The 57,671-nt window shown below is 28.3% G+C and carries 44 protein-coding genes, 4 tRNA genes and 1 pseudogene (2 of these 49 cut by a window edge); 27 read left to right on the forward strand and 22 right to left on the reverse strand.

What is annotated here, in order from left to right:
• Window positions 1–356, forward strand: partial view of a TonB family protein gene (locus M9396_RS00230; protein WP_250256694.1) — the final stretch only. The gene continues 376 nt to the left of window position 1, outside the view; 356 of the gene's 732 nt are visible here — the last part of the coding sequence; the start codon falls outside the window, past its left edge; it ends in the stop codon at window positions 354–356.
• A 170-nt stretch (window positions 357–526) separates the two neighbouring features.
• Here M9396_RS00230 and M9396_RS00235 read toward each other — a convergent pair whose 3' ends face one another.
• The 8 genes from M9396_RS00235 to ribA form a co-directional block, all read right to left on the reverse strand.
• A complete protein-coding gene (locus tag M9396_RS00235; protein WP_250256695.1) occupies window positions 527–1,264 on the reverse strand; it encodes a YciC family protein in 738 nt (245 codons plus the stop codon).
• Window positions 1,265–1,716: 452 nt separating this feature from the next.
• The gene (gene trpA / locus M9396_RS00240) at window positions 1,717–2,547 is read right to left on the reverse strand and encodes a tryptophan synthase subunit alpha (RefSeq protein WP_250256696.1); all 831 of its coding nucleotides are present in this window, start codon (window positions 2,545–2,547) and stop codon (window positions 1,717–1,719) included.
• 2 nt (window positions 2,548–2,549) lie between these two features.
• Window positions 2,550–3,740 (reverse strand): tryptophan synthase subunit beta, encoded by a 1,191-nt coding sequence (gene trpB / locus M9396_RS00245; RefSeq protein ID WP_250241226.1) that lies wholly within the window; start codon window positions 3,738–3,740, stop codon window positions 2,550–2,552.
• A gap of 42 nt (window positions 3,741–3,782) precedes the next feature.
• Window positions 3,783–5,153, reverse strand: a complete 1,371-nt coding sequence (trpCF, locus tag M9396_RS00250; protein ID WP_250256697.1) for a bifunctional indole-3-glycerol-phosphate synthase TrpC/phosphoribosylanthranilate isomerase TrpF — start codon at window positions 5,151–5,153, stop codon at window positions 3,783–3,785.
• Entirely contained in the window at window positions 5,131–6,156 is a 1,026-nt protein-coding gene (gene trpD / locus M9396_RS00255; protein ID WP_250256895.1) for an anthranilate phosphoribosyltransferase, read from the reverse strand. The genes trpCF and trpD overlap by 23 nt, the downstream gene beginning before the upstream one ends.
• Complete coding sequence (locus tag M9396_RS00260; RefSeq protein WP_250256698.1) at window positions 6,141–6,755, reverse strand: glutamine amidotransferase-related protein; 615 nt, start codon at window positions 6,753–6,755, stop codon at window positions 6,141–6,143. Before M9396_RS00260 ends, trpD begins: the two co-directional genes overlap by 16 nt.
• Before the next feature lie 2 nt (window positions 6,756–6,757).
• Window positions 6,758–8,320 carry an anthranilate synthase component 1 gene (locus M9396_RS00265; RefSeq protein ID WP_250241217.1) on the reverse strand — a complete coding sequence of 521 codons (1,563 nt, stop codon included), beginning with the start codon at window positions 8,318–8,320 and terminating at the stop codon, window positions 6,758–6,760.
• 3,098 nt (window positions 8,321–11,418) lie between these two features.
• Complete coding sequence (gene ribA / locus M9396_RS00270; RefSeq protein ID WP_250241214.1) at window positions 11,419–12,018, reverse strand: GTP cyclohydrolase II; 600 nt, start codon at window positions 12,016–12,018, stop codon at window positions 11,419–11,421.
• A gap of 1,820 nt (window positions 12,019–13,838) precedes the next feature.
• Here ribA and M9396_RS00275 point away from each other — a divergent pair.
• Together M9396_RS00275 and M9396_RS00280 are read left to right on the forward strand one after the other, a co-directional pair.
• Window positions 13,839–14,627 (forward strand): enoyl-ACP reductase FabI, encoded by a 789-nt coding sequence (locus tag M9396_RS00275; protein ID WP_250241211.1) that lies wholly within the window; start codon window positions 13,839–13,841, stop codon window positions 14,625–14,627.
• Between the two features lie 293 nt (window positions 14,628–14,920).
• Window positions 14,921–15,562 (forward strand): MBL fold metallo-hydrolase, encoded by a 642-nt coding sequence (locus tag M9396_RS00280; RefSeq protein ID WP_250256897.1) that lies wholly within the window; start codon window positions 14,921–14,923, stop codon window positions 15,560–15,562.
• 170 nt (window positions 15,563–15,732) lie between these two features.
• Here M9396_RS00280 and M9396_RS00285 read toward each other — a convergent pair whose 3' ends face one another.
• The 5 genes from M9396_RS00285 to M9396_RS00305 form a co-directional block, all read right to left on the reverse strand.
• Window positions 15,733–16,947 (reverse strand): amino acid aminotransferase, encoded by a 1,215-nt coding sequence (locus M9396_RS00285; protein WP_250256699.1) that lies wholly within the window; start codon window positions 16,945–16,947, stop codon window positions 15,733–15,735.
• A gap of 214 nt (window positions 16,948–17,161) precedes the next feature.
• Entirely contained in the window at window positions 17,162–18,571 is a 1,410-nt protein-coding gene (gene asnS, locus M9396_RS00290) for an asparagine--tRNA ligase (protein WP_250256700.1), read from the reverse strand.
• A 345-nt stretch (window positions 18,572–18,916) separates the two neighbouring features.
• Window positions 18,917–19,435 (reverse strand): bifunctional 3-hydroxydecanoyl-ACP dehydratase/trans-2-decenoyl-ACP isomerase, encoded by a 519-nt coding sequence (gene fabA, locus M9396_RS00295; RefSeq protein WP_250241199.1) that lies wholly within the window; start codon window positions 19,433–19,435, stop codon window positions 18,917–18,919.
• An 828-nt stretch (window positions 19,436–20,263) separates the two neighbouring features.
• On the reverse strand, window positions 20,264–20,581 hold the full coding sequence (hspQ, locus tag M9396_RS00300) for a heat shock protein HspQ (protein ID WP_011282960.1): 318 nt from the start codon (window positions 20,579–20,581) through the stop codon (window positions 20,264–20,266).
• A gap of 208 nt (window positions 20,582–20,789) precedes the next feature.
• Window positions 20,790–21,119 carry a TusE/DsrC/DsvC family sulfur relay protein gene (locus M9396_RS00305; RefSeq protein ID WP_250256701.1) on the reverse strand — a complete coding sequence of 110 codons (330 nt, stop codon included), beginning with the start codon at window positions 21,117–21,119 and terminating at the stop codon, window positions 20,790–20,792.
• A 333-nt stretch (window positions 21,120–21,452) separates the two neighbouring features.
• Here M9396_RS00305 and M9396_RS00310 point away from each other — a divergent pair.
• Window positions 21,453–21,539 (forward strand) — tRNA-Ser (locus M9396_RS00310).
• A gap of 295 nt (window positions 21,540–21,834) precedes the next feature.
• On the opposite strand, the gene M9396_RS00315 is transcribed toward M9396_RS00310, so the two are convergent.
• Window positions 21,835–21,908: transfer RNA gene (locus tag M9396_RS00315), tRNA-Lys, on the reverse strand.
• Window positions 21,909–22,406: 498 nt separating this feature from the next.
• On the opposite strand from M9396_RS00315, the gene pgsA reads away from it, so the two are divergent.
• The 3 genes from pgsA to M9396_RS00330 all read left to right on the forward strand — a co-directional run bounded on the left by pgsA (window position 22,407) and on the right by M9396_RS00330 (window position 23,554).
• Window positions 22,407–22,958 carry a CDP-diacylglycerol--glycerol-3-phosphate 3-phosphatidyltransferase gene (pgsA, locus tag M9396_RS00320; protein WP_250256899.1) on the forward strand — a complete coding sequence of 184 codons (552 nt, stop codon included), beginning with the start codon at window positions 22,407–22,409 and terminating at the stop codon, window positions 22,956–22,958.
• A gap of 429 nt (window positions 22,959–23,387) precedes the next feature.
• A tRNA-Cys gene (locus M9396_RS00325) sits at window positions 23,388–23,458 on the forward strand.
• A gap of 14 nt (window positions 23,459–23,472) precedes the next feature.
• Window positions 23,473–23,554, forward strand: a tRNA-Leu gene (locus M9396_RS00330).
• A gap of 142 nt (window positions 23,555–23,696) precedes the next feature.
• On the opposite strand, the pseudogene M9396_RS03345 reads toward M9396_RS00330, so the two are convergent.
• The 3 genes and pseudogenes from M9396_RS03345 to rne all read right to left on the reverse strand — a co-directional run bounded on the left by M9396_RS03345 (window position 23,697) and on the right by rne (window position 28,939).
• Window positions 23,697–24,645: pseudogene (locus tag M9396_RS03345) on the reverse strand (L,D-transpeptidase family protein).
• Between the two features lie 373 nt (window positions 24,646–25,018).
• Window positions 25,019–25,942: an LpxL/LpxP family Kdo(2)-lipid IV(A) lauroyl/palmitoleoyl acyltransferase gene (gene lpxL, locus M9396_RS00345; protein ID WP_250241191.1), complete on the reverse strand. Its 924-nt coding sequence runs from the start codon at window positions 25,940–25,942 to the stop codon at window positions 25,019–25,021.
• Between the two features lie 405 nt (window positions 25,943–26,347).
• On the reverse strand, window positions 26,348–28,939 hold the full coding sequence (rne, locus tag M9396_RS00350) for a ribonuclease E (protein WP_250256702.1): 2,592 nt from the start codon (window positions 28,937–28,939) through the stop codon (window positions 26,348–26,350).
• Between the two features lie 517 nt (window positions 28,940–29,456).
• On the opposite strand from rne, the gene rluC reads away from it, so the two are divergent.
• From rluC to lolE, 16 genes are all read left to right on the forward strand, one after another.
• Entirely contained in the window at window positions 29,457–30,428 is a 972-nt protein-coding gene (gene rluC, locus M9396_RS00355) for a 23S rRNA pseudouridine(955/2504/2580) synthase RluC (RefSeq protein WP_250256703.1), read from the forward strand.
• 946 nt (window positions 30,429–31,374) lie between these two features.
• Window positions 31,375–31,545 carry a 50S ribosomal protein L32 gene (gene rpmF / locus M9396_RS00360; RefSeq protein WP_250241185.1) on the forward strand — a complete coding sequence of 57 codons (171 nt, stop codon included), beginning with the start codon at window positions 31,375–31,377 and terminating at the stop codon, window positions 31,543–31,545.
• A 30-nt stretch (window positions 31,546–31,575) separates the two neighbouring features.
• Window positions 31,576–32,604, forward strand: a complete 1,029-nt coding sequence (plsX, locus tag M9396_RS00365; protein WP_284308827.1) for a phosphate acyltransferase PlsX — start codon at window positions 31,576–31,578, stop codon at window positions 32,602–32,604.
• 5 nt (window positions 32,605–32,609) lie between these two features.
• Window positions 32,610–33,563 (forward strand): beta-ketoacyl-ACP synthase III, encoded by a 954-nt coding sequence (locus M9396_RS00370; protein WP_250241182.1) that lies wholly within the window; start codon window positions 32,610–32,612, stop codon window positions 33,561–33,563.
• Between the two features lie 23 nt (window positions 33,564–33,586).
• Window positions 33,587–34,525 (forward strand): ACP S-malonyltransferase, encoded by a 939-nt coding sequence (gene fabD / locus M9396_RS00375; protein WP_250256901.1) that lies wholly within the window; start codon window positions 33,587–33,589, stop codon window positions 34,523–34,525.
• Between the two features lie 29 nt (window positions 34,526–34,554).
• Complete coding sequence (gene fabG / locus M9396_RS00380; protein ID WP_250241179.1) at window positions 34,555–35,289, forward strand: 3-oxoacyl-ACP reductase FabG; 735 nt, start codon at window positions 34,555–34,557, stop codon at window positions 35,287–35,289.
• 133 nt (window positions 35,290–35,422) lie between these two features.
• Window positions 35,423–35,674: an acyl carrier protein gene (gene acpP / locus M9396_RS00385; protein WP_250241176.1), complete on the forward strand. Its 252-nt coding sequence runs from the start codon at window positions 35,423–35,425 to the stop codon at window positions 35,672–35,674.
• Window positions 35,675–36,305: 631 nt separating this feature from the next.
• Entirely contained in the window at window positions 36,306–37,130 is an 825-nt protein-coding gene (gene pabC / locus M9396_RS00390) for an aminodeoxychorismate lyase (RefSeq protein ID WP_250241173.1), read from the forward strand.
• A 388-nt stretch (window positions 37,131–37,518) separates the two neighbouring features.
• The gene (tmk, locus tag M9396_RS00395) at window positions 37,519–38,154 is read left to right on the forward strand and encodes a dTMP kinase (RefSeq protein WP_250256704.1); all 636 of its coding nucleotides are present in this window, start codon (window positions 37,519–37,521) and stop codon (window positions 38,152–38,154) included.
• A gap of 12 nt (window positions 38,155–38,166) precedes the next feature.
• A complete protein-coding gene (locus M9396_RS00400; RefSeq protein ID WP_250256422.1) occupies window positions 38,167–39,168 on the forward strand; it encodes a DNA polymerase III subunit delta' C-terminal domain-containing protein in 1,002 nt (333 codons plus the stop codon).
• Between the two features lie 16 nt (window positions 39,169–39,184).
• A complete protein-coding gene (locus M9396_RS00405) occupies window positions 39,185–39,970 on the forward strand; it encodes a YchF/TatD family DNA exonuclease (RefSeq protein WP_250256705.1) in 786 nt (261 codons plus the stop codon).
• A gap of 277 nt (window positions 39,971–40,247) precedes the next feature.
• Entirely contained in the window at window positions 40,248–40,598 is a 351-nt protein-coding gene (locus M9396_RS00410; protein ID WP_250241161.1) for an HIT domain-containing protein, read from the forward strand.
• 228 nt (window positions 40,599–40,826) lie between these two features.
• A complete protein-coding gene (locus M9396_RS00415) occupies window positions 40,827–41,324 on the forward strand; it encodes a penicillin-binding protein activator LpoB (RefSeq protein ID WP_250256706.1) in 498 nt (165 codons plus the stop codon).
• A 246-nt stretch (window positions 41,325–41,570) separates the two neighbouring features.
• On the forward strand, window positions 41,571–42,776 hold the full coding sequence (gene lolC / locus M9396_RS00420; protein ID WP_250241156.1) for a lipoprotein-releasing ABC transporter permease subunit LolC: 1,206 nt from the start codon (window positions 41,571–41,573) through the stop codon (window positions 42,774–42,776).
• Complete coding sequence (lolD, locus tag M9396_RS00425) at window positions 42,769–43,470, forward strand: lipoprotein-releasing ABC transporter ATP-binding protein LolD (protein ID WP_250241153.1); 702 nt, start codon at window positions 42,769–42,771, stop codon at window positions 43,468–43,470. Before lolC ends, lolD begins: the two co-directional genes overlap by 8 nt.
• A gap of 13 nt (window positions 43,471–43,483) precedes the next feature.
• The gene (gene lolE, locus M9396_RS00430; RefSeq protein WP_250242443.1) at window positions 43,484–44,716 is read left to right on the forward strand and encodes a lipoprotein-releasing ABC transporter permease subunit LolE; all 1,233 of its coding nucleotides are present in this window, start codon (window positions 43,484–43,486) and stop codon (window positions 44,714–44,716) included.
• A 282-nt stretch (window positions 44,717–44,998) separates the two neighbouring features.
• Here lolE and purB read toward each other — a convergent pair whose 3' ends face one another.
• A complete protein-coding gene (gene purB, locus M9396_RS00435) occupies window positions 44,999–46,378 on the reverse strand; it encodes an adenylosuccinate lyase (RefSeq protein WP_250256903.1) in 1,380 nt (459 codons plus the stop codon).
• A 410-nt stretch (window positions 46,379–46,788) separates the two neighbouring features.
• Window positions 46,789–47,901, reverse strand: coding sequence for a tRNA 2-thiouridine(34) synthase MnmA (mnmA, locus tag M9396_RS00440; RefSeq protein ID WP_250256707.1), 1,113 nt, complete (start codon window positions 47,899–47,901; stop codon window positions 46,789–46,791).
• A gap of 723 nt (window positions 47,902–48,624) precedes the next feature.
• Between mnmA and mntR the strand changes: the two genes are divergently transcribed.
• Window positions 48,625–49,089, forward strand: a complete 465-nt coding sequence (gene mntR / locus M9396_RS00445) for a manganese-binding transcriptional regulator MntR (RefSeq protein ID WP_250256708.1) — start codon at window positions 48,625–48,627, stop codon at window positions 49,087–49,089.
• A gap of 462 nt (window positions 49,090–49,551) precedes the next feature.
• Window positions 49,552–50,196, forward strand: coding sequence for a transglycosylase SLT domain-containing protein (locus M9396_RS00450; protein WP_250256709.1), 645 nt, complete (start codon window positions 49,552–49,554; stop codon window positions 50,194–50,196).
• A gap of 931 nt (window positions 50,197–51,127) precedes the next feature.
• Here the strand turns inward: M9396_RS00450 and M9396_RS00455 are convergent.
• Complete coding sequence (locus M9396_RS00455; RefSeq protein ID WP_250256432.1) at window positions 51,128–51,766, reverse strand: winged helix-turn-helix domain-containing protein; 639 nt, start codon at window positions 51,764–51,766, stop codon at window positions 51,128–51,130.
• 666 nt (window positions 51,767–52,432) lie between these two features.
• Between M9396_RS00455 and M9396_RS00460 the strand changes: the two genes are divergently transcribed.
• A complete protein-coding gene (locus M9396_RS00460; RefSeq protein WP_250256710.1) occupies window positions 52,433–54,514 on the forward strand; it encodes a TonB-dependent copper receptor in 2,082 nt (693 codons plus the stop codon).
• Window positions 54,515–54,692: 178 nt separating this feature from the next.
• On the opposite strand, the gene infA is transcribed toward M9396_RS00460, so the two are convergent.
• Complete coding sequence (infA, locus tag M9396_RS00465) at window positions 54,693–54,911, reverse strand: translation initiation factor IF-1 (protein ID WP_250256711.1); 219 nt, start codon at window positions 54,909–54,911, stop codon at window positions 54,693–54,695.
• A 502-nt stretch (window positions 54,912–55,413) separates the two neighbouring features.
• Entirely contained in the window at window positions 55,414–56,370 is a 957-nt protein-coding gene (gene trxB, locus M9396_RS00470) for a thioredoxin-disulfide reductase (protein WP_250256712.1), read from the reverse strand.
• Between the two features lie 640 nt (window positions 56,371–57,010).
• Between trxB and M9396_RS03340 the strand changes: the two genes are divergently transcribed.
• On the forward strand, window positions 57,011–57,671 hold the 5' portion of the coding sequence (locus M9396_RS03340) for a DNA translocase FtsK (protein WP_250256713.1). The gene runs 1,721 nt beyond the window's last position; 661 of the gene's 2,382 nt are visible here — the first part of the coding sequence; its start codon is at window positions 57,011–57,013; its stop codon lies beyond the right edge, outside the window.

Consider the following 57,671-nt stretch of genomic DNA (forward strand, 5'->3'; position numbering starts at 1 on the left):
CGGTTGAGAAAAACAATGTTAATATTGGAAAATCTACAACACATTCTGTACATGTTCCTGAAAAACATCAGGATCGACCGTATATATCTTCTTGCATAATTAATTGCGTATATCCAGAATATCCTAATAGAGCGAAAATATTAAATATAGCAGGCAAAATTATTGTACAATATGATGTAAATACTAGAGGTAAAGTTGATAACATATGTATATTATCAGCGGTCCCTTCTGGTGTATTCGAAGAAAGTATTAGATCAGCTATGCGTCGTTGGGTATATGAGAGCAATAAACCAGAAAAAAAATTGATTATTACTTTCAAATTTTGTTTAAATTCTGTAAAAATGTTTTGTAATTAATATTACATATGATGATGTTGATAAATTGATTGTGCAGGTTTATGTGAAAATAATGTTTGTAACTAATTGAATAATTTATTATTTCGGGTTGCAATATATACAGGTTTTTGTTTTATATTAGTTATTTTTTAATATAAATATAAATAAAATTTTTTAAAAAATTAATAATTTCATACTGTTCTGATAATCATATATAAGCGATATAAATAAATTAAAATAATTACAGATAGTATATTATTCGTGGTGTTCATTAAAATCTTAACAATGAAGATCCAAGAATGGAAATAATGGATTAATATTAGTATAAGTATAGTTTTCATTAGAAACCATAATAGTATTGGTGGCGTAGTTAGATGAATGTTGCGATAGCTTACTTTTATACTCAGGCGTATAGCTTCTATAATAGATATATTATTAGTGATAATCATAACCGGAGTTAGGCTGATTATAATGGCTAATAGAATACCCGGAACAATTGCTATCATTAAACCCAGTTGTATGCACAACGTAGTGTAAAAAATTAATAGCAATAATTTTGGAAATAATGGTATTGTTGACTTAATAATATTTATTATATTGAAAGATTGATTGCTTTTATTGGTAGTAGATAAAACATGTAACATAGTTAGTATATTTCCGAATAAAAAAGTACTACTTAGAAGCTTAGAAATACTATTAGCAGCAGATAATTTTAATAAAATATACTGTTGATCTGATGATAACTCTTTGATCATGTCCTGTAAGCTCCCATTAATAAAATTATTCATAAATATGAAATCTTCTTTTTTTGGTAATAAAATATAATCTAAGCTAGATTGAATTAATGTTGTAGCTAATATTAATGTTGTAATATTAATGTAATAATTACGAATAAAACATAATACGTCTTGAGATACTTTGATTATCATAATTTTTATAATTTTTCCAAAAAAGATTTTTGAAAATAGAGAGGTCATATTTCTTCAAAATTGAATTCGTGAAATATGATCAAATTGTTTAATTTCAATTAAAACATAATGTTATTCTATAAATAATTATATTCCACATATTGTTTGGGAAATACTCGTATTTGGCAATTTTCTGATAATATTTATTATTTATAATAAACCGAATATTTTTTCGTCAACATATTGTCGATGTATTGTGGTGCGTGTAGATATGTTTATAAGTTTAACGCGTTTGCATACGGAGATTAATAAGTATTGTAATAATATTTTGTATATTAAAGTAATATTAAATCTATTATAATGTGTTTTGGAGTTTTTATAAGGATTTGAGTACTAATTTTGATAATTATAATATATAACCGTTCGGTTTTTTGTTAAAAATAAGAATAGAAAAATGCCTATTATTACTAATTTTAGTTAGTATTAGAATGCATGGATATTTTCATAAGACGTACTAATTTTTCTATTTTCTTAAACGCTAGTTCTATGTTAGATATATTTTCTTCTATAATGCTTGCAATTTTAGAACCGGTAATGATCCCAGAAGTTCCTAACAATAACGATTCTTGAGCTTGAAGCGGCGTGTGTATTCCAAAACCTTGCAGTATAGGTAATTTTTTTTGTTTTTGGATACATTTAATTGTACTATGTAATATAGCATTATTATAAATTTTTTTTGTATTAATATCAATTCCAGTTACTCCGGGGCGAGATAATAAATAGATGTATCCATGTCCGAGAGTAGTAATGTTGTGGATTAATTCTTCGGTAGCATTAGGCGGACAAATAAAGATATGGGCTATTTTATGTTGTATAGCAGCATTATAAAATGGTAGACTTTCTTCTACAGGAAGGTCAGGAATTAATACGGAATCTATATCTAATTTTGAGCAACATGAATAGAAATTATCTATTCCATTTTTGAAGACTAAATTTGCATAAATTAGTAATCCGATGGGCAAATTTGGATATTTGTTGCGAATATTGTGTAGTATCGTCACACAACGTGAAAAATTCATACCTGATTTGAAAGCACGTTCCATACTTTTTTGTATTATAGGTCCATCTGATATAGGATCAGAAAATGGTATTCCTAATTCTAGTGCATCGGAACCTGAAGACACTAATATCTCGATGATATGCATAAAAGAAATAGGATCGGGATATCCTACAGCAATAAAAGGGACAAATGCTCCTATTTTTTTTTGCTTTAAATGTGTAAATAATTTTTTGTAACGATTCATTGTTATGTATCTCTTTCTTTTTGTAATGCATTATGAACTGTAGAAATGTCTTTATCTCCACGTCCAGACAAATTAACTACTAAAATTTGTGCTTTATTTGGTTGTTTTTGAATTATTTTTAGTGCATGAGCTAAAGCATGAGCAGATTCTAGAGCTGGAATAATTCCTTCATGAATAGATAATTTCTTAAAAGCTGTTATGGCTTCCATATCATTAACAGATACATACTGTACCCGGCCAGTATTTTTTAGATAAACATGCTCTGGCCCGACAGATGGGAAATCGAGACCAGCTGAAATAGAATAAGAATTTTTTATTTGTCCTTCCGAAGATTGTAAGATTGAAGTTTTCATACCAAAATAAATTCCTATACTTCCATGTTGTAGAGCAGCACCATGATATTTAGTATCTATACCTAATCCTCCAGCTTCTACACCTAATAACTGCACTGATGGTATGTCAACAAAATCGGAAAATATGCCAATAGCATTAGATCCCCCTCCTACGCAAGCAATAATTGCATCTGGTAAGCATTTCTCATATTTTTGTATTTGTTTGTATGTTTCTTTTCCAATAATACGTTGAAATTCTCTAACGATTGTGGGAAAAGGATGAGGTCCAGCAGCTGTACCAAGCATGTAATGGGTGTATTCATAAGTTTTCGACCATTCACGCATGGCTTCGTTACAAGCATCTTTTAACGTTTCAGATCCATGATGTACTGGAATAACTTGTGTGCCCATTAATTGCATTCTTAAAACGTTGAGTTTTTGACGTTTTATATCTTTAGATCCCATATAAATACGACATTTCAATCCTAAAAGAGATGCTGCAATGGAGACAGCAACTCCATGTTGTCCGGCACCAGTTTCAGCGATTATTTCTGTTTTAGACATACGTTTTGCTAATAAAGCTTGTCCTAATACTTGGTTGGTTTTATGAGATCCTCCATGTAATAAGTCTTCACGTTTTAAATACAGTTTAGTGCGAGTTCCTTTTGTTAAATTTCTACATAATGTTAAAGGAGTGGGGCGACCGGCGTAGTGATTTAAAAGATATTTGAGTTCTTTTTGGAAAACAGCATCATCTTGCGCCGATATGAATGCTTCTTCTAATTGAGTTAGCGCTGGTATTAGAATTTGCGGTACATACATACCTCCAAATTCTCCAAAATAGGATTTTAATTTTATCATATTGATTACTTTATTTTTTAATTATTTGAAATATATATTCCTTTAATAAGATCTGATTATTTGGAAGACTTTGATGAGTTTCTGGTGATTTTTAATACCTGGTTTAATTTCAACTCCAGAATTAAAATCTAAACCTAAACAACCTATGCGCGCCGCTTTATTACAATTGTTTATTGTCAATCCTCCGGCTAAAATTACTTTATCTAATTGCATACTAGAAAGCAGCGACCAATCAAAGTTTTTTCCGCTACCCCCTCCATTATCTGCTAAATAGCGGTCCACGTTTAGTATATTACATTTCGACAATGGTCTGTGATTCATATTAATACTTTTCCATATATGACATGTCATGGGTAATCGTGTCCGCAAAATATTAATATAATCTTGATTTTCTGTGCCATGGAGCTGAACTGCTGCTAGTCCTAATATGTTAACTATGGTAACAATATAAGAAATTGTAGCATTACAAAACACACCAACATAACTTAAATATTTTACACAAGAAACAATACGTTGTGCAATTGTGATATTTATGTAGCGAGGTGAAGTGGGAACAAAAATTAGTCCTCCATATATTGCACCCGATTTGTATGCAATATCAGCGTCTCTCACTCGAGTTAATCCACATATTTTATTTTCTCCTAAAATTAATTTTTTAATGGCTGCATTAAGATTTGGTTGAGACATTAATATTGTACCTATTAAAAATCCATTGACATATCGTCTAAGTTTTCTTATATGGCAATAATTGCTAATACCAGACTCGCTGATTACAGTGATTGTGTTAGGTATATCTTTACTTAGAGTAATAGTTCGATTTAAATCAACGGATAAATCATTCAGATTACGATTATTTATACCGATGACTTTAGCTCCTAAATATTTAGCGCGTTTTAATTCATCTTCGTTTGCGATTTCTGTTAGTACCCCCATACATAATGTATGAGCTATTTTGACCAATTTTTGATAGGTTACATCATCTAAAATTGATAGCATTAGTAAAATAGCATCAGCTTTATGTAAGCGCGCAAAATAAATTTGCCATTCTGAAATAAAGAAATCTTTACATAATATTGGTTGTTCTACGATGTTGCTCACTTGGTGTAAAATATCAAAATCTCCATGAAAGTATTTATTATCAGTTAATACTGAAATTACTGAAGAGTAATTTTTATAAGTTTGTGCTATTTTGATAGGATTAAAATCATTACGAATAATACCTTTAGAAGGAGACGCCTTCTTACATTCTAATATAAATATTGTTTGAGGTTGATTGTGAGACACAGCTCTGTAAAAATCACGATTGCTTGCTTGTGTTTTTCTTTTTAAAACATGTAATGAATGTTGTTTTTTTTGATCAGCTATCCATATTTTTTTATATGATAAAATTTTATCGAGTATTGTGTGTTGCATGATTTTGTATCTTAGTTTCTGATAAAGAACTCAAACGAGTGTAAGGTGTGCCATGATGCATTTTTTCTAAAGCTAGTTGTACATTAGCGCGTAGATTGTTATGCCCAAATAATTTCAATAATAATGCTACATTGGCTGCTATTACAGCTGAATGCGCAGGTTTTCCTCTTCCTTTTAATATATCGATCATGTATTCATGGGCTTGTTTTTTCGAATAACAACGTAATATTTCTATTGGATAAGAGTCTAATCCAAAATCTGATGCCGTCAAAATATAATTATTTATGATGCTATTGTGTAGCTCCGCTACATGAGTAGGGGAGTGTAATCCCACTTCATCAATTCCCCCGCAATGTACTACTATAGCGTGATTATATTTAAGTAATTGTAATATTCGGATTATAGGCGATAATAATTCTTTTTTGTATACACCAATAAGCGTTAATGGAGGTTTGGATGGATTAATCAATGGACCTACTATATTAAATAATGTAGGAGTTTTTAATTGCTTACGTATGGGCATTATGCGATGTAGCACTGTATAGTATTGTGGGGCATATAAAAAGCATATACCTAATTCATCAAAGTTTTTACGTGCTTGTTGCGGATTGCTGATCATCAAACAATGTTGTTCTAGTAAGTCCATTGATCCCGTTAGATTAGATATACTACGGTTGCCATGTTTAATAATTTTTGCGCCGCAAGTTGAGGCTACAATAGCGCTGGTTGTGGAAATATTGATAGTATTACTATTGTCTCCTCCGGTGCCTGTAATGTCTGCAAACAAGCTATTTGGACGAGGAAAAGGTTTAGCATGAGTTAATAATATATTCACAGCACCTACAATTTCTTCAAAGGTTTCTCCACGTATTTTCATACTAATAAGTGCCGATGCAATTTGAATTGCAGACAATCTTTCTTTTATTATGGAACGTAATAATGCTTCACTTTGTTTTCGGTTAATATTTTCCCCGCGATATAAAGTGTCTAAGATGTCTTGCATGTTATTTTTTCCTTGTATAAGCATTCTGCCCATGCGATAGTTTGCTGAATAAGTTGTGTTCCATGAGTAGTTAAGATAGATTCGGGATGGAATTGAAACCCGCAAATCCGATCAGAGTCATTACGTACTGCCATTGCCGTGTGTTTATTGTAATAAGCATTAATTTTTAAATTATTTGGTATATAACTACCTATTAATGAATGGTATCGTCCTACTAAAAAAGGGTTTGGTATATTAGAAAACATAGCCGAATTGTCGTGATGTATCAAAGAAGATTTTCCATGAAAAATTTCTTTTGATCGCGATATGTGCCCTCCATAAAATTCTACAATGGCTTGATATCCCAGACAAATCCCAATGATTGGGATTTGTCTGCGTAGTTGTGCTATCAATTTTGTCATGCATCCAGCTTTACTGGGGGACCCAGGCCCAGGCGATAACATTAAAATTGGGTTTATCATATTCGATAGTGTATCAATAATGATTGATGCAGGCAATTGATTAGTGTATATTAGTACTTGATGGCCGTGATTGCGTAACTGATCTACTAAATTATACGTAAATGAATCAATGTTATCTAGTAATATTACGTTAACCATTGTTAAAATAACTCCTTAGAACCATGTGCTGCAGAGATGGCATGTAAAACAGCACGTGCTTTGCTACGGCTTTCATCGGCTTCTGATTGAGGTATGGAGTCTATTACTACACCTGCTCCTGCTTGTACTGTAGCTATTTGATTTGTGACGTAGGCTGATCGAATGATGATACATGTGTCTAAATTCCCAGCACCAGTTAAGTATCCGATAGCGCCTCCGTAAGTGTTACGACGTGTACCTTCTACTTCATAAATAAGTTCCATAGCTCTAATTTTTGGAGCTCCAGTTAATGTGCCCATATTCATACATGCACGATAGGCATGTAGTACATCAAGATCATGACGCAATTCTCCTACTACTCTAGACACTAAATGCATAACAAAAGAGTATCTATCTACTTTTAATAAATCAGCGACATAACGGCTACCCGCTTTACAGACACGTGCTAAATCATTTCTTGCTAAATCTACTAACATGAGATGTTCTGATAATTCTTTATGATTTAAGCGCATTTCTAATTCTATACGGTTATCTGAATCTGTATCCAATGATCCGTCAGTATGATAAGTTCTAGTTCGCGTACCAGCGATGGGGTAAATTTCAATTTTTCGATTAGCTGCATTGTATTTTAAAGAACTTTCAGGAGAAGCTCCGAAAAGTGTAAATGCTATGTCTTGCATAAAAAACATGTAGGGACTAGGATTGTTAGTTTTTAATACATGGTATGCCGCTAATGGTGAAGGACATGGAAGGAAAAATCGTCGTGAAGGGACAGCTTGTAATATTTCTCCTTGACGTATAGATCTTTGTATTTTACGTATAACTCGTTTGTATTTTTCGTCATTTGGATCACAGCGTAGTGTCATATTGCGTATTTTTTTATAAGGAATAGATTGTGGTGTTTGATTAATTTGGGTTTTTAATTGATTCATCCTAGTTTGTAGTCGATCTTTTTCTAAGATATTTGGACTAAACAAGGTAATTTGTAACGAAGCAGTATATTTTTGATGATCAAACACTAATAATGTTTCGGCTAAATAGAAACAGTAGTCTGGGCATTTATAAGTATTGATTAATTGAGGAAAATATTCAAAACAAGATATTAAATCGTAAGAAAATAAACCTCCCAAAAATGTAGCTTTGGGGGTATCTTGAAGAGGTTGTATTATTTTTAACAATGAGCGTAGACAGTCAAATATTGAAATCGATCGTAGGCGTGTATCTTCGTCAGTCATTGTCTGTGTTGTAGGAAACATAAATTTGATGCTGTCAGAATTTTTATGAATTTGTACTTTTGTGGGTAATGTTTGCACTAGTAATGGGAGTAAACTCGCGCCATTTTTAGTTAAAGCTTGTACAGTAACGGTTGATCCATAAGCGGTAATACGCAATGCACTATCAATAATCATCATACTTTCTATGTTGTGTTTTTTATTAATTTCTGCTGATTCTAATAATAATGTCGAATTACGTTTATTACATAATTGATTAAAAACGGCTGCTGGATTAGAATGATAGCGCACTTGAATATTTAGACATTTCATCCGATTTTTTTGACATCTCATTATTTTTTAAATTTCCTAGTGATTTATTTATCAAAAACCTCATTTATATTTAAGGATCTAATTACAATATTTTCAAGCATAGTAACATTCTCAATAATTGCTTAATTACTAGAAACGGTTTCAATGAGAGAATACTCATTTTTATTGCGATGTGATTATATTTATTTTATAGATGTACGAATGTTAATGGTATTAGTAATACTATTTTTTTTTTAAAATGTCAAATAGCAGTGATTGAAGGATAGTAAAAAACATTTTTTAATTGAATACACTAATTTATATAATTTTAATAGATAGCGTATTAGTGAATAATCTGTCTATTATTGCTATAAATACTAAATGTATGGTTTTTTTATTTAAAGTATAATTATTGTGATAAATATAGAATTATACTAAATTATAATTAATATATATATATTTTATTAGTTTTTATAGGTCTTGGTGATTTTATTTGGAAAGGTGTTATTGTATAACCAACTATAATAGAATTTAATAAGTGCACTTAAATAATACTATTGAAAATATATGTTTATGCGCACGTGAAATATATTATGAATATATTTTTGTAGATATATGATTTTTTGTATCATGTTGCAACATGAAAACGATTTGGTCGTTACATTTGGTTTGCTTTTTTAATTTAATGGTAATTTTCAGATAACATTAAGATAATATATTTATATAATTTTATGTTATTTAATGGTGTAAAATAATTAATAAAAAATATTTATATAAATGTTTTGATTAATAGCTATGAAGGCTTATTTCATGGAGTGTATATGAATTTTTTATTATTTGAATTACGATGTAAAGATTAATATTGTGTTTAATAACATAAATAGTCATCTATTTATGTTATTAATATATGTACATTAGATATACATATGAAAACAGCTTATTGAGAAACCTTGTTTAGAATAAAGAAGATGAAACAGTTATTTTCATTATGTTTTTATTTATGTTAATGTAATTAATTAATTTAATAATTAGTAAGCTACTTTTTATTAAAAATAAAAATTGTTATAGTAATTGGAAAATGATTATTTTAAATATATCAAGATATATGCAAGATATAGTTTATTTATATTGATGGTATGAATTCATCTTTAATTAAGTTTATAAAACAGTGATTAATGAAACTGACGAGGATTTTTATTTAAATTATTAAAAAATATTCTTATAAAGACTATTATCGTTTTTTGATTACATCTTATTTAATTCATTATAGCTTCTTAAGTATAAGAATGCATGTAAGTATGTTGGTTTAAATATATTTAGTCATGATGGCATGATACATATATTTAATATTGCATAGAAATAAATTATTCTAATTTTTAGTATTTACAGAAATTTTAATTGACAAGATTCTAATGAATTAGAATATCAAATGATGATTTGTGCGCATTAAAATGATATGAATAAAAACTAGATATAACAGTAAAAAATAATTAAGTTTAATGATTTTTATTTATAGATAAAATGTCATTAAAGTAGTATAAATGTTAGTATGTAAATGATAGTATTATTTGTTGATGGTATGATACTTTTATATGAATTTTGTTTGCAATAGGAATTGCAACATTGAATAAGATATGCATATCTTTCTACAGATATATGAATTTATGTGTACTACTACTGTAGTGATTGGATCTATTTTTATTAACTGAATTCAATATGTAATATTCATTACAATAATTATTATTGCATGGTCAATGTGATATATAAAGCTGAATATATTATTTTTATTAGGAGTTTTAAAATAAGTTGGTGATAGATGATACTCAAAATAATATTACATAATACATTTTAAATTAGGTGTAGAATTGTTATGATTATATATTATGAAATATTTTAACTCATATTTTTATGTGTTTTATTATTAATTATGAAATAAAAAATGATAGTAAATATGTTATATTATCAATAATTGTTTGCTAATGAATTTATGTTGATAGAGTTATTTTTTAAATTGTGGTTTTATATATTTTAAAACAGAAAATATTAATAGTAAACAAATTATTTGGAATTTCAGAGTTATATATAGCATCAATTTTATTGTATATATGCTATATACAACGGAGATGTGCAGTGGTTTTAATTGAGGTTAGTTAATAACTAAATATTAGTTGTGTTCTGTAGAGAAAAATTGGAAAAAATTTAAGTAATAGTAATATCATTAAAGATATTTATGTGTGGAGTACACTAGAATTGATTGCTTATTATAATAATAATGTAAAGTTGCTTTTGTTTGTAGATGATCAATTATTTGGATCAAGAATTATTTTTTTGAATATATTTTTGTTGGGTTTTGAAATTAAAATAAATGTTTGAATATGGATGGATATGCGAGTATGTAATTTATTTTAGATAATAGGGGAGTTGTAATTAAAATATATATATAGATTGCGCATATGATACAAATAGGTTCTTAATAAAAAGATGACATGTTTTATATATATAGGAGTATATGATTTTTGAGTTTAGTATAGTTGAATTTGAATGAATTAATATGTTATTTGAGGGGTTGTATTAATATAATAAATAGAATTTTAATTGTGTTGTATGTATTATTTAACGAATTTGAAAGATAATAGTTTTTGTTTGAATAAAAGAAAGATATTACGTTTGTAGATATTTTTCGTACTTTTAAAGTGTGTGTAATTTATGATAAATTAGTGTATATTAAAATTAATTGAATTTAAATATTGTTTACTAATAGATTATTATTTCTTTTAGTTATTTTTATTCAGAATAGACTTATAATTAAAGTCGTTGTTATTTTTCTATAAAAGAATAAATAAAAATGATTTTTTAAAAAATACAATTTATGAAAAAAATTTTTGATAGATTTTATGTAAATTAAATAGATTTGATCTTGTATATATAATTTAAATTAAATACTGATATTTAAAATTATAATTTTCTTGATTGAAGAAAAGAGGATTAATTGTGATTATTATGTATTTTTAAGAAAATAAGATTTACTCAAGTAGATAGAGTGCGCGTATTATTCATTTTTGCATATAGAAGTAACTAATAAATTGTGTTATATAACAAAACATTTTTGATGTTTTCGTTATTATTTTCATAATTTTTATTTATTTATGATAGCTATAAAATAAATGTCCCAATTTAGATGCTTTGGTGTCTAAATATCTAGAGTTTTCTGGGTTTCTTCCTACTATTAACGGAACTCTTTCTGTAATATTAATACATGATTTATTTAAGATTTCTACTTTTTTTGGGTTGTTGGTTAAAATACGTATTTTTTTTACGCGCAGTAATTTTAAAATATCTGCGCAAATAGTAAAGTCTCTTTCGTCGGGAGCAAAACCTAAACATTGGTTTGCCTCTACTGTATCAGCTCCACTATCTTGTAATGCATAAGCACGAATTTTATTCAATAATCCGATATTGCGTCCTTCTTGCCGATGATAAATTAAAATACCGCGTTTTTCTTCTGTAATACAATGTAATGCGGTTTTTAGTTGAAATCCACAATCACAACGTGAACTAAATAAAGCATCGCCTGTTAAACATTCAGAATGTATTCGTGTTAATACTGGATCTGATCCAGTGATATTTCCATATATTAATGCAACGTGATTATGCCCAGTGAAATTTTCTTCAAATCCTACTATTAAAAAATTTCCCCAAAGTGTTGGTAATCTTGCTTCTGTCACCCGCCTAAGTCGCATGTTATCGCCTCTCTAAAGATGTCATCAAGAATATTTATTTTTATTAAAGCATTGATAGTTTCTCAATAATAGTATTGAAGTATAAAAATATGTTATATATACAAATATCTGTATTACGTTTGTTATCGTGTAATAATTTTATTAATTAATAATTTGATATTTAATATCATTGTTATACGTATAATTGTTTAAGTTTTGTTATAATAAATATTATTATGTATTACTATACATTACATATAACATTTATTAATGTTGTTCTTTTTAGTGAGTTTTATTAAAAACTATATGACAAGATGATATTAAATCAGACAATTACAACTTGTATCTACAATTTTAAATATCGATATCTTTTTGAATTTTGCAGTTATAATAGTATAATGTATTTGATAATATTTATGAATATCTATTGCAGATTATTGATTTAAGTAAAATTGTTTATGACATATAGGAATTATACACATAATTGGTATTTATTTTTATATATGTTTATAATTACAGAGAAAAATAAATACTTTAATATTTAATTGTGCTTATTATAAAAAAGAATAAATGATATGTGGACAGAGAAATATCATACATTTGTAATGTTTTCGATATAAAATTAGTATAATAGTTAATGAAATCAGTTAATATCCGTATGCAGATATCTTATTAGATATTTATTGTTAAAAGATGATGGTATTGTAAGTTTGAGCTATATATTGCTATATATAAATAGAATGATTTTAGTAAAATTTTTATTTTGTGTGTTATGAACGTAACAGGCTTAGGGAACTAGTATAATTCTAATTTTATAAGATTTTATTTTCTATTTTTTTATTTTTTTTTACATTAACATTTAAACTATAAAAATATAGAAGTATAAATGAATAGAATAATAAATTCTGTTTTTAGGTAAAAATAGAAAATAATTGATATGTGATATTAACTCATGTTAAATAATAGAAACGAATAATAGCAATATCAAAATATGATTGATTTTTTTTAGATAATTTATTTTAAATTCTATATAAAAATGAAAAAGGATCCGTGCATGATCCATTTGATATATATACAGATTCAAATTGAGTGTTAAGATAACAAGGATTAGAAATATTATTCACAATTAATAAAAATTACATAATTGTAAATGTAACGATTATTTTATAGATATATCTATATTTTATAATTTAGAGTGTGCAAAGGGATTATACAGATCTGGATTTATCTCAAAATTAATATTTTTTGAGATATACCAATAATTAAGTCAAATTTAATTTGAGACTTTACAATAATATAATTAATAAAAATTTTGGTTAAATATGTTGACAGATAAAAACAGAATATTTTAAAAATTTTTAAAATGAATGATAAGTAATAATGATTTGATAAATTGTTTATAAATATAAGTTTTTAATAAACTTGTTGATAATTGTGGTGGTTGAATAGGGGTAATGGAGTATATTTTTAACTAAAATATACTAGAAAATTTTTAATGTTTTAATAATCATTAATTAATTATCGAAAAATAGAGTTGGGTCATGATACGAGAATAGTGTATTATGGTTTAAATTTATATTGATGCTTGCGATATGGCGATCGTAGATTTCAATGGTAATGAAATATATAGTTTGTAGATATGATTATTATGACAGTACTAATATTTTATGAATTTTTTAATAGTAACTTATATAATTAAGATTGAAAATGATGTTGCTATAATAATAGACAAGTGTATAAAAATGCAATAATATTTGTTATAATTAATTTTGAATGATTGATGTATTAATTATATTTTTAAATATTAGTTATAATAAACGTTATATTTTGGAGATACAAACATGGCATTGCTTAGTAATAAGCGAATTTTAGTTACCGGTGTAGCTAACAATAAATCTATAGCTTACGGTATAGCGCAGGCTTTACATAGAGAAGGTGCTGAATTGGCTTTTACTTACCATACCGATAAATTGAAATTGAGAGTACAAAATCTATCTAAAAATTTTGATTCTGATATTGTATTACCGTGTGATGTATCCGAAGATGCTTGTATAGATAAATTATTTGTTGAGTTGAGAAAAAAGTGGTCGACTTTCGATGGTTTTATACATGCAATAGCGTTTGCTCCCACTGATCAATTGACAGGTGATTATGTAGATACTGTTACTCGTGAAGGGTTTACGTTATCTCATGTTATTAGTTCTTATAGTTTTGTAGGAATAGCCAAAGCATGCGAGAACATGCTTAACAATAGTGCATCTTTACTTACATTGACTTATTTAGGTGCTATGCGTGCTACTCCTTATTACAATGTAATGGGATTAGCTAAGGCTTCATTAGAAGCAAATACTCGTTATATGGCCAATTCCATGGGACCAAAAAAAGGTATTCGTGTCAATGCGATTTCTTGTGGGCCTGTTCGCACTTTGGCGTCTTCTGGTATTAAGAATTTTAAAAAGATGTTGTTGTGTTATCAAAGACAATCACCGATTCGTCGTAATATTTCTATTGAAGAAATTGGAAACGTTGCTGTATTTTTATGTTCTGATTTATCATCTGGTATTACTGGTGAAATAATTTATGTTGATGGTGGATTTAATATCGCATCTAATATAGATGACATAGAATGATTAATATAATTAGTAATGTAGGATATAGTTATTATATTTAAATGTTTGAAGTGTTATTAAATAATAATATGCTTATATTTTATGCTTGAGGTCATTCTTTTTTTAAAATTTTTGGGTTATAGTGAATATGTGATTTTTTTATAATTTATTTTTATTGTAGAATTTAATATTTAATTTTTATAATGTGATTGCGTTATGAAATATGATTTGTGATGGTTGGGTTCGTGTTGTAAGAATAATATTAAAATAATTATTAATTTTTAGAACTAGATGTACACGATAATGGAATGGATATGCGATATAATATTATACCAGTTACTCCTTTTCATCAAAATTGTTCAATAATTTGGTGCGAAGTAACAAATGAAGCAGTTTTAGTAGATCCTGGAGGAGAAGGTGATAAATTACGATCAGAAATAGATAAATTAGGAGTAAAAGTAAATAAAATTTTATTAACTCACGGTCACTTTGATCATGTTGGTAGCGCTATGGAGTTACGACAATATTATAAAATACCAATAATAGGTCCAAATAAAGCTGATCAATCGTTGTTAGATGATTTATCTGTTCAGTGCAGAACATTAGATATAGATTTTCCTAACAGTAGTACTACTGCAGTTATTCCAGATGTTTGGTTAGAAGATGGCGATACAGTACAAGTGGGCCGCGAAGTTTTTAACATATTACATTGTCCAGGGCATTCTCCGGGACACATAGTGTATTGGAATAAAATACGAAAATTTATAGTGATGGGAGATGTATTATTTAAAAAAAGTATTGGTCGCACGGATTTGCCTGGAGGGAATACTGCAGTTTTGATTAATTCTATTAAGACTAAATTGTTTCCATTGGGAGATGATATTCTTTTTTTACCGGGACACGGCAGCAGCTCTACTTTGGGTTACGAGCGTTTAAATAATATTTACGTAACATAACATACTATATCATAGTAAAATTTTATGATGCTCTTCTTCAATGAGAGAAAATCTGTAAATTTAAGGGCTGAGGTCTGTGTGTCGCTTTATTGTTTATGTTTTATAAACGTTTAATTGCATTTATTTTAATTAAAATAAATGCAATTAAACGTTCGTCAACCATCTTACCATCAAGATGGTTGCGTTGTTGTTTGTAAAGTTTTAATTATAGAGTTACTGACATAAGTGATGTTGTCATCTGATAACCCAGATAAATTAATTCTACCCGCTCCTACTAGGTAAATGCCAAACTGATTTCTTAATCTCATCACTTGATTTTCATTTAAACCTATAAAAGAAAACATACCACATTGTCGTTCAATAAAACTGAAATCTCTATTTTTGTCATTAGTTTGTAAAGTGTTTGCAAATAATTTTCTCATATGATTGATGCTTTCTCGCATGTTTTTGAGTTCTTTTTCCCATGTAGATCGTAAAGTTTTGTTATTTAAAATCAAAGATACAACAGATGCTCCATGAGCTGGTGGATTGGAATAATTACCGCGAATAATAACACGTAATTGACTTAATGCGTGTTCAGCATCTTCATTATTATTAGTGATTACAGTGCATGCTCCTATTCGTTCATTATATAACCCGAAGTTTTTTGAATAAGAATTACATACTATCAATTCTGAATTTTTTTTACAGAAAATATATAAACCTTCAAGATCTTCTTGTAAACCACGAGAAAATCCTTGATAAGCTAGATCAAACAAAGGTAGCCATTGTTTTTTTGCTGACAATTCCGATAGCATACCCCATTGTTCAGCATTAGGATCAATGCCTGTAGGATTATGGCAGCAACAATGGAATAATACGACATCATTAGGCTTAACGTCTTTCAAACTTGAATATAATTCATTAAAACTTAGTGAACGAGTTACATTATTATAATAAGGATAAGTATACACTTTTAATCCTGCAGCAAGGAAAATATTTCTATGATTGATCCAAGTAGGAGAACTAATCCATATGCGTTTAGAATTAGTATTTTTTACTATAAATTCAGCTGCAATACGTAACGCACCAGTCCCTCCAGGAGTTTGAACAGTTCTCATGCGTTTTTTTGAAATAATAGAATTATCATCTGTTCCAAATAATAAATATTGAGTCGCAGTATTAAAGGAATGTAAACCTTCTATGCTAAGATAATTTTTACTGATTTCGTGTTTTAGTAACCATTCTTCAGCTTTCTTGACGCTAGTTAAAACGGGAGTATTTTTCAGTTTATCGATATATACGCCTATTCCTAGATTAATTTTATTTTTTCGTTCATCAGCATCATAAATTTCTGATAAACCAAGAATTGGATCATCAGGTGCCATTTTAATAGATTTAAACATAACATGCATCCGTATTTATTATAATATGCAGGATATTTTATTTATATCAAAAACTATCATGTTTTTCCAATTATTTATGTTGAAATTTTCAATTTTAATAATATAAGAATATAAATATATAATCATGCATATATATATAATGTATACATATGGATTATTTTTAAGCATTATAATTAGATTTATTTTATTTATGTATTCATGCTTATGGATTTTTTCAAAAATTAATGTTTTTTGAGGTTCTGGGAAACGGAATGACATCTCTAATATTTTTTATTCCTGTTACATATATCATTAATCTTTCAAAACCTAACCCGAACCCTGAATGAGGCACTGTTCCGTAGCGTCGTAGATCACGATACCACCAATAATTTTCTTGTGTTAAACAGTTTTCTTGTAATCTTTGATCTAATTTTGATAATCTTTCTTCTCGCTGTGAACCTCCAATTATTTCACCAATTCCTGGAACTAAAATATCCATAGATGCTACAGTTTTATTATCATCGTTTAAACGCATGTAGAAGGCTTTGATGTTTTTTGGAGAGTTTTTTATTATTACTGGGGATTTAAAATATTCTTCCGACAGATATTTTTCATGTTCAGAGAATAAATCTGTTCCCCAGTGAATCGGATTATTAAATTTTCTGTTGCATATTTCTAATAATTTTATTGCTTCAGTATATTCTATATGATTGAATTTAATATCAGAGAAATTTTCCAGGATAGTAATAATATTTTTGTTTATTTTATCAACTAAGTATTTTATATCGTCAGAACGTTTTTCAAGGAGTATTCTGATGATGTTTTTAAGTAAAGATTCTGCTAAAATAATAATGTCATCTAAGGTCATAAATGCCGCTTCTGGTTCTATCATCCAAAATTCAGCTAAATGTCGATTAGTATTGGAATATTCTGCTCTAAAAGTTGGACCAAAAGTATATACTTTTGATAGCGCACAAGCATAAGCTTCTGCATTTAATTGACCTGATACTGTTAAAAAAGCTTTTTTACTAAAAAAGTCATAGGTGTCGTGAGTATGATGTAATTTTTCGTTTGGATTGCTTAAAATTTGTTGAGTTTCTGAAGTAGATACGCAGAACATTTTACTGCTTCCTTCAGTGTCACATGCGGTAATTATAGGAGTAGGAATCCAGATAAATCCTTGTTTATGCAAAAAGTTATGAATAGCTTGTGATAACGTGTCTCTGATACGAGCAACAGCACCAATTGTATTAGTACGTGGTCTCAGATGAGAAACTTCACGTAAATATTCCATAGTATGTTTTTTAGCAGTTATTGGGTAAGTACTAGGATCTTCTATCCATCCTAATATTTTAATGTTTTTTGCAATTACTTCAACATGTTGTTTTATACCAATAGATTTAACTATTATTCCTACAATTATAACTGAGCAACCGCTAGTTAAACGCAATATCTCATTTTTATAGTTATCTAACTGATCATACGCAATTATTTGCAACGAGTTGATACATGAACCATCATATAAATCTAGGAAGGAAATTTTAGCTTTAGAATCTCGTCGGGTTCGAATCCATCCTTGTATAGTAATTTCAGTATTTTTTGATACATTTCCGCTCAGTATATCTACTACTGATACTATATTCATAGTATAGTCTCCTGATTTTTAGATTAATAATATTTTAATTTTTAGTTATATTATAAATGTTAAACATCATATACTGATAATTGTATTTGAAATAGTATGCAGTATATATAGATCATAATTTTTTATTTCTTTGAGTACATTCTTGATCAGATATAGATAACTGTTATAACTTAATAAATTATTAATCAGAGATATGTTTATTATTATAATAACAATGTATATTGTTAGTTGTTGTACTATATGATAGTTACGTCTTTTATATGAAATAAGTTAAATTTTGATAGAGTTAGTTAATATAGTTACATTAATACTCAAAAATATTTTTATATTCTATATCTAAATGTTTTAGAATACTGTAGAATTTTTAAACAATCCAACTTTTAAATCAGTTGCGGTATAAATAATTTTCCCATCACATAATACTTCACCATCAGCCATGCCCATAATTAGCTTTCTGTTAATGATTCTTCGAAAATGAATAAAATAAGTAACTTTTTTAGATGTAGGTAAAATTTGGCCAGTAAATTTAACCTCTTTTACTCCTAAAGCGCGTCCTTTACCTTCTCCCCCGAGCCAACCGAGGTAAAACCCTACTAATTGCCACATAGCATCCAATCCTAAACATCCCGGCATAACTGGGTCTTTTATAAAATGACAATTAAAAAACCACATATCTGATTGAATATCTAATTCTGCTTCTATAAATCCTTTATTATAATTTCCTCCATTTTTAGTCATTTTTATTACTCGATCCATCATCAGCATGTTAGGAGCGGGCAGTGTCGGTCCGTTTTTTCCAAATAATTCACCCCTACTGGAAGCTAATAGATCTTCTTTTGTATAGTATTCACGTTTATTAAGCATAGCACATCTCATCTTATGAATATATTTGCTCATTTCGTACAATATAAAATATTAAATTATTAAATGTGATTATATTCCGTATGTGTATACGTATATGATAAAAATATTTATTACATTATATATTTAGTGATTTTATCAAATAATTAAATTTTTTTGATAAAAAGTTTAAGTTATTGTGTTTTAATGAGATTTGAAATTATATGTTCATTTTATAAATTATTCCATTATATTTGTTTTATTCTGAAAACATTATTGTTTATTAAATATATATGAATTTATTTAAGTGTGTGTAATTATATTTAATATGTATTACTTTAATATAATAAATGATTATTTTTGGTATTAAACATAATTTAATGGTGTGTGATTTTATAAAATACATATTTTTTGAAAAATATATTTTTTATTAAAGATAAATAATATAGAATATTATGCTCTATTAAAAAATAGTTTTATATTAGATAAATGTGAATCTAAATTATGACAAAATATATCAATTAGTATTTATTGTAATTAATATGTGGTAATTAAATACTTGCAGCATCAATTGATATGTTCGAGTATGTGTTTCCTTATGGGTTCTGGAGATAAAAGTTATGTTGTATATAGGTATGATTGGAAATTAATTACTACGATTAAATTATTATTTGAATTTGATATTAAATAATAGATATATTTAAAATTTAAGATATTATTGCATTCGAAATGGTTATATTTATAAATATAACCATTTGAAAAAGTGTTTAATATAATCTTATTTTGTATAGGAAATATAATATTTTTGATAATTTTTTTGTATATACATAAAAAGTTTCTTGGATATGAAGATTAATTTCTTAATCTTGGTGTTTGCAGTTGTAAACGAATAGATTCAGAAAGCTCATCTAAAGTTGTTTGTTCTGGATGTGTTAGTATGTTCTCATACCCGAGTTGTACTTCTGCTAAGTAAGTATGCATGGGTTTTCCTTCTTCATCTTCCATAACAACATGATACCAGGGAGATTTTCGTAGGGTGTCATTTTTTGTAATTTCATCTAATGTAGGTTTTTCAAGAGAATACTCTGGATCTATATCTATTATTACTCCTAAATATCCTAATAACTTATGTCGTACTTGTTGTCCTATTCCAAATTTGCTAGCGATCATAATCCCCCCCTATTAAATATTATCTACTGGAAATAATAGAATAGATATGGGATAAGATAATAAAATCAAGGGTAAATTATTATTAAGTAGATTTAATATAAATAAATAATCTATTTTTAATGTTAAATAAATTTAATAGCCTTCTATTTTAATGTTAAAAATATTTAATAAAACAATTTATTTAAAATTTAAAATTGCGCTTATTGCATTATAAACATTTAATGGGTTTAGGAAGGCCAGAAATTTTTGCAATTTTTTGAGCTGCAGATCCTTTTGGAAATAAACGAGCAAGGTATTGACTATTTCCTTTTTCTTTACCATGTTTAAGCGCTATAGCGTTGATTAATATTCTAATTTTTGGTAGCGCATTAAATTCCATATAAAATTTTCGTACAAAATATATAATTTCCCAATGTATTGTATCCAATGTAATGCCCTCTAATTTAGCAATATTAATTGCAATTTCTTCATTCCAATCTTCAAGGTGAATTAAATATCCTTGTGTGTCAACATTAGCATTAATTTGATTATACTTCATAGGGTTATTCCTTAATTACTTAATAAATTTATTATTATTTAATAATAATATGTGGAGACTAAAATAGTGTTTAAAGTTAGATATAATCAAAATTGTATTAATTATGAGTATGTATATTCATAATAGTATAATATCTACTTGATATAGAATTAATAATAATGTCGTTAAATATGGTCTTTTTTGTTTATAGGAATTATTTTTTATGATTTAGTATTGATTTCAGTATTAAATTAATAATTTAAACCATTTAAGTTTTTGCTATACGTAGAAGTATAATGTATTTATTGTACTTATCAAAAAATGATAATATAATTATATTGTTTCAAATCTTATGGAGGAGTGGCCGAGTGGTTTAAGGCGCCGGTCTTGAAAATCGGTAATGCAAAGAAGCATTCTAGAGTTCGAATCTCTACTCCTCCGGAGATTTGAAGTATAATGATTATTCTTTGTACTAATGAAATGTGATAAAATCGATATTTTTTATTATTTTTTAAAAATTGTATAAGCAAATATACTTCTTAAAAACTAGTTATTTTGATAATTAATGTGTGGTTTTTCATTTATACTATTTTAAGAGCATGTATTCAGAAGTGATTATTAAAGTTTTTGCTCTAATATTTCAGTTATTTCGTAGATATATATTTATATTAAAAATTTTAAAAGGTTTTTTCTAACTTACTAAAAATGTTAGCAGATATTGCAGTGTCTCATTGATTGGGTCGTGTAGGATTTGAACCTACAACCAATTGATTAAGAGTCAACTGCTCTGCCACATTGAGCTAACGACCCAATTATATTTTCATATATATGAAACTATGTTAGTAACTAAATTGAATTTTGATTATTTATTCTTTATATATTACTATGTGATATTATTATGTGTAATTGGTTACTTAATGGGCCAAAGACAACTTAATTAATTATAGCAACTTATAGACATTGTATCCACAGCAATAGAATACTTTGGTCTTAGTATTCTATTATATCACATAATAATAGAGAAAATTGATGATTATATGTTTTATAAATATTTTATGACGTAAGGTTGCAACGATGTAGTTTATTAAATAAATGGATACTATATTTCGATTTTATGTTATAAGAATATTGGTTATAGGTTAAATGAGTAGTGGTTTATCTAATTGAGAATTTTGATTATATTGATAGAGAATAATGTTATTATGTAAGATTCCTTATAAATATAAAGGATGAAGTATGTATTTGTAAAGTTGTAGTATTTTCAAGAACTAATATTCTAATTTTGTTGGATTAATTGTTTTTGTGATTATGGATTTTATTAATATACCGACATATCTTACTTTATTGCGTGTTATCATGGTACCGTTTTTTACGGTAATGTTTTATTTGCCTGTAAGGTGGGCGCCGATGATATGTACCATTACGTTTTTTGTTGCGGCTGTTACAGATTGGTTTGATGGATTTTTGGCTCGTCGTTGGAAACAAACTACTAGATTTGGTAAATTTTTAGATCCAGTAGCAGATAAAGTTATGATAGTTGCAGCACTTGTTTTAATAGCTGAACATTTTCATGCGTGGTGGGTCACATTACCAGCGTCTATTATAATTATTCGTGAAATGATTATATTAGCATTACGTGAATGGGTAGCTGCAATTGGTAGTCGTAAAGGAATTGGAGTTTTATGGATTAGCAAAATTAAAACATTTGTACAAATGTTGGCTTTAACTGCATTACTATGGAGCTCTGCTGAATGGATAGTAATTATAGGTATTGTTGCGTTATATGTCTCAGTGTTATTGACATTTTGGTCTATGTGCCAATATTTATATATTGTGCGTTATGATTTGTTTCATTATTGATTTCTATTTATATAGATTATAATTTTAAGGTGAAAATGTAATTGTATTTATTTGCAAAATTGATTAGCATTGACATGCTATCTATATTGTTTGGATATAGGGTTATTTATATAAACTTACATTATATTCAAACATTAAATATGTATATTACTTATACAGAAAACGTACACTTATTTAAAGATAAAAATATAATTTGAATTTAATCGCTGATGCCAATACGATAAAATCATGTTAGTGTTTGATTTATATCACGTAAGAACTGTATCCTTTTTAAATAGCAGGGTAGTCTAAGATTGCTGTAGATCTACTATTGTTCAGTTAATCAGTAACAATTCAAATTGTTACTGAAGAATCTATGATTAAGATGTGGTTATGTTGATAGGGTTATGTACTTACTTCATTGTATATTTAGATTAACATTGTTTGTAAGGCGCGTTGGCAGAGTGGTCATGCATCGGATTGCAAATCCGTATATCTCGGTTCAATTCCGAGACGCGTCTTTTTATTTTGAACAGCCCGGGTGGTGGAATTGGTAGACACAAGGGACTTAAAATCCCTCGGCTTTGACTGTACGAGTTCAAATCTCGTCCCGGGTAGTTTGTTATAATGCTATGTGTGATAAAAATTTTTTAAATATTAAAAATGGTTTTTGTTTAAAAATAAATTGATTCGATAATTACTAGTATGTGTTTAAAGTGCAATGTCATTATGTTTAATATAGATGGTTATATATAATAGTTATTTGTTTTTATTGTTGGTAAATTTACGTGTAATGTTTATTGGTATACCGGAACGATCTTTTAATGCTTTGTTAATTATTTCATAATCTACGTTGGAATCGTTTATTAATATAGATCGTATTTGTTGTTCTAAATGTGCTATTATCGATGCTTCTGATCGTTTTTTGTCTTTGTTACAAGACAACGGATTGTGAATTTCTAAATACCGCATACCATTTTTTTCAACAGTACTTTTCACAGGTTCATTTATAAATTGCACTTTAGTACCGACGGGGACAATGTTAAATAAGTATTCAATATCTTCAGGACGTAATCTTATGCAACCCCGAGTTATTCTAAGGCCAATTCCAAAATTGCTATTGGTGCCGTGGATTGCGTAATTTTTTTCTAAGTATAAAGCATATAGCCCCATAGGGTTATTAGATCCAGCCGGAAATATGGCAGGTAGGATTTCTCCATGTTTAATATATTCATCACGCATATTTTTGGTAGGGATCCAAATTGGATTTTTTTTTATGTGTTATTGAGGTTATCCAATATGATGGTGTTGCATTTTTAATGGTCCCGATAGCTATCGGTAACACAATTACGGTATTTTTTTTTTCAGGATAATAGTATAATCGCATTTCAGCGTTGTTAATAACAATTCCCGAACGAGGCGTATTTGGTAAAATTAATTGATGTGGAATTATTAATCTTTTTTCTGAATCTGGAAGATATACATCGACGTCGGGATTAGCTTCTAACATATTGCTCATTCCTACTTGAAATTGTGCAGAAAAATACTCAAGAGAATATGTATTGTTTTTAGGTGTGACAATTTCAATATTTTCGCCTATTAGTCTGTTATTGTTATCAGGTAATGTATAAACAGTAGCAGAAGCTAAATACTGATGTAAACTAGCAACAAAAAATATTATATTATAAAAATATATTTTTGTATTCATCTTTGTTTATTTTGTTTAAAAATATATGTTTTGTTATTTTTATATATGATTAATAGTATTGTAAAAATTATTTTAAAATTTTTAGGAACGTTTAATTATAATTTATAATCCATCAATGTAATCTCTCATTATATCAAAAAATTGTATAAAATTGCAGTGGTATATAATAATTTAATTTTTATTAATTTCAAAAAGTGATTTCTTAATTAAATAGAAACATTTTGAGTATAATGTGATTTAAATAATATTTAATTATGAAATGAAATGGATAAATTATGCATATTTTTCGTATCTGCATACGTATCAATAATAATTTATATAATGTGAGTAATTTTATCGGACTGCAATAAGTTGTTTGATTTTGTTTGTTTAATTAATATAAAGAAGATTCTCCAGGAGGACGGGTTTTAAATCGACGATGTAACCACATATATTGGTCAGGGGCTAGTAAGATTACTTGCTCGATTAATTTATTAATGTGTTTGATCATATTGATATTCGTATCTAAAGGTATTTCATCTTGTTGATTTGGTAAAATTAGTAGTTCATATCCGAGAATATTAGGTAATCTGCGTGCCACAAAAGGAACAATTGCAGGTTTGGCTATTTTTGCGAGTATATAAGTACCGATAGTACTCGCTGCATTTGACACTGCGAATAAGGGAGCAAATACACTGTTTTTATATCCATAATCATGATCTGGTGCATACCAAATAATTTCACCGTGTTGTAAAGCTTTGATCATGCCTTTAATATTAGTACGGTCCAACATGGTTTTATTCGATCTTAATCGTCCTTTAGTTTGTAACCAGTTTAATAATGGATTATTATTAGGACGGTAGACACCAATGCCTGGATTTAGCATACCTAAAATTCGTGCACCTAATTCTAAAGTGAAAAAATGCATTCCAATCAGTAATATGCCTTGATTTTTTTTTCGTGCTTGGGTTATATTATCTAGTCCATTAATTTTAAACCAGCGTTTAATTCTATGTTCTGACCAAAACCAAGCCATTCCAGTTTCAAATATCCCCATACCTATCGATTCACAATTTTTGTTGAACAATTTTTTTTGTTCTTGACTTGGTAAATTAGGAAAACAGAGTTCTAAGTTTCTACGAATAATATGCATGCGATTTATCATAAAATATTTTGTAATACGACCAATTCTAGTACCAAGATAGTGTATGATAGGATAAGGGAGTAGTACTAAAATATATAATGTTCCTATACCTATCCAGATTAACCAAAATCGTGGTTGCAAGAAAGAGTAATTAAAAACCGGAAGTTTTCTCATATGCAGCAGTCAACATCATATAAACGGCATAATAAAAATGTATTAGCGTATATTTACAGTATTAATTGTTACAATCATATATATTTTAGGCATTTATTTTTATAAAATTGTACGTATCTATACTAAATATAGAATATCTTAAATTGTTTATGTAATTTTGCAGCGAATAAAATTTTTTAAAATTAGACATATAGGTTCATGCGTGTAGACAATATATTTATGTTAATTAGTTATTTCTTTAGAGGTTGTAAAGCTTAAAAATCAGGATATAATTGTAAATTTATTTTATTAAAAAATAAAGAATTAGTTTTTATTTTGGATTATATTTTGGACATATGAAAGGTATGTGTATGTAACGAGCTTTCGAGAGTTATTTTAGCGCTATGTCACATTTATTTAGTAGTATTATTGCATTTTTTTTAAGGTAATTTTTTCTCGACGTTGTTGTAATCGGTATTTAAAATTTATACGAAAATGACGAGAAGATCGGCGTATACGCCGAATCAGTTGTGTACGGTTATTGTTGTTTTGTTGAGATATGTTGTTATTCTGTTTAGCAGTGCTATGCTTAAAATGTGGATAATGTATGATAGTATTGGTATTTTTTGGAATATGTAGAGTATTTGACATCAAATCAGAGGTATGAATATTTTTAGAATTATCAATAGTATTAGAATTTACTTCAGCAACGGTAGTTTTTTTGTCAAAAATGCGGGAATCTGGTGTATTATATGTTCTGTAGGAATTGATATTTATAGATGCTACTGGTTCTTTATTTACTTGCATATGTAAGTTGTGTTCAGATTGGTGATGTTTTCGCCATATCCAATATTCTGAATGATGTGCCTTATTTAAGTACTGATGTTTAACGTCGTGCGTATATCTTTTTTTATATCTCTGTATAGATGGTTTTTTCGTTATTTTTTCAAGAGACTGTATTGGATCAGTGTAGCAGGGAGTAGGTGCAGATTTGTAAATATTGTCATTAAATTTTGATAGAGACTTAGTATTATTATTATTTTTATTAAAAAAATCTGTTATTTTTTTACGATTATTTAAATCAGTTTTATTTTTTGTATTATGGGTATAATTTTTTTTATTATTATTGTTGTATTTAGAATAAAAATTCGGATATGATTTTAAATAATGATTTACGGTCTGAGACGGTTTGTGTTGATATATAATTTTAGTGTATATCCAATTGATGTTTTTGGTGATTATTTTTGATAATATTTGTTTTAAATTATTATAACTTGTGATACATAAACTGAGTATTTTATGGCAACGATTTTTGATTTTATCAAACCATGGTATTTCTCTTTTTGATTTAAATTGCAATTTGAAATTTGCATAATAAAAAATTTTATTATAAGTAGGTACTAAATTTGATGGGGTGTTTGTTGTTGACTGTAGTTTTTCTGTAGTATCAGTGTAATTTGAAGAAATTATTTCTCCTGATGATTGGGTTATTTCATAGTCTTGATTTGTTGCTAACAAATAGCTTGGTTTATTGTATGTTTCTCCTTTACGTATACGTCGTATTTCGTAATTTGGAGTTTTCATTTGTTCGTAAGGCACTATAATGGCACGTACTCCTTTTTGTCGTTGTTCTATATCGCTAATGGCTTTTCTTTTTTCATTGAGTAAATATGAGGCGATAGCTACAGGAACGATAGCATGTACTTCATAGGTATTATCCTTTAGTGCTTCTTCTTCAATTAAACGTAAAATTGATAGAGAAAGAGATTCATTGTCACGAATGCTGCCTGTTCCGCTGCAACGCGGGCAAATATGATGACTTGATTCTCCAAGCGACGTACTTAATCTTTGTCTAGATAGTTCTAATAAACCAAATTTAGAAATATGTCCTATTTGAATGCGGGCGCGATCTTGATGCACCGCTATTTTTAGGCTATTTTCAATTTCTCGTTGATGTCGAATTGGAGTCATGTCTATGAAATCTATAACAATTAATCCACCTACATCACGAAGACGTAACTGACGCGCTATTTCATCAGTTGCTTCTAAATTGGTATGAAAAGCTGTATCTTCAATGTCTGCTCCTTTAGTAGAGCGTGCAGAATTAATATCGATTGCTGTTAGAGCTTCGGTAGTATCTATAACAATGGAGCCTCCAGATGGCAATCTTACTTCTCGTTGAAACGCTGATTCTATTTGAGATTCTATCTGGTAGTGACTAAATAAAGGAATATCGCCATTATAAAATTTTATTTTTTTAATGAAATCTGGGCGACCTAAAGAAGTTATATGTTCTTTAGCTAAATTCATAATTTTGGGATTATCAATCAGAATTTCTCCTATATCTGGGCGTAAATAATCTCTAAATGCACGCACAATAACATTACTATCCTGATGAATTAAAAAAGGAGCAAAGTGCTTTTCTGCAGTATTTTTGATGGCTTTCCAATGTTGTAAACGAGAAGTTAAATCCCATTCTAATGCCTCGATAGATTTTCCCAGCCCAGCGGTACGAATAATTAAACTCATTCCTTCAGGTAATTCTAAAGTAGATAGAATTTCTTTTAATCCGACACGATCGTTTCCCTCAATTCGTCTTGAGATTCCACCGGATTTGGGATTATTTGGCATGAGTACTAAATAGCTACCTGCTAAACTGATAAAAGTAGTTAATGCAGCACCTTTATTGCCTCTTTCTTCTTTATCTATTTGTACAATTAGTTCTTGTCCTTCACATAAAATTTCCTTAATATTGAATTTATTATAGGAAGATGACGAAGAAAGAAAATATTCGTGCGAAATTTCTTTTATAGGAAGAAATCCGTGTCGTTCGACGCCATAATCTACAAATACTGCTTCTAAACTAGGTTCAATTCGGATAATTTTTCCTTTATAAATATTTGATTTCTTTTGTTCATGACCCACTGTTTCAATATCTAGATCATATAATCGTTGCCCATCTACTAATGCTACTCGTAATTCTTCTTGCTGAGTAGCGTTAATTAACATTCTTTTCATTATAATTTTTGCTCAATGTTGATATATTGAAATATAGATATTTTGATTTAAATATCTAATTATTTTCAGTATTTTTATAGTTTGATGTTTAATAGATTTGCATTTACAACTTAAATGTATAATTATTTTTTGTCTAGAAGGTTCCTGGAATTGTTAATAAATATATCTATGCAAATCATAATATTAGTTATCGATAGACTATTGTATTGTACATAACATCATTACGAATGATATTTATTATTGTTGTTATTTTTAGAATATATCAGTTATAAGTAATCTTATTGTAATCAAATAAACTAATAATTGTACTTGGTATTAGATGAAAAATAACACTGTAAAAATTATATACGTGTGAAATTAAATGTTTTAATTTAAAATTATTAATTGCGAATATTAAATATATTAATTTTACAGTATTTATTATGCAAACTTATATTAGCTTGCTAAAAATTATAATTTTTTTCATTATCTTTATCATTATTATATTAAAACAATTATGTAATTGCCATGGTTTCTTATGAAAGAACATGATATTCATATACATTTTATTAGAATTTCTTCAAATTCTTCTGGTCAAAGAATTGATAATTTTTTGTATACTTATTTAAAAGTAGCACCTAAATCTATGATTTATAGAATTATACGAACTGGCGTAATACGTGTTAACAAAAAAAGAATTAAATTTCAGTATAAGTTGCAAATAGGAGATTTATTAAGAATTCCTCCAATAAGAGGAATAAAAATTAATAGATTTAATACGAAATATATGGAAGAAGTTGCATTTTTACAGAATATCATAATTTATGAAGATGATGATTTATTAGCACTGAACAAGCCTACTGGTATTGCTGCGCATGGAGGAAGTGGTCTTAAATTTGGTGTTATTGAAGGATTACGAGCATTGCGTCCTAAAGCACAGTTTTTAGAGTTAGTTCATCGTTTAGATCGAGAAACTTCTGGTGTGTTATTAGTGGCTAAAAGACGTACTGCTTTAGTATATTTACATGAACAGTTACGTTTACAAAATATGAAAAAGGAATATTTAGCTTTAGTACATGGAAGATGGGATGTAAATCTACAAATAGTATCCGCGCCATTGTTTAAAAAAAACACTTTATTTAACAGTAACAGAGTTGTTTACATAGACTCTGAAAAGGGAAAATTTTCTACAACTCATTTTCAAATTAAAGAACATTTTGATAGTGTAGCGACTTTTCTGGCAATTAAACCTATTACTGGACGCACACATCAGATTAGAGTACATACTCAATACGTGAGTCATCCTATTGTAGGGGATAACCGGTATGGTAATTATCAGTCTAATATTCGATTTAAACGATTTGGATTTAATCGATTATTTTTACATGCTTCTATATTGCGTTTTATACATCCAAACACAAAAAAAAATTTCCATATACATGCGCCATTAGGTCAATCATTTCAGAATTGCTTATTTTTTTTAAGAAATTTATCTATAAAAAAGTTATGATTGTTTATTGGAAAATATTAGTAAAAATATAGATAATTTAAAATAATTAAAAATTGATTATTGTTAATTTCTATTAGAAGGATGATATGTGTAATTTTATTTTAAAATAATTGTGCCGATTTATTTTTTTTAATAAAAAATATAAGTAAATTAAACATTGATTTAATTACTTATTTTTAATAAAAACATTTTATGAAACATGAATTTTTTGGAGTAACCGTATAATTGAATTATTAACTATGTAGTTAATGTTAATTACAAATATTTAGAAACTTTATCTTAAAGAATAAAAAAATTAATCAATTGTTTTGATGACTTATGAAGTACATGTATATTTTAGCAATGTTGATTATGAGTAAGAATGTAATCTGTAGGATGATCTATATAATATCATGAGTTAAGGATTGTATATATTTAAATGAATTGAATTTTGTTGAAATATATCATGAAATTTTATTGGTTGAATTGATGTGTTAGTAATTGATGTTAAAAGATCTATTTTTAATGTGTCTTAAATGATATTTTTTATTTTAAAAAGCAGTAAGTTCATAAAATGAAACTGTAAAAATATAGCATTATGATATATTGGTATATTTTATATCAATTTATTTTTTATACAATTTAAAATATATAGTTATGTGTGTAAATGCAGTGATTACATGGGGTCACTATTTTTTAAACAGTTAGAAACATGTTTTGTGATAATGTAAAAAAGGTAGGTTGAATAAATAAAAAATTATATTTGCGGAACGATAGATAATTAATCATAATATATTTTTTGGTAAATAATTATTTTTATATTGAAAATGAACAATATTTTTATCTTAAAAAACTACATGGTGTGTAATAAATAAGTGAATATTTTAATTATTAGTCGATTTCATTAGGATTAGATCGGTCTTTGGATGAAAAATAATATTGAAATATATCAAAAGGAGAGTATAGCATGGCTGTACAACAAAATAAATCTACTCGTTCTACAAGAGGAATGCGTCGTTCTCATCATGCGCTGCGCTTGGTTACTATATCAGTAGATCGGACATCTGGAGAAACACATCGACGTCATTATGTTACTTTTGATGGATTTTATCGTGGGCGAAAAATGATTGAGAAGTAATTTTTGAAAAACGATATACAGTTACAAAATTTGGTTATTGCATTAGATGCAATGGGTGGCGATTTTGGTCCTGTGGTAACGGTGCCTGCTTCTTTAAAAGCATTATCTTTATATCCACAACTTAGATTGTTACTTGTTGGAGATCCTGATGCAATTTTACCCATATTAGCAGAATCAAAATCTATAAGTATTGATAGATTAACTGTTATTCCATCAAAATCGGTAATCAGAGGAGATGTGAGGCCTGCTCAGGCTATCAGAGTGAGCAAAGATACCTCGATGCGTGTAGCTTTAGAGCTTATCAAGTCAGGTCGCGCTCACGCTTGTGTTAGCGCAGGAAATACAGGGGCTCTCATGGGTTTATCTAAATTAGTACTTAAATCTGTACACGGTATTGAACGCCCTGCTTTAACGACGTTGCTGCCGCATCAAAAACAAGGAAAAACTGTTATTTTGGATTTAGGAGCGAATATTTCATGTGACGGCGCAATGCTGGTACAGTTTGCGATCATGGGTTCAGTATTATCAAAGCAAATTTTAGGAGTAAGTAATCCAAGAGTAGCATTATTAAATATCGGATCAGAAGAAACTAAAGGATTAGATAATATTCGTCACGCTTCCAGGATATTGCATACTATTTCATCAATTCATTATGTTGGTTATATTGAGGCGAATGATTTATTATTGGGGAAAACAGATGTTTTGGTTTGTGATGGATTTATTGGCAATATTACTTTAAAGACTATGGAAGGGGTGATAAGAGTTATTTTATCAACATTACAATCGTCAGGAAAAAAAAATAAGCCGAACTGGTTTATGCAAATTGTTAATTTTTGGATCAGAAAGTATCTGTTTAAGCAATTTAATCAATTTGACCCTGATTGGTATAATGGCGCTCACTTGGTAGGTTTGCGTAGTACGGTAATAAAAAGTCATGGAGCAGCTAATCAACACGCATTTATCGCCGCTATCACACAGGCAATGCATTCCGTGGAACGGGAGGTTCCAGAAAAAATTTCTCATCAATTAAGCGCAGTGCTATCTAAAAATAATCATTAATATACATGTTTACTAGAATTCTTGGAACAGGGAGTTATTTACCTAAAAACATTAGATCTAATATTGTTTTAGAAAAAATGGTAGATACATCGCATGAATGGATTGTCGCTCGTACTGGTATTCAAGAACGGCGCATTTCTACCTCTGATGAAACTGTTGCCAAAATGGGTTATTTTGCTGCTAAAAGAGCTTTAGATATGTCTTGTGTGCACGCTGACAAAGTAGGGATTATTATTGTTGCAACTACATCTTCCAGCCATGCATTTCCTAGTTCAGCATGTCAAATTCAACGTGATCTACATATACGAGATACTATTGCCTTCGACTTATCAGCAGCTTGTTCTGGATTTGTTTATGCACTAGGTGTAGCGGATCAATATGTTAAAAATGGAAGCGTAGATTATGCTTTGGTTGTAGGGTCAGATACTTTAAGTCATACTTTAAATCCTAGAGATCGTGGAACGTTGGTTTTATTTGGGGATGGAGCAGGAGCAGTAGTACTTGGTCGCTCGAAAACACCAGGTATTATTTCTATTCACTTACATGCAGATGGAGATCATGGGGATTTATTGACTCTTCCTAATTGTAATAGGAAGAGTCCTTCTATATCTAATTATTTAACCATGTCTGGCAACAAAGTATTTAAAATAGCTGTTTCTGTTTTAGCACGTGTTATAGATGAAACTTTGAATGTTAATAATTTACATCAAGCTGAATTAGATTGGTTAGTCCCGCATCAGGCTAATTTAAGAATTATTTCTGCTACTGCTAAACGATTAGATATGGATATGAGAAAAGTAGTAATTACGATTGACAGACATGGGAATACATCTGCAGCTTCTGTTCCTTTAGCGTTAGATGAAGCTGTACGTGATGGTCGTATCAAGTCAGGTCAATTAGTATTACTAGAAGCGTTTGGGGCTGGATTTACCTGGGGTTCAGCGTTGTTACGGTTTTAATTATGAGAGGAATATTAATTATTATGAATATATTAGCGGTAGTATTTCCAGGACAGGCAGCTCAACAAGTAGGGATGCTAAACACTCTTTCGGAACATTATCCGTTAGTAAAAGAGACTTTTTCTGAAGTATCGGAGGTTCTAGGTTATGATATATGGAAATTGGTACAACGTGGGCCTGCTACAGAATTAAATAAAACTTATCGAGCACAGCCGGCTATTTTAACAGCTTCAGTAGCTATTTGGAGAATATGGAAACAACAGGGAGGTTGTACACCAAAGATAATGGCTGGTCATAGTTTAGGAGAATATTCTGCTTTAGTATGCGCGGAAGGTATGGATTTGCATTCTGCAGTTAAATTAGTAATGATACGTGGTATGTTGATGCAAGAAGTAGTACCGTATGGACGTGGAGCTATGTCTGTAATTATCGGGCTCAGTGATGATGTTGTTTTTGAATTATGCAAAGCAGTACAACAAGATCAAATTGTTTCTCCTGCTAGTTTTAATGGGCCTGGACATGTAGTTATTGCCGGACATAAAGAAGCAGTAAATCGTGTCAATTTGTGTTGTAAAAATGCAGGTGCAAAACATATACTTATGCTGCCGATTAGTGTTCCATCGCATTGCTCATTAATGAAACCAGTAGTTGTAAAGTTCAGAAAAGAATTAGAAAAAATCGTTATCACTACTCCTAGAATACCAGTAGTAAATAATGTTGATGCGTGTGTTGAGTGGGAACCTAAAGATATTCGTAATGCATTAATACGGCAATTATATACTCCGGTGCGTTGGAATGAAATCATGCAATATTGCATTCATCAAAAAATTAAGAGATTTTTAGAAATGGGACCTGGTAAAATATTAACTGGATTGATACGTAATACTGTTAGTGATGTGTTTAGTTTGTCAGTAAATGATCCTGTTTCTTTATCAGAAGCAATTAGAATTAATAAGAATTAATATATTTGTATAAGAGGAGTATATGTAGGATGAATTTTAATGGAAAAATTGTCTTAGTAACTGGTGCTCGTCGCGGTATTGGTCGTGCTATTATCGAAATGTTTGCAATATATGGAGCTACTGTAATAGGAACTGCAACTAGTGAATTAGGCGTGAAAGACATTAATAGGTATTTAAGAAATCAAGGGAAAGGGATGCAATTGAATGTTGCGGATAAATGTTCTGTCGATCTTTTTTTTGAAAAAATGCGTCAAGAATTTGATAGTGTTGATATATTAGTGAATAATGCTGGTATCGTTCAAGATAATATTTTGTTATATATGAAAGATGATGCATGGCAATCTGTTATTGATGTAAATTTAACTGCTGTATACCGTATGTCTAAAGCGGTAATAAAATCGATGATAAAAAAACATTATGGTAGAATTATTAATATTGGTTCTGTAGTTGGTGTTATGGGCAACGCTGGGCAATCAAATTATTCGGCTGCTAAATCAGGGTTGATTGGGTTCACAAAATCTTTAGCTCGTGAAGTTGCTTCGAGAGGCATTACGGTTAATCTGGTAACACCAGGATTTATTTGTACAGATATGGTTAAAAAATTAACTGATAAACAAAAAAATGATATTTTATTACAAATACCAGTTAATCGTTTTGGAGATCCAAAAGATGTGGCTTATGCGGTAATATTTTTTGCCTCTGATCATTCAAACTATATTACTGGACAAACGATGCATATTAACGGGGGAATGTATATGGGTTAATTTATTCTATGTGATTTATTTTAAATAAAAATATAAGAAAATAAAAATGTATTTTATTCATCGTTTGCAGTGTGGTGTGTTTTATATTTTTGGATACTATTATATAAGCGCATGTTGATAGGAAAATAAAAATATGAGTACTATAGAAGAAAAAGTAAAAACAATTATCTCTGAACAATTAGGGGTTAAACAAGAGGAAGTAGTAAATCATGCTTCATTTGTTGATGATCTTGGAGCTGATTCTCTTGATACTGTTGAGTTGGTTATGGCGTTAGAGGAAGAGTTTGATACTGAAATTCCAGATGAAGAAGCTGAGAAAATTACAACTGTTCAGGCGGCAATAGATTTTATTAGTAATAGTCATCAACAAAATAAGAGTAATTAATTATAAACTGATATCTTTATCTTGTTGTATTAAATAATATATGAATGATTTTTAGCGCATTATATTCATAATCATAATATAAATTGAATTCTATTGGAGATAGTTCTTGTTATGTATACATTTGATTAAATGTGCAAGTATTATATTTATCTAGGTTAATAACTTAATATACTGATTAAGTGTAAGCGCGTATTATTGATTAATAAATTCACGAATTATTTCTTATGAATAAATCGAATTATAGTATGAAAAATAGTAATAATAGTATATGAACATTAAAAGATAGTAGTTTCAAAAAATCTGTTTCTATAGAGAACATTATGAATATTAGTATAAATCGTTTTGTTTTATTATAATATCAAAGATATTATAAGAGCTATATGATAATCAGGTTAGAATAAAAATTTGTGTACATAGAGATATAGGGTAAGATAGATATTAATTGTATGTGTGCTGATATTATATGCGTTAATGTGTGATTATGTTTATTTTAATGTGAGTAACGCATAGTGCATATAAATAAAAAATAATTGTTTATCTTTTTGTTGTGTATGATCATTAAGAATTGTTTTAGTATTAATTATATTAAATAATTATTAACATTATTAAACATTTACTGATTGAGATTAACATGTATTGGGTGAATGGAATTTCAAAAAAAACAATATCATTAAATAATCGTGCTTTACATTTTGGGGATGGATTTTTTACGACTGCTAAAGTACAGAATGGAAAAATAGATTTTTTAGATTGGCATATGGATAGATTGGTTATCTCAGCAAAAAGGTTAATATTTAACAATTTTAATTTTAATCTTCTATATAAAGAAATGCAGCAAGCGGCTGCATATAATGATATATATAGTGTTATTAAAGTAATAATAAGTAGGAGTAATAGTCACAGATTATATGGATATCGATGTAATAATGATATTGAACCATTACGTATAATTCATGTTAGTCGATTGCCAAAATATTACGCGCGCTGGATTCATTCTGGGATTCGCTTAAGAACGAGTATTGTGCGGTTAGCACGTAATGCTTGCTTGGCAGGAATAAAGCATCTTAATAGATTGGAACAAGTTATGATTGCCATTTGGGTAAGCAAAAGCGAAACAACTGATGAAGCACTAGTTTTAGACACTGATGGAAACGTGGTAGAATGTTGTAGTGCCAATATTTTTTGGAGATATAAATACCAAGTATTTACTCCATCTTTATATTATTCTGGTGTTAATGGAATTATGCGTCAATTGGTATTAAAATTATTACCAAAATTAGGCTACTGTATACGAGAAGTGATGGTTGGACCTGAACATTTAAAAAGTGCAAATGAAGTTTTTATTACAAATTCTTTATTACCGTTAGCGCCAGTTAATTCAATTGATGATTGTGTGTATTCGGATAGGACATTATTTCATTTGCTACATTTTCATGTTATACATAATAAAATTTAAAATATTTACAATGTTGTTTAAAATAATATATATATAAAATATTTATGCTCTCTGTTAGTTATAATTATATGTTGTATTAATTTCTTTAAAAGTAACTAATAATTTCAATAATAATTGTTATTTAAGATATTACTATGTAGAGTAAAACATGATATTTGCATCCGTAGGATATAAATCGTGTTTGGCAATCCTTGTAAGATTGATTAGGTTTTATTATTTTGGGTTTTATGGTTATATATTTGAAAAGATACGATTAGAGCATATATAAGATTATATGTTTTAATTATTGTTTATTTTCATCAATATATGAAATTTTATGGACTTTAATAAATAATTAAATAATTAAATAAAAACGATTACACACATTTATATCAGGATGCTCTATGCTATGGACAATAGGTTTATTACGATTGAAGGGTTAGATGGCGCTGGAAAAACTACTATTACTCATAGAATAAGTAAATACTTAAAAAATCAATATGGTGTAACCAATATTTTGACTACTCATGAACCCGGTGGGACGCCAGTTTCGGATTTTTTACGTGTATTGATTAAATATGGCGGTCCTATGAATGAACCTATCAATAGTATATCAGAATTATTAATGATATACGCTGCGCGATTACAATTGATAGAAAATGTTATTAAACCATCCTTATCTCAAGGTTATTGGGTAATTGGAGATAGATTTGATTTGTCTTCTCAGGCGTATCAAGGAGGCGGAAGAGAAATTGATATATTATTGTTACATGCTTTATCAGATAGGATCACAAATACCTTATCTCCAGATTTGACATTTTATCTTGATATTTCTCCAGAATTAAGCATATCTCGTATAAATCATAGACAGAAATTAGATCGTATTGAACAGGAGCCTCTGAGTTTTTTTGATCGCGTGCGTTCTTGTTACAAAAAATTAGCTTCTGAAAGAAAAAATATTGTCACGATTGATGCTACTCAAAGTTTAGAAGAAGTTTCCGTGTCTATTTATAGACATTTAGATTGGTGGTTCTTGCATCCGTAGGAATAATCTATAATGAGATGGTATCCTTGGTTAGATAGTACTTATAATCAAATATTAAATGCTTATCAACAAGATAGAGGACATCATGCTCTACTTTTAAATAGTAAACGAAACAATGGTGAAAATACTTTAATTTATGCTATTGCACGTTGGTTAATTTGTTCTCATCCTGACGCGAATCGATATTGCAATATTTGTTATGATTGTAGATTAATGAACGTAGGACATCATCCAGATTATTACGAAATAGGTCCTGAAAATAATACTCAAACTATAGGTGTAGATACTATGCGTGCTTGTATTAATTCTTTACGCAAACATGCATGCCGAAGCAAAGTAAAAATTATATATATAGAATATGTGGAATGTTTAACGGATCAGGCTGTTAATGCATTGTTAAAAACACTTGATGAACCCCCAACAAATACTTATTTTTTTTTTAAAACTCGAGATTACATGAAAATATCATTAACGTTGTTGAGTCGATGTATGCGATGGTCTATTATATCTCCGAAAGAATCGATAGGATTACAGTGGTTAATGAAAAATAGAGAAGGGATAAGTGATATTTTGTTGGCACAATGCGCATTACGGTTGTGTGATGGATCGCCTATAGAAGCTGCAGATATGTTTAAATTAGGTTTATGGAAACAACGATTAGAATTGTGCAAATGTATAAATTATGTAATTGCAAACGGGGATTTTTTAAAACTTGTGCCATTTTTAAATACTTGTAAGAATGATGTATATTTGTATTGGTTTATAACTGTACTTGTAGATGCATTAAAATGGAAGAAAGGGATAAAAAAAAGATTTTTAATAAATTTAGATCAAGTAGAATTGATTACTGTTATTACAGTTCATTGGAGTATTGTATCTTTAAGTCGTCAGTTACAACAATGGTTGGTGCTGTTACGTTATTTTCAAGAATTTACTAATATTGATCGCGAGTTATTATTGACTTATCGATTATTAAACTGGCAACAAGATATTGTTGAATCTTGTTTGTATTAATGGAGTATATAATGTTATGTTTTTGGTGGATTCCCATTGTCATTTAAATCAATTGAATTATCAAGATGTTCACAAAAATGTCTCAGATGTGTTAAAAAAAGCTAAACAAAAGGGGGTTCAATTAGTCTTGTCGGTCAGTCTTACTATGTCGGATTATGATGATATGGTAAAATTAATCGGATATAGAAGTGATGTTGTGTTTTCTTGTGGAGTACATCCCACACATATATATGATATTAATAATTTTGACAGCGAAAAATTGTATGTTTTGTCTTCTAAAAGGAATGTAGTAGCTATCGGTGAAACTGGATTGGATTATTATCATCGATTAGAATCAGATAGCAAAAAAAAGCAAAAAAAAGCATTTAGAGAACATATTCGTGTTGCTAAAGTAGCAAAAAAGCCAATTATTGTACATAGTCGCGATTCTTGCAAGGATACTGTCACTCTTTTACGATCAGAAGAAGCAGAGGAATGTGGTGGTGTATTGCATTGTTTTAGCGAAGATATAGATACTGCAAGATTATTGTTAAATCTCAATTTTTATATATCTTTTTCTGGAATGATAACGTTTACTAAATCTTATATGATGCAGGAAGTAATTAAATATGTACCTTCCGACCGTATTTTGTTAGAAACTGATTCTCCTTATCTAACTCCAGTTCCTTATAGAGGGCAAGAGAATCAACCTGCTTACATATATGAAATTGCCAAATACGTAGCGTCTATAAAAAATATAAATATAGATGAGTTAGCAGCCATCACTACATCTAATTTTCGTACCTTATTTCATTTGAAATAAAATTATAATAATATTATGTATTAATTTGTATGTATGTATGAATAGATTATTGTTCGTATTTTTGTTAATTTTTAGAGTATAATAATTATACTGGCGTTGAATTGTGCTTCAGTTAATGTGAGATTCATTGATGTGGTAATTATAGAACAAAATATAAGGGATAGTATTTTGAAGTAATGTAGTATCTGTATTTGTTGTTTTAAGAGTATAATGTTATTTGGTGTATTTAAAAAAAATTATTGTAGAATTCATATGATTTTTAGGAATAGAATAAGTTATGAAAAAAGACAATATTTTTATGAATATTATTCAAAAAAAAGTTGAAACCGATATCTTATATCAAGATGAGTTAGTTACCGCATTTTATGATTTAAATCCTAAGGCACCTGTTCATGTATTAATTGTTCCTAATATCTTGATTCCTACTGTTAATCATGTAACAACTCATGATGAAATAATATTAGGTAGATTATTTATAGTAGCAGCAAAAATCGCTGCACAAAAGAATATACATTCTTCAGGTTATCGTTTAATAGTTAATTGTAATGATCATTCTGGCCAAGAAATTTATCATCTTCATATGCATTTATTAGGTGGAAAGCCTTTGGGTCCTTTGTTGCAGAAGTAACATAGTTTGATTAAAAATGAATTTTTAAATCAATTGTGCGTTTTTTTTAAATAAGATAGCGTACTTATATATATGCATGATGCATAGATAACGAAGCGCGGTGCTTGTTGTATCAAATTCATATAATTAAATAAAAAATTTAAAAAAAGTAATATTAAATTTTATTGTCAACAATAGAATATATATATTATGATTGTAAATAAACAAATAATGTATCTATTTCTTAGTATGATTTTTTTAGATAATATTGGTTTGTGTGACAATAATGTGCCTATTTTGACGACAGAACCTACTTTATTAATACCACAAAAAATTAATTTAATTAATTGGCAACCGGTTTTATTAAGAATGCTTCAGAGTGTATTTTTTTTTGATAGTATCGAACGTGATAGCGTATTATTGGTAAATATGGTAAAGAATAAAACTGATGGTATTTTGCAGTCTAGCAAAATTACGAATATTTTGATTAATTATATTATAGAGAATACCAGCAAATATAATGTTATCGATATGGAAGTACTGTATTCTGTGTATAGGAAATTAGGTATGTTGCCAGAAGATAATAGAAATTCTTATAGTTTTTCTATGAAAATTGCAAATTATTTAAAAGCTAATTATATTTTGTATGGCACTGCCTATGGAGATGCATTAAAACCAAATTTAGAATTGCAATTAATATCCGTTAAGACCGGTGAGATTTTACGTGTTGTCAATAGTTCTGTATAGAGGATATGAAAAGTTCTTAATAATATTGAAATGTTAGTAATTTAAAAAACTCTTTTAAGAGACTGAGAAATATAATACTGAGGAATAATTCAGTTATTAAAATTTAATTAAAGTAATTATATTTATAATTTCAATAAATTTTGTATCTGTATGCATATGTGTATGTAATCATATATTTCATATAATGTAAAATATATGATTGTGTATTATTTTTTTATATTTATGAGGTAACTTAAACAAATATTGATGCATCGATCAACTATATTGTTTATTGCGCTACGTTATATTTCAGGAAAATCGATAGATCAATTTGGTCGGTATATTTATTGGTTTTCTAGTTTTTCTATTATGATTGGTGTGATGGCTACAATAACCGTGTTATCAGTCATGAACGGTTTTGAGCGTGAGTTAAAACAAAATCTTCTTAATTTTATACCTCATGCGTTACTCACGACCCCTAAAGGATACGTACATGTTAGAGACAAACCAAATTTAGTATTAGATCAACTACACAATATAACACGCAAGGAACCATTGGTCATATCCGATGTGATATTACAAAGTTCCAATAAAATGTCGTTTGGGGTGATGTTAGGGATCAATCCAAATTGTTTTGAACCGTTGTGTGATTATTTGCTAAAGAAACATGAAAATCAATTGGTTTTAGGAAAATATTATATAATTCTTGGCGCAGCATTAGCAAAAAAAATTGAAGCAAATATCAATGATCAAATTCGTTTGATTATTCCTTCTGTTATGCAGATCACTCCTATTGGCTATATCCCCAGTCAACGATTGTTTACGGTATTAGATATTTTTATTACTAACAGTGAAGTTGATTCTTATCAAGTATTAGTTCATCAATCAGATGCTGCTGCGTTAATGCATTATCCATTACAATGTGTTACTGGGTGGCGTTTATGGCTAAATGAACCATTTTTACTCAGTGACTATACTCAACAATTGCGATTACATACAGACTGGATTTGGAAGGATTGGAGAGAATATAAAGGATCTTTATTTCAAGCGATGAAAATGGAAAAAAATATAATGTCTTTGTTGTTAGGTTTAATTATAATAGCAGCAGGTTTTAACATTGTTGCTTTTTTAGTATTATTAATATTGGAAAAACAAATAGAAATTGCAATACTCAAAACATATGGTTTCACTCGCCGCCAGATTATTTTGCTGTTTATGGTTCAAGGAGTTACTAATGGTTTTTTTGGTATTATATTGGGAACAATATTAGGAGTATTGTTATCTCATAAGTTAAATAAAATATTATTATTTTTAAAAATATTTCCAGATACTATATTTTTACCTATAGAAATAAAATATTCTCAAATATTAAGTATCATATTTATGACGTTTATTATGATCTTATTGGCTACGCTATACCCATCGTGGCGAGCAGCTTCCTTTCATCCTGCAAAAATTTTACGTTATGGCTGATATTCCATTATTGCATTGCATCCAGTTAACAAAATATTATCAACGTGCTAATTTCTTAATTAGAGTGTTGAATTGCATTACTCTGAGTATACAACTTAATGAAATGATTGCTGTGGTAGGCGCATCTGGATCTGGTAAAAGTACATTGTTACATTTGCTTGGAGGATTGGATAAACCAACTGAAGGAGAGATATTTTTTGAGGGTCATGCGCTACATAAGTTAACTGACAATGAACGTTCTGTGATACGTAATAAACGGTTAGGGTTTGTTTATCAATTTCATCATTTATTGTTAGATTTTGATGTTTTAGAAAATGTAGCAATGCCCTTGTTGATTGGAGGTATTGAGTTTAATCAGGCAAAAAGTAGAGCACAATGTGTATTAGAGTCAGTTGGATTAAAAAATCATATTCATTCTTTTCCGCATGAATTATCTGGAGGAGAAAGTCAACGAGTTACTGTAGCTCGGGCTATAGTAAATAATCCATCTTTAATATTAGCTGATGAACCAACTGGTAATTTAGATCAAAAAAATTCAGATAGTATTTTTCAATTATTAAAAAAGTTAAATACATATTATGGCACAACTTTTGTAATAGCAACGCATGATTTAGATTTTGCTAAACAATGCCATAAAATATTAATGATATCTAATGGTAAAATAAAACTGAGGCAGAATGATTCGTTTAGGTAATTGTTTATAAATGATGTTGTCTTTGAAAATTGCATTAAAATTTCATCGAGGTTCGAGTGGTAATATTTTAATATCTTTAATGTCTTTGATTTCTGTTATTGGTATTACTATAGGAATATCTATATCTATAATTGCATTAAGTACAATGAATGGTTTTAAATATGAATTAAGTAATCGTATTTTATCAGTTATTCCACATGGAGAAATTGAACCAATAAAAGCGCCATTCATTAATTGGCAAACAGTTTTAGAGTGTATTCGTCAGATACCAGATATTAGTCATGTGAATCCTTATATTAATTTTTATGGTGTTGTTGAATATAATAATAAATGGCATGTAGTTTATGTTAGAAGTGTAGATTTAAAGCAAAACGTGAATGAAAACGCATTACTTAATTTTATAGAAAAAGATTCTTGGAAATATTTTTGTGAAAATATAGAAAAAATTATTTTAGGGAAAGGTATATCAGAAGATTTAGGAATTAAAGTGGGTGATTGGATTACCGTTTTGACTGCTCATGATTTTCGTTCGAACAATAAATTATTATCATCCAAAAAAATTCGTTTACAAGTAGCTGGGATATTAAATTTAAATAGTCAATTAGACTGCAATATTGCAATAATGTCTTTATCAGATGTGCAACGTTATTATGATGAAACGTCAGATGTTTCAGGCATAGCTATTAAGATTAACAATATTTTTTCTGTTAATAAAATACTGTATAAAATTCAAAGAATGCTTAACCATCAGGTTTGTATGCGAAGTTGGATGGATACTTATGGGTATATTTATCAAGATATTCAAATGGTTCGCATAATTATATATTTATCAATGATATTAATTATAGGTATTTCTTGTTTTAATGTAGTTGCTGTACTGATTTTATCTATAAAAGACAAAAACTATGATATTGCGATAATACGCGCATTGGGGGCTAAAAATATTTTCATTCAATGTGTTTTTTTTTGGTATGGGTTAATTATTTATACAATTTCTAGTATTATAGGGACTGGATTGGGTATTTTTATAGCTTTTAATTTAACGAGTTTAATTACGATATGTAATGATTTATTGGGAAGTAAAATTTTATCAGAAGGAACTTATTTTATTAATTTTGTACCCGTTAAGCTAAACGAGTGGGACATATTGTTGGTATTAAGCACAACATTATTACTAGGTTCATTAACTAGTTGGTATGCAGCGTCAAAAATAAGGAAGGTTAATTTATCTAAAATCTTAAAATAGCATGATCATGGTTTTTATTAGAGTATTATAATGGTGCTTTGAGTAGATCAATTGGTTAAATCATATGATCGGATTATTAATAAAATGTCAAGTTGATACAAATATAATAAGATGATATACTATGTTTATAGTTTCAAAATATATGTGATTGTTATATATTAGAAATACAATATAACCTGAATCGTTTGGTTTGTTTCATATGTTTTATAGTATTTATTTCATGGTTTCATTATTTTCACAATAATAATGATTAATTACATATATAATAATTGATTATTTTTATTATATTATATCAGTGATGTCATTTGCCATGACTGCTGCCAATCCTATGTAATCAAGTGGAGTGATCTTCTGTAATCGTATTTTTTCTGCTGCTGGTAATGGTAGTGATTCAATAAAAATTTTTATTTTTTCAGGATTAATCTTGGTATTATTGATGAATTGTTTTGTGCATTCATAAGATTCATGAATATTGTGTCGCCGCATTACTGTTTGAATAGCTTCGCTTAACACTATCCAGTTTTTATTTAATTCGGTTAATACATGTTCTTTATTAACTGTCAGTGTTTTTATGCCTTTTAATACGCTATGGTAGGCAATTAAGGCATACCCCATGGCCATGCCTAGATTTCTTAGAACAGTAGAATCGCTTAAATCACGTTGCCAACGTGATATTGGCAGTTTAGCGGAAAAATGGTTAAACATGGCATTTGCTAACCCTAAATTTCCTTCAGAATTTTCAAAGTTTATAGGATTTACTTTATATGGCATAGTAGAAGATCCAATTGTACTATTGTTATGATTTTGTTTAAAATAATTAAGAGCAATATATCCCCATATGTCTCTATTAAAATTTATTAATATGGTATTAAATCGTGCAATGCAGTCGGATAGTTCGGCAATATAATCGTGTGGTTCTATTTGTGTTGTATAAGGGTTCCATTTCATGCCTAAAGATATAACAAACTCTTCACTGAATTTGCGCCAATTTATTTCTGGATATGCTATTATGTGAGCATTATAGTTTCCTACGGCACCATTAATTTTACCTAAAATTTTGATTGATTCTAATTGATGATATTGACGTATCAAACGGTATGCAATATTAGCCATTTCCTTTCCGATAGTAGAAGGGGTAGCGGGTTGCCCATGGGTTCTAGATAACACAGGAATATCTTTATAATTAATACTCATTTTTTTTATTTCGTTAATAATTTGTTTCCAAATAGGCAAAAAAATAGTTTTTTTGGCGTTAGTCAGCATCAATCCATATGCAAGATTGTTAATATCGTCTGAAGTACAAGCGAAATGAATAAATTCTCTGATTTTTTTTAAATTAGGTAATATGTTTATTTTTTCTTTTAAAAAATATTCTATTGCTTTGAGATCATGATTGGTTATTTTTTCTATTTCTTGAATACGTTCTGCGTCTTTAATATTAAAGTTGATTGCCAGTTTATTTAAAAAATCACATTCGATTTGTGTAAAAGGTGGTATTTCTTTGATAGAAATTGTGTTAGCCAGTTTTTTTAACCAATGAATCTCTATTTGGACACGAAATTTTAGTAAACTAAATTCACTAAAAATATTACGTAAAGAATCAGTTTGTTTGTAGTAACGGCCATCAATAGGAGATATTACAGTTAAGGGCGATAATGTTATCATTTTTTCCTCTTCATAATTAATTAGATGCTTATATTTTATATTTTATTTAAAAATTACAAGTTTATCCAAGATATAATATGTATATCTTATTGAATATTTTATATTTTTGTAAGAAAGTTTTATTTCATAAATATAGATGATTATATCGATACTAGCATTAATGTTAAAAAATATATGGGATGATAATAATTAATGATAATTGATCATAATGATAGACATGATTTTGTAGAATATTCATATGATTGATTTATTGATATTTATTTAGGTGATTTTAGTTGTAACTAAACCCATAAAACTATAATATTTATTTAAAATGGAAGTGTAAATTACATGCAATAACTATTAGTTATATTTGATCTTAATATAATTGATGTTTTTGATATTTGTTAGAACAATTATTCTAATACTTAAGAATCTAAAAAAGGGTATATTTTTGTAATAATTCCCCCGCCCAAACAACGTTCTTTTAAATAAAATACTGCTGATTGTCCTGGTGTAATTGCTAAAACTGGAATTTTTAAAATAACTTTAAGATTGTTGTTTAAAAGGGGATATACTTGACATTGAATATCGGGGTGTCTATATCTGGTTTTAACTGTGCAATGTAAAGGGGATGCAAGTGCGTGTCGTTTTACCCATTGGGTTTGTTCAGTAATGAATGCGATAGACATGAGACGTGGATGATTACGTCCTTGTGCTGCAATTAATGTATTATTTGATATATTTTTATCTATTACGTACCATGGTTGTCCATTTCCTTGTTTCAGTCCACCTATTTTTAGGCCTTTTCTTTGTCCTAAGGTATAAAATGATACTCCTTGGTGCGCTCCGATTGTATCTCCATTTATATCGATTATAACTCCCGGTCGTATTGGTATATATTTACTAATAAAATCTTTAAATTTACGTTTACCAATAAAACAGATACCAGTTGAGTCTTTTTTGTTTGCTGTGATTAAGTTTAATTTTTTAGCAATATTTCTAACTTGAGATTTATTTAATGTTCCTACAGGAAATAAACATTGTTTAAGTTGTTTATAGCTTAGTGTATATAAAAAATAACTTTGATCTTTATTTCGGTCTGCACCACGCATCAGATAAGTTGTTTTATTCATATCAACACGGCGTACATAATGTCCGGTTGCAATGAGATCTGCGCCTAGATCTTGCAATGCAAATTTTAAAAAATACTTAAATTTAATCTCTTTGTTACAAAGTATATCAGGATTGGGAGTTCGACCCGCTCTATATTCTTGTAAAAATACTTGAAATACATCTTCCCAATATTCTTTAGAAAAATTTATGGTATGTAGATATATGCCCAAATTATCGCAAACAGCATGAGTATCTGATAAGTCAGATGCTGATGCACAATGTTCTGTGTTGTCGTCATCTTCCCAATTTTTCATAAATAATCCTTCTACTTTATATCCTTTTTGTTGTAGCAACCATGCAGATACAGAAGAATCTACACCACCAGACATGCCAACAATTACTTTTTTTGTGTGATTATATGACATAATTTATAAAAAAAATAAAACATCAAATGATTTATATAGTATGTAATATAGAAACTTTATATTTTAAGTATTTACTTACATAAATGTATTCGGATAATAATAGTATACTGGATAATCTATACGATTTATTTTTTAATTTTCAAAATATACATTTTAAAAAATTAAATATTTTTAACTCATATGCAAGATGAAATTAAAAGATATTTATTTGATCTATGAAGATAATGATCTAGTGTATTAGATGAGATTATCATTATTCAAGGGTAATTTGACATGTAAATATCATATTCTTCTAAAGATGTTGTCAATTAATTATCTATTCTATCAACGTACGTTGATTACTGTTATTACATATTCAATATATGGATAAATTACGATAGATCAAGATAATTTTTTATGTAATCAATTATTAAAAGATATACATAAAAAATCTATCTAATATTCGGATAATTGTTCTGTCTACTTAAGAGATCAGCACGATAGTCAAATATTTAATTTGTTTCTATGTTATACATATATATGTAGTGTTTATTATTTTTATTTACATATATAAATTATTTGATATATGGTGTTTACTAATATGGAGTATAGCAATGTAGATTGTGAACTGTATATTTACACATGTAAACAAGTATATAACGATTATTATTTATTAAATATAACATCTACTTACGCAAATCGATAAAAAAGTATTATTATTTACAAGTAATATGAGATTTTATTATGACTAAAAATGATATAGAAGTATTGTCCAGTAATTTAGCATGTTTTCAAAAAAAAACAGATAATTTACAAGGATTTATCCAGGTTAGAGCAGCACATCGACGCGAGCTTGTTGATGATTATATTGAATTAATTGCAGATTTAATTCAAGAACGTGGGGAAGCGCGTCAGGTAGATTTAGCATTAAGACTTGGAGTAACGCAACCAACAGTAGCAAAAATGTTAAAAAAGTTGATTGCTTCTTCATTAATTAAGCATAAACGTTATTGTGGAGTATCGTTGACAGAACAAGGAAGACAATTGGCTAATGAAAATCATATACGACACAAAATTGTAAAAACTTTTCTAATAGATTTAGGCATCAATAAAAAAATCGCTCAAAGAGATGCAGAAGGCATCGAGCATCATGTTAGCAATGAAACATTGTTGGCATTTATTCAATTCTCTAAGCGCTTCAATAAATAATTATCTATGTACGTGATTTTATCTATGTATGTAATACATAGATGGTAAAAAGTAAATTTTAACATTGTGTATTATAATTATAGATATTTAATTTTGAGTTTTTGTTTTAATAATTTTTTTGTTTAAATTCATTTAAGTAATTATTATTTAATTTTAGTAAAAAACGTATAAAACTTATGTTATCCTTATCTGTTAAAGAAATAAATATTTTGTTCTATACAGAACAGTCAATGTTTTTAAATATTTTTAGTATAAACTTTAAGTATAATTATTTTTTGGTAACAAATATAACATGAATCATTATTCGTGTATTTATGTGTGTATCTATACATACATAGATGTTCCTATATATTTTAATTATTAAAATTGTGAAAAAATTAATTTTTTAAAGTATGAGAGCATCACTTTTGTATAATAATTTTATGAAGAAATACATATTTTGATCATAAAAATCATGAAATTATGAAGATATACATAATACATTTAGTTGTAATTTTGTTACTAACAACTTGTGCTCAAAAAAATATTGAAAAAAATACTACATGGACATTATATACTAATTCAAAGTACAAGATAATTTGTTTTCCTAAACGAATTACACCGTCTATGTATAATGATTACATTCATTATTGTGCTATGAATTATGGAGTAGATGCATCTTTAGTGAAAGCCATTATTCAAGTAGAATCTAATTATAATCCTGCTGTAATCAGTAAATCTAATGCTGTTGGGTTAATGCAGCTTAAAGCGGATACTGCAGGAAGAGATGCTTATCGTTTGAAAGGATGGAGAGGAGAACCTAGTATTCATGAATTAAAAAATGCTGCTGTTAATATTGATCTTGGTACTGCTTATTTGTCTATATTGCAAAAACAATTAGAGGGAATTATTGATATAAAAACTAGACGCTATGCCATAATTGTTGCTTATGTGAATGGTTTAAGCGCATTATTGAAAACATTTTCTATTGATCGTAATTATGCTATTGAAAAAATAAACAAACTTAATCCCGAACAATTTTACCAACATATACAATCTCATCATCCATCTAAGCAAGCGCAACGCTATTTATTTAAAGTTAATTCTATTTATATTACACAAAATTAATTATAATCATAGTGTATATTTATAAAAATATTTTATTTTTGATAAAATTTTGTAAGATATACTTTATGGTTATTGTGATTTGATAGAACATATTATTAGTATAATTTGTTCATAGTAAGTTAATTTTATGTAATTTAAATAAGTAAATGGTATATTTAATTTCGGTTGTTGTTAAAATAAATAAATACAGGATATTGAAATTTTGAACGATAATAAACAGTTGGTCTGACTAAGTTAAATTGGCTATAATGATATTGAAAATATTATAATATTTTCTTTTTCTAATTATTTAATTAGAAAAACTTTATCTTATGCAGAGAATAATTTGTGTCTATCTATTTGATAGATAATATATGTATTTATATGCAGTGATACATATTCATCATTGTTGAGCAGATATAAATGTCAGTTTATTTTAATGATTTAGATATATACGATTGATTTATATTTTTTTAGGGGCATCCCTATTCTGGGGAGTACCTATTAACAACGAATTAAAAAATAATAATTTTTTAATTTTTGTGATGTTTATTTTATAATGTGATTTTTTTAGTAAAAATTTAAGAATTAAAACAATGCGATAATGTCTTATAAGAGAATAGTATTATTTTTTAAATAAATAGTTGATAGATATCATCTATAGTGTTTGTTAAATTTTAACAAAAGGGAAATGTGTTGAATTTAGTTAGTTTATTTAACGAATTTATAAATGGGTGTTTTCATTGAAGAAGTGGTTTTTGATTGAAAGAATATATAAATAAATGTATTTTATTTTTCATATGTTTTTAGGAATTATTAGTGAATAATGCGTACAATCCAGGTAAGTTGTTGCAAGCGCATATTGTTATTATATGCATGTTGTATAAAAATTAAAAATTTTAGAGTTAAAAATCAAGATAATATGAATTATATTATTATTTATTTGATTGTGTTATGTAATTTCGGTGCATTGCATAATGCAGTCATTGCATTCAAATCCCAATTCTGAATGAAAAGCGCAAATGTTACATGAGTTTATTTCTTTACAACAATATAGTTTAATATGATCTTTTTTAGTGTATAAGTACACAAAACCAATGCTGAGTAATATTACGACCATTATCGTCAGGGTAATCATATATTTTATATGAGCTTTGATATTTAGTAAAATAGAAGATGATAATAAATTATTGTTTTGATCTGTGGTTTTATGTAGAGGGGAAGATACGCATGGTCTATCTTCGTGTATTTTTTCTATAATCAATTGATTGTTTAACTTTAAACCTCGTTTAGGAATAGTTATAATGGATGAGGAATCTAATCCAAAAGATGTTAAAGTTTTTCGTATTAAACTAATTTGTTGATTTAAGTTGCCGTTAGATGGTTCCAGTCCATAAGCTCTCCAAACGATTGAAAACAAATGTTCTCGAGTGACTGGCGCACAAATATCAATATTGTGTCGTTTAATTAGCTCTTCTAATACCCGTCCAGCAGAATTAGATAATTTTACTGATGTATTGGAATCAGTTAATGATGTCAGAGTATACTCTGTAGTGTCAAATATTATAGTCGATTGAATGACATATTTCATGTAATTACTCTATATGAACTGTACGTGGATAAATCAACATTTGCGTCAGCTGTTTACATAAGATTCAGATAATATATTTTTTTTATTAAAATATATATAGATACTATAAAAAGTATTTCATTATAAAAATGCATTAACATGATTGTAATGCGTGTTATTTAGATTGCGCGCGTTTGCAATTTATTTTTTGATAGTATAACAACATTTTGTAAAAATCTAGCATATTAGTACGTGTACTGCTCAAAATCAATATCGTCTTAATATTGATTTTGAGCAGTTAATTCTTGTGATAAATTAAATAAAACGTGTTAACTAAACTTTAGTTGAAGATATAGAAATAGTAAGTACTTTAATTTCCTCAGTGTTAGTGTAATGTTGCAAATTCAATGTTATATAGATCACAATTTCTTTTTAAGAAATATGATATTTGTAAATAATTTCAAGATTATTTTTTTAGTCAGAAACGATCGATTTTGATCAAGATTGTTAATATTATCTATTTATCTGATTTTATATTAGAAGAAATTAAGTTTTTAATATATATTGTAATAATGATATTAGTATCTTGAAAAGAATGCAATAGTTACGAGCATACATATGGTATATGGTAAGTTTTTTTATAGTCATGAAATATTAATGCATATGATATTATTTTTGATATGTTTTGTGTTAATCATATTTACTGTTAATAATTCTCAAGCTAATTCAAATGATGTATCTGTTAGCAGTAGACATAAAGATACTTCGATATCAATATTTAGTAGCATACAAGAACTACCTATATTACTCCAAGGAAAAATGCATGATGATGTCATAACTGTTATTTCGACAAAAAATTCCCCGTTGATTTTTAGTGATTCTCCTGCAACATCTTTGCAGTCGTTGTATGTAATTGATGTTTCTGATTATTTAAAAGGTATTGCTGGATTCTCTGCTATTCGTAATGGAGGAGTGAATAACGAACCAGTGTTTAGGGGAATGTTTGGATCTCGAATACGTATTTTGATGGATAATGGAGAAATACTTGGTGCCTGTTGTTCTCATATGGATCCTGTTAGTGCTTATATTTTTCCTGAGACTTTTGATATTTTAAATATCATTAAAGGCCCTCAAACAGTACTATGGGGTCCTGTAACATCTGCGGGTACGTTGCAATTTGAACGATATCATCCTCGATTTGATAAATCAAAAATTCAATTGCGTAGTAATGTAACAATCGGTGCAAATAATAAAATAGATAAAAATATAGATAGTATTATGGGGAGCAAATACGGCTATATTAGATTGATAGGCAATATTTCTCGTTCAGACGACTATCATGATGGTAATAAAGACCAGGTACATTCTGCGTGGTATAAATGGAACGCTGATGCGATTTTGTCATTTAATTTGAGTGCAGATACATATTTAGAAGTCAGCCTAGGACAGGGAAATGGTACTGCAAATTATGCCGCTCGATCTATGGATGGGTTATGTTTTGCTAGAGAAAGTTATGGAATGAAAATAGAAACTTTAGATATCAGCAAAATATTAGATAAAATTGAATTGCAAGCTTGGCATAATTATGTAAGCCATATTATGGCTGATACTGTGTCTCATAATACAGAACTATCTACTGGAAAATGCTGTGGGTTTAGTAGTGGTAATATTAACAATAATGTTGATCGATTAATATGGGGTGCACGAGGTATTACTGTATCTCAATGGGACAATATCAAATGTCATAGTGGCGCAGATGTTCAAATTAATACACATAGAAAACGTATAGAATCTAATTCTAATTGGAAAACGGACATTGTCTCTCGAGACACTGGTATATTTACCGAATTGATCGTTGATTCATTGTCAAACAGAAGATTTATTGGAGGGACACGACTGGAATACAGTGTAATTAATTTTAATAATTGTTCTAAATATAAACGACATGGTATAGTATATCCTGCTGGGTTTGTACGCTATGAAGATAATATCAATCCGTTGTTGTCGTATTATATTGGTGTAGGTACAAGTTTTCGTTTGCCTGATTATTGGGAGTTATCTTATACTAAATCCGGAGAAAATATTAATAATATAGATGATATTTTAAAATTAAAACCTGAAAAAACTGTTCAGATAGATATAGGAGCATGTTTTCAACATCTACAAATAAATGGATGGATATCATCTTATGCTGGATATGTTAAAGATTTTATCGTATGTGATTATCGCAATGATGATACCATACAAGATGGTATTATTTACGCAGAGAACATTCATGCTAAAATATGCGGAACTGAAGTAGGATTAAATTATCAATTTAATGAGCATTGGCACACTGCAACTAATATCTCGTGGTCCTGGGGCATGAATATTGATAATGGTTGCACTTTATTCAGAACGCCTCCATTGGAGGGTAGGGTTACATGCCAATGGATACGAGGAAGTTATAGTATAGCTGCTAAGTGGAGATTGGCATTGGCGCAATCTATTAATAATTCGTTGATGTCACAGGAATCTTTTGTTTCTAGAAATATGTTGCCTCATACAAGTGTAAATTGTAATACTTCAGGATTTGGAATATTATCCATGAATTTTGCGTGGAAAAGTTCCCAATTTTATAAATTTAGCATTGGTGTAGATAATTTACTAAATCATTCTTATAGAGAATATCTGAATTCGTATGTTCATAAACGACTTGGATATCCTTCTGGCACTCTGATTTATGAACCAGGGCGTACCTGGTGGATTAAATTAGGTATGGAGTTATGAGTTATAAACATAAACAAAAGATAAAAAATCTTTACTGATATTAATGTGATTGATGCAACGAGTATGTATGAATTTACCATGATTTTTGAAAAAAACCTAACAGATGGACTTGCATTTCACATTGGATATTAACGGTGTTAATATATAATATATAAAAGTTTAAATTAAGTTTTGATTATTATCGGCTACGGAAAATAATCCTTCCTTTACTTAAATCGTATGGTGTCAGTTCAACGGTGACTTTGTCTCCTGTTAATATTCGAATGTAGTTTTTTCTTATTTTTCCAGAAATATGTGCTACAACGACGTGTCCGTTTTCTAATTTTACACGAAACATCGTATTAGGCAAGGTATCTAATACTGTACCGTGCATTTCGAAACTATCTTCTTTTGTCATTATGATCTCTAAAAAATTAAATAAACGATTCGGAATTTTCTCATAAGATTAGAAGCTAATCAAGTGTTGATTTTATTCGTACGATAATTGAAATATTTAATTTTAATAAATTTATTAGAAAAGTTCATTTTTTGTCAAATACAATTACTACATTATAACTATAATAATAGACTATAATTGGGATCTATATTATTAGAATTTGGTTACTTGTTTCATTTGCTTTAGACGTCATATATATTACTTACTGCTTCAGTACAAATCCTGTTTTTGTTTTGTATTTTATGTATTCAGATTGTAATATATTCACTATATATTTGTGTAGTTAACTCCATATATCTATTCAACGTTGTTGCTACGTATTCTGAATAGCACTAAACATTATTTTTTTTACTTATTAAATATTAATTTTTATTTTTAGATTTTGTAAGTACGAATAATTATATATTTTATTTAAAAATTAATGGATAGTTTTATTTGAATTTTGTTTTATTTGTTTAGTATATTAATGCATAATAGTAGATAAATAACGTTCAGCGTCTATTGCAGCCATACAACCCGATCCAGCTGCAGTAATTGCTTGACGATAGCTGTGATCCATAACGTCTCCTGCTGCGAATATACCTGGAATAGAAGTGGCTGTTGCGTTGCCGTTCATACCGGAATGTACACAAATATATCCATTGTTTAATACGAGTTGATCATTAAATATAGAAGTGTTTGGATTGTATCCAATGGCAATAAATATACCTTGAAGATTTATTATGTGTTCCTGATGTTGTACTAGGTCTGTTATACATAAACCGGTAACATCTGTACCATTACCTAATATTTCTTTAACAATATGATTAGTATGCAAAACAACAGTACCGCTGTGTACTTTATTCATGAGTCTATTAATTAATATTTTTTCTGCACTAAATGTAGAACGACGATGAATCAGATGAACCTTAGAAGCAATATTAGATAAATATAAACTTTCTTCTATTGCTGTATTACCGCCTCCAATAACTGCAACAATTTGTTGATTAAAAAAAAATCCATCACAAGTAGCGCACGAAGATACTCCCTTTCCTTTATATTTTTCTTCAGAAGGTATACCAAGGCTGCGAGCATATCCTCCTGTACTTATGATTAAAGCATCACATGTATATTCATGTGTATTACCGTATAAACAAAAAGGATATTGTTTAAAATTTACTTTAAATATGTGATCAGAGATAATTTCTGTGTGTAAACAAGAGGCGTGCGTATTCATACGATTCATCAACATAGGTCCAGTGAGATTTTTTGGATCTCCAGGCCAATTTTCTATATCTGTAGTAGTATTTAATTGACCTCCTATTTCTAATCCAGTGACTAATACAGGATTTAAATTAGCTCGTGCAGCATAAATAGCTGCGGTATATCCGGCGGGTCCTGCTCCTAATATGAGTAGTTTGCAATGTTTTTTTATTATCATAATAATTGTATCTCCTTATATGCTGATTAAGTATATTGTAGTAAGCATTATATTTTGGTTTCTAATATTAATAGAAAACAGATGCAATATTATAATTTAAAAATAAATTATTACTTAGTTTAAATTATTCTTAAAAATCATATTTTTCTATGTATGTTTCTATGCATAGAAATGTATTTTTAACGATATTAATGTTTGATCGGATACATAATTCTTATGTAGTTGCAAATAAGGATCGCAGTCAAAACTACAAATTTTATTATTATATAACAAAATTACTGTAATTAATACTAACTCACACAAAAAATCGTATGTATTTGCGAGATATGTTTGCAATATGCATCAAGCGTTTTATATAAACTTAAAAGTATTTGTTAGTTTTATTAGGATTTTAATTTTTGTTAAAGATATATATGGTGTTGAAGTAATATATTTGAAACATTATTTGTTTATAACTTCATAAATTAGAGCATATATATAGCATGTATATTGAATCCATGACACAATGATATTATGTGCAATTGTTTATATGAATTAACAAACAGTATCATTATTACTTAAATATAAAGCAATACTTGATATAAATAAAATAATTATTACATAAAAATGATTATCAATACTTAATTAAGAGATATCTTTAGTGATTAATGTTATATTGATTGGTGTAAGTATAATTTTATTATATTTAATTATTTCATTAATTAGTTTTAATCCTGCAGATCCTGGCTGGTTACAGACTATGTGGGATGGATCTATTCATAATGTTGGAGGTATGTTAGGAGCGAAAATTTCTGATTTTTTATTTTTTATTTTTGGTATTCCAGTTTATATAATTCCGTTATTTCTCTTCTTTTATCTTTGGAAAATTTGTGTGCAGGGTATGCGTATTACTGTTTTTATTTTTATATTTAAATTAATAGGTATCTTGATATTATTATTCGCGTGTTGTGGATTAGCTCATATAACAATCGATAATTTTTTTTATTTTTCTTCTGGAGGCATAGTAGGAAGCATATCGTATGATATTATTTCATCTTATGAAAAAATGACTCATCATGTCAGTATAATTTTATTTTTTTTAATTGGAATTATTGATATTACAGTGTTTTTTAATAAATTTTTTGGGATGATTCTAAAAACTATTAAGAATCAATTATTTAATTATTTACGCTATTTAAACGCATTATTTTTTTTTACAAAAAAATATCGATATCAATTTATTCATCAAAAATCGTGTGCTAAACGACTCATGTATCCATTGGTTTTTTCTACACAAGATCCTAATTTTTTTAAAAATTTAA

Source organism: Blochmannia endosymbiont of Camponotus modoc, assembly GCF_023585785.1.
Classification (GTDB): domain Bacteria; phylum Pseudomonadota; class Gammaproteobacteria; order Enterobacterales; family Enterobacteriaceae; genus Blochmanniella.

What these genes read in the sequence shown, in the direction of transcription:
- trpCF (WP_250256697.1), bottom strand. Translation starts at nt 5,153, where the DNA reads ATGCAACACACAATACTCGATAAAATTTTATCATATAAAAAAATATGG.
- M9396_RS00455 (WP_250256432.1), bottom strand. Translation starts at nt 51,766, where the DNA reads ATGAAATATGTCATTCAATCGACTATAATATTTGACACTACAGAGTAT.
- acpP (WP_250241176.1), top strand. Translation starts at nt 35,423, where the DNA reads ATGAGTACTATAGAAGAAAAAGTAAAAACAATTATCTCTGAACAATTA.
- lpxL (WP_250241191.1), bottom strand. Translation starts at nt 25,942, where the DNA reads ATGAGAAAACTTCCGGTTTTTAATTACTCTTTCTTGCAACCACGATTT.
- M9396_RS00265 (WP_250241217.1), bottom strand. Translation starts at nt 8,320, where the DNA reads ATGAGATGTCAAAAAAATCGGATGAAATGTCTAAATATTCAAGTGCGC.
- fabA (WP_250241199.1), bottom strand. Translation starts at nt 19,435, where the DNA reads ATGCTTAATAAACGTGAATACTATACAAAAGAAGATCTATTAGCTTCC.
- rpmF (WP_250241185.1), top strand. Translation starts at nt 31,375, where the DNA reads ATGGCTGTACAACAAAATAAATCTACTCGTTCTACAAGAGGAATGCGT.
- M9396_RS00400 (WP_250256422.1), top strand. Translation starts at nt 38,167, where the DNA reads ATGAGATGGTATCCTTGGTTAGATAGTACTTATAATCAAATATTAAAT.
- M9396_RS00275 (WP_250241211.1), top strand. Translation starts at nt 13,839, where the DNA reads ATGGCATTGCTTAGTAATAAGCGAATTTTAGTTACCGGTGTAGCTAAC.
- M9396_RS00410 (WP_250241161.1), top strand. Translation starts at nt 40,248, where the DNA reads ATGAAAAAAGACAATATTTTTATGAATATTATTCAAAAAAAAGTTGAA.
- mnmA (WP_250256707.1), bottom strand. Translation starts at nt 47,901, where the DNA reads ATGTCATATAATCACACAAAAAAAGTAATTGTTGGCATGTCTGGTGGT.
- M9396_RS00285 (WP_250256699.1), bottom strand. Translation starts at nt 16,947, where the DNA reads ATGTTTAAATCTATTAAAATGGCACCTGATGATCCAATTCTTGGTTTA.
- M9396_RS00370 (WP_250241182.1), top strand. Translation starts at nt 32,610, where the DNA reads ATGTTTACTAGAATTCTTGGAACAGGGAGTTATTTACCTAAAAACATT.
- M9396_RS00260 (WP_250256698.1), bottom strand. Translation starts at nt 6,755, where the DNA reads ATGGTTAACGTAATATTACTAGATAACATTGATTCATTTACGTATAAT.
- M9396_RS00305 (WP_250256701.1), bottom strand. Translation starts at nt 21,119, where the DNA reads ATGAAGTATAATCAAATTAATGCTAATGTTGACACACAAGGATATTTA.
- rluC (WP_250256703.1), top strand. Translation starts at nt 29,457, where the DNA reads ATGAAAGAACATGATATTCATATACATTTTATTAGAATTTCTTCAAAT.
- hspQ (WP_011282960.1), bottom strand. Translation starts at nt 20,581, where the DNA reads ATGATCGCTAGCAAATTTGGAATAGGACAACAAGTACGACATAAGTTA.
- M9396_RS00235 (WP_250256695.1), bottom strand. Translation starts at nt 1,264, where the DNA reads ATGATAATCAAAGTATCTCAAGACGTATTATGTTTTATTCGTAATTAT.
- trxB (WP_250256712.1), bottom strand. Translation starts at nt 56,370, where the DNA reads ATGATAATAAAAAAACATTGCAAACTACTCATATTAGGAGCAGGACCC.
- M9396_RS00405 (WP_250256705.1), top strand. Translation starts at nt 39,185, where the DNA reads ATGTTTTTGGTGGATTCCCATTGTCATTTAAATCAATTGAATTATCAA.
- lolC (WP_250241156.1), top strand. Translation starts at nt 41,571, where the DNA reads ATGCATCGATCAACTATATTGTTTATTGCGCTACGTTATATTTCAGGA.
- pabC (WP_250241173.1), top strand. Translation starts at nt 36,306, where the DNA reads ATGTATTGGGTGAATGGAATTTCAAAAAAAACAATATCATTAAATAAT.
- lolD (WP_250241153.1), top strand. Translation starts at nt 42,769, where the DNA reads ATGGCTGATATTCCATTATTGCATTGCATCCAGTTAACAAAATATTAT.
- fabG (WP_250241179.1), top strand. Translation starts at nt 34,555, where the DNA reads ATGAATTTTAATGGAAAAATTGTCTTAGTAACTGGTGCTCGTCGCGGT.
- asnS (WP_250256700.1), bottom strand. Translation starts at nt 18,571, where the DNA reads ATGAATATAGTATCAGTAGTAGATATACTGAGCGGAAATGTATCAAAA.
- M9396_RS00280 (WP_250256897.1), top strand. Translation starts at nt 14,921, where the DNA reads ATGCGATATAATATTATACCAGTTACTCCTTTTCATCAAAATTGTTCA.
- mntR (WP_250256708.1), top strand. Translation starts at nt 48,625, where the DNA reads ATGACTAAAAATGATATAGAAGTATTGTCCAGTAATTTAGCATGTTTT.
- ribA (WP_250241214.1), bottom strand. Translation starts at nt 12,018, where the DNA reads ATGCGACTTAGGCGGGTGACAGAAGCAAGATTACCAACACTTTGGGGA.
- infA (WP_250256711.1), bottom strand. Translation starts at nt 54,911, where the DNA reads ATGACAAAAGAAGATAGTTTCGAAATGCACGGTACAGTATTAGATACC.
- trpD (WP_250256895.1), bottom strand. Translation starts at nt 6,156, where the DNA reads ATGCAAGACATCTTAGACACTTTATATCGCGGGGAAAATATTAACCGA.
- fabD (WP_250256901.1), top strand. Translation starts at nt 33,587, where the DNA reads ATGAATATATTAGCGGTAGTATTTCCAGGACAGGCAGCTCAACAAGTA.
- M9396_RS00415 (WP_250256706.1), top strand. Translation starts at nt 40,827, where the DNA reads ATGATTTTTTTAGATAATATTGGTTTGTGTGACAATAATGTGCCTATT.
- pgsA (WP_250256899.1), top strand. Translation starts at nt 22,407, where the DNA reads ATGGATTTTATTAATATACCGACATATCTTACTTTATTGCGTGTTATC.
- rne (WP_250256702.1), bottom strand. Translation starts at nt 28,939, where the DNA reads ATGAAAAGAATGTTAATTAACGCTACTCAGCAAGAAGAATTACGAGTA.
- tmk (WP_250256704.1), top strand. Translation starts at nt 37,519, where the DNA reads ATGGACAATAGGTTTATTACGATTGAAGGGTTAGATGGCGCTGGAAAA.
- M9396_RS00450 (WP_250256709.1), top strand. Translation starts at nt 49,552, where the DNA reads ATGAAGATATACATAATACATTTAGTTGTAATTTTGTTACTAACAACT.
- trpA (WP_250256696.1), bottom strand. Translation starts at nt 2,547, where the DNA reads ATGAATCGTTACAAAAAATTATTTACACATTTAAAGCAAAAAAAAATA.
- lolE (WP_250242443.1), top strand. Translation starts at nt 43,484, where the DNA reads ATGTTGTCTTTGAAAATTGCATTAAAATTTCATCGAGGTTCGAGTGGT.
- trpB (WP_250241226.1), bottom strand. Translation starts at nt 3,740, where the DNA reads ATGATAAAATTAAAATCCTATTTTGGAGAATTTGGAGGTATGTATGTA.